At 72.8% G+C, this 56782-nt stretch carries 48 protein-coding genes and 3 tRNA genes (1 of these 51 cut by a window edge); 23 read left to right on the top strand and 28 right to left on the bottom strand.

The window, feature by feature from the left end; genetic code table 11:
- Positions 1-575 (top strand): HNH endonuclease signature motif containing protein (locus I8D64_RS12665; RefSeq protein WP_214651247.1); only part of this gene is annotated, 575 nt, incomplete at its 5' end.
- 181 nt (positions 576-756) lie between these two features.
- Here the strand turns inward: I8D64_RS12665 and I8D64_RS12670 are convergent.
- Positions 757-2448, bottom strand: a complete 1692-nt coding sequence (locus tag I8D64_RS12670) for a sensor histidine kinase (protein WP_200503159.1) — start codon at positions 2446-2448, stop codon at positions 757-759.
- On the bottom strand, positions 2445-3182 hold the full coding sequence (locus I8D64_RS12675; protein WP_152352033.1) for a response regulator transcription factor: 738 nt from the start codon (positions 3180-3182) through the stop codon (positions 2445-2447). The genes I8D64_RS12670 and I8D64_RS12675 overlap by 4 nt, the downstream gene beginning before the upstream one ends.
- A 275-nt stretch (positions 3183-3457) precedes the next feature.
- Between I8D64_RS12675 and I8D64_RS12680 the strand changes: the two genes are divergently transcribed.
- A complete protein-coding gene (locus tag I8D64_RS12680; RefSeq protein ID WP_200503160.1) occupies positions 3458-3730 on the top strand; it encodes a 2Fe-2S iron-sulfur cluster-binding protein in 273 nt (90 codons plus the stop codon).
- A gap of 11 nt (positions 3731-3741) precedes the next feature.
- On the opposite strand, the gene I8D64_RS12685 is transcribed toward I8D64_RS12680, so the two are convergent.
- The 3 genes from I8D64_RS12685 to I8D64_RS12695 form a co-directional block, all read right to left on the bottom strand.
- Positions 3742-3984 carry a hypothetical protein gene (locus I8D64_RS12685; protein WP_200503161.1) on the bottom strand — a complete coding sequence of 81 codons (243 nt, stop codon included), beginning with the start codon at positions 3982-3984 and terminating at the stop codon, positions 3742-3744.
- Between the two features lie 190 nt (positions 3985-4174).
- Positions 4175-6097, bottom strand: coding sequence for an ABC transporter ATP-binding protein (locus I8D64_RS12690; protein ID WP_425490311.1), 1923 nt, complete (start codon positions 6095-6097; stop codon positions 4175-4177).
- A gap of 15 nt (positions 6098-6112) precedes the next feature.
- Positions 6113-6901, bottom strand: coding sequence for an SDR family oxidoreductase (locus I8D64_RS12695; RefSeq protein ID WP_200503162.1), 789 nt, complete (start codon positions 6899-6901; stop codon positions 6113-6115).
- A gap of 62 nt (positions 6902-6963) precedes the next feature.
- Here I8D64_RS12695 and I8D64_RS12700 point away from each other — a divergent pair, with 62 nt between their 5' ends.
- A complete protein-coding gene (locus I8D64_RS12700; RefSeq protein ID WP_200503163.1) occupies positions 6964-7638 on the top strand; it encodes an HAD-IA family hydrolase in 675 nt (224 codons plus the stop codon).
- Positions 7639-7656: 18 nt separating this feature from the next.
- Here the strand turns inward: I8D64_RS12700 and I8D64_RS12705 are convergent, their stop codons facing one another.
- From I8D64_RS12705 to I8D64_RS12715, 3 genes are all read right to left on the bottom strand, one after another.
- Positions 7657-8586 (bottom strand): cation diffusion facilitator family transporter, encoded by a 930-nt coding sequence (locus I8D64_RS12705; protein ID WP_200503164.1) that lies wholly within the window; start codon positions 8584-8586, stop codon positions 7657-7659.
- Complete coding sequence (locus I8D64_RS12710) at positions 8586-8981, bottom strand: ArsR/SmtB family transcription factor (RefSeq protein WP_200503165.1); 396 nt, start codon at positions 8979-8981, stop codon at positions 8586-8588. The genes I8D64_RS12705 and I8D64_RS12710 overlap by 1 nt, the downstream gene beginning before the upstream one ends.
- Before the next feature lie 62 nt (positions 8982-9043).
- A complete protein-coding gene (locus I8D64_RS12715; protein ID WP_200503166.1) occupies positions 9044-10324 on the bottom strand; it encodes a dicarboxylate/amino acid:cation symporter in 1281 nt (426 codons plus the stop codon).
- 106 nt (positions 10325-10430) lie between these two features.
- Here I8D64_RS12715 and I8D64_RS12720 point away from each other — a divergent pair, with 106 nt between their 5' ends.
- The 5 genes from I8D64_RS12720 (at position 10431) to lplAB (ending at position 15615) form a co-directional block, all read left to right on the top strand.
- Entirely contained in the window at positions 10431-11225 is a 795-nt protein-coding gene (locus I8D64_RS12720) for an ABC-2 family transporter protein (protein ID WP_200503167.1), read from the top strand.
- Entirely contained in the window at positions 11218-12048 is an 831-nt protein-coding gene (locus I8D64_RS12725; RefSeq protein ID WP_343068576.1) for an ABC transporter permease, read from the top strand. Before I8D64_RS12720 ends, I8D64_RS12725 begins: the two co-directional genes overlap by 8 nt.
- Entirely contained in the window at positions 12045-13028 is a 984-nt protein-coding gene (locus I8D64_RS12730; RefSeq protein WP_200503168.1) for an ABC transporter ATP-binding protein, read from the top strand. Before I8D64_RS12725 ends, I8D64_RS12730 begins: the two co-directional genes overlap by 4 nt.
- A gap of 117 nt (positions 13029-13145) precedes the next feature.
- A complete protein-coding gene (locus I8D64_RS12735; protein ID WP_200503169.1) occupies positions 13146-14414 on the top strand; it encodes a hypothetical protein in 1269 nt (422 codons plus the stop codon).
- A 142-nt stretch (positions 14415-14556) separates the two neighbouring features.
- On the top strand, positions 14557-15615 hold the full coding sequence (gene lplAB, locus I8D64_RS12740; RefSeq protein WP_200503170.1) for a lipoate-protein ligase LplAB: 1059 nt from the start codon (positions 14557-14559) through the stop codon (positions 15613-15615).
- Positions 15616-15672: 57 nt separating this feature from the next.
- On the opposite strand, the gene I8D64_RS12745 is transcribed toward lplAB, so the two are convergent.
- The gene (locus I8D64_RS12745; protein ID WP_200503171.1) at positions 15673-17130 is read right to left on the bottom strand and encodes a purple acid phosphatase family protein; all 1458 of its coding nucleotides are present in this window, start codon (positions 17128-17130) and stop codon (positions 15673-15675) included.
- Positions 17131-17378: 248 nt separating this feature from the next.
- Here I8D64_RS12745 and valS point away from each other — a divergent pair, with 248 nt between their 5' ends.
- Positions 17379-20051: a valine--tRNA ligase gene (gene valS / locus I8D64_RS12750; protein ID WP_200503172.1), complete on the top strand. Its 2673-nt coding sequence runs from the start codon at positions 17379-17381 to the stop codon at positions 20049-20051.
- 18 nt (positions 20052-20069) lie between these two features.
- On the opposite strand, the gene selB is transcribed toward valS, so the two are convergent.
- From selB to I8D64_RS12765, 3 genes are all read right to left on the bottom strand, one after another.
- Positions 20070-21917: a selenocysteine-specific translation elongation factor gene (gene selB / locus I8D64_RS12755; RefSeq protein ID WP_200503173.1), complete on the bottom strand. Its 1848-nt coding sequence runs from the start codon at positions 21915-21917 to the stop codon at positions 20070-20072.
- On the bottom strand, positions 21914-23227 hold the full coding sequence (gene selA, locus I8D64_RS12760; RefSeq protein WP_200503174.1) for an L-seryl-tRNA(Sec) selenium transferase: 1314 nt from the start codon (positions 23225-23227) through the stop codon (positions 21914-21916). Before selA ends, selB begins: the two co-directional genes overlap by 4 nt.
- A gap of 86 nt (positions 23228-23313) precedes the next feature.
- Positions 23314-23408, bottom strand: a tRNA-Sec gene (locus tag I8D64_RS12765).
- 84 nt (positions 23409-23492) lie between these two features.
- Between I8D64_RS12765 and selD the strand changes: the two genes are divergently transcribed.
- On the top strand, positions 23493-24539 hold the full coding sequence (selD, locus tag I8D64_RS12770) for a selenide, water dikinase SelD (protein WP_200503175.1): 1047 nt from the start codon (positions 23493-23495) through the stop codon (positions 24537-24539).
- A 27-nt stretch (positions 24540-24566) separates the two neighbouring features.
- On the opposite strand, the gene nrfD is transcribed toward selD, so the two are convergent.
- The 7 genes from nrfD to I8D64_RS12805 form a co-directional block, all read right to left on the bottom strand.
- Complete coding sequence (gene nrfD / locus I8D64_RS12775; protein ID WP_200503176.1) at positions 24567-25682, bottom strand: NrfD/PsrC family molybdoenzyme membrane anchor subunit; 1116 nt, start codon at positions 25680-25682, stop codon at positions 24567-24569.
- Positions 25679-26695, bottom strand: a complete 1017-nt coding sequence (locus I8D64_RS12780) for a 4Fe-4S dicluster domain-containing protein (protein ID WP_200503177.1) — start codon at positions 26693-26695, stop codon at positions 25679-25681. Before I8D64_RS12780 ends, nrfD begins: the two co-directional genes overlap by 4 nt.
- On the bottom strand, positions 26695-30114 hold the full coding sequence (gene fdh, locus I8D64_RS12785) for a formate dehydrogenase (protein ID WP_200503178.1): 3420 nt from the start codon (positions 30112-30114) through the stop codon (positions 26695-26697). Before fdh ends, I8D64_RS12780 begins: the two co-directional genes overlap by 1 nt.
- Before the next feature lie 125 nt (positions 30115-30239).
- A complete protein-coding gene (locus I8D64_RS12790) occupies positions 30240-30653 on the bottom strand; it encodes a chorismate mutase (protein ID WP_200503179.1) in 414 nt (137 codons plus the stop codon).
- Positions 30654-30677: 24 nt separating this feature from the next.
- Entirely contained in the window at positions 30678-32087 is a 1410-nt protein-coding gene (clpX, locus tag I8D64_RS12795; RefSeq protein ID WP_200503180.1) for an ATP-dependent Clp protease ATP-binding subunit ClpX, read from the bottom strand.
- A gap of 217 nt (positions 32088-32304) precedes the next feature.
- On the bottom strand, positions 32305-32955 hold the full coding sequence (locus tag I8D64_RS12800; RefSeq protein WP_200503280.1) for an ATP-dependent Clp protease proteolytic subunit: 651 nt from the start codon (positions 32953-32955) through the stop codon (positions 32305-32307).
- 106 nt (positions 32956-33061) lie between these two features.
- Complete coding sequence (locus I8D64_RS12805) at positions 33062-33676, bottom strand: ATP-dependent Clp protease proteolytic subunit (RefSeq protein WP_200503181.1); 615 nt, start codon at positions 33674-33676, stop codon at positions 33062-33064.
- Positions 33677-34192: 516 nt separating this feature from the next.
- Here I8D64_RS12805 and I8D64_RS12810 point away from each other — a divergent pair.
- Positions 34193-35011: a C40 family peptidase gene (locus tag I8D64_RS12810; RefSeq protein ID WP_200503182.1), complete on the top strand. Its 819-nt coding sequence runs from the start codon at positions 34193-34195 to the stop codon at positions 35009-35011.
- Between the two features lie 696 nt (positions 35012-35707).
- Here the strand turns inward: I8D64_RS12810 and tig are convergent.
- Both tig and I8D64_RS12820 read right to left on the bottom strand, forming a co-directional pair.
- Positions 35708-37411 carry a trigger factor gene (gene tig, locus I8D64_RS12815; RefSeq protein ID WP_200503183.1) on the bottom strand — a complete coding sequence of 568 codons (1704 nt, stop codon included), beginning with the start codon at positions 37409-37411 and terminating at the stop codon, positions 35708-35710.
- A gap of 88 nt (positions 37412-37499) precedes the next feature.
- Positions 37500-37573, bottom strand: a tRNA-Pro gene (locus I8D64_RS12820).
- 241 nt (positions 37574-37814) lie between these two features.
- On the opposite strand from I8D64_RS12820, the gene I8D64_RS12825 reads away from it, so the two are divergent.
- Positions 37815-37885 (top strand) — tRNA-Gly (locus I8D64_RS12825).
- A gap of 133 nt (positions 37886-38018) precedes the next feature.
- Here I8D64_RS12825 and I8D64_RS12830 read toward each other — a convergent pair.
- The 3 genes from I8D64_RS12830 to I8D64_RS12840 form a co-directional block, all read right to left on the bottom strand.
- Positions 38019-38471 carry a hypothetical protein gene (locus I8D64_RS12830; protein ID WP_200503184.1) on the bottom strand — a complete coding sequence of 151 codons (453 nt, stop codon included), beginning with the start codon at positions 38469-38471 and terminating at the stop codon, positions 38019-38021.
- A gap of 97 nt (positions 38472-38568) precedes the next feature.
- Entirely contained in the window at positions 38569-39372 is an 804-nt protein-coding gene (locus I8D64_RS12835; protein ID WP_200503185.1) for a family 1 encapsulin nanocompartment shell protein, read from the bottom strand.
- A complete protein-coding gene (locus I8D64_RS12840) occupies positions 39369-40583 on the bottom strand; it encodes a Dyp-type peroxidase (protein WP_343068577.1) in 1215 nt (404 codons plus the stop codon). Before I8D64_RS12840 ends, I8D64_RS12835 begins: the two co-directional genes overlap by 4 nt.
- Positions 40584-40754: 171 nt before the next feature.
- On the opposite strand from I8D64_RS12840, the gene I8D64_RS12845 reads away from it, so the two are divergent.
- From I8D64_RS12845 to I8D64_RS12855, 3 genes are read left to right on the top strand one after another with little or no spacing between them, the layout of a single operon-like run.
- Positions 40755-42308 carry a DNA-3-methyladenine glycosylase 2 gene (locus I8D64_RS12845; RefSeq protein WP_200503186.1) on the top strand — a complete coding sequence of 518 codons (1554 nt, stop codon included), beginning with the start codon at positions 40755-40757 and terminating at the stop codon, positions 42306-42308.
- Complete coding sequence (locus tag I8D64_RS12850) at positions 42305-42850, top strand: methylated-DNA--[protein]-cysteine S-methyltransferase (protein ID WP_200503187.1); 546 nt, start codon at positions 42305-42307, stop codon at positions 42848-42850. The genes I8D64_RS12845 and I8D64_RS12850 overlap by 4 nt, the downstream gene beginning before the upstream one ends.
- A 56-nt stretch (positions 42851-42906) precedes the next feature.
- A complete protein-coding gene (locus I8D64_RS12855) occupies positions 42907-44121 on the top strand; it encodes an aminotransferase-like domain-containing protein (protein WP_246483036.1) in 1215 nt (404 codons plus the stop codon).
- On the opposite strand, the gene I8D64_RS12860 is transcribed toward I8D64_RS12855, so the two are convergent.
- From I8D64_RS12860 to I8D64_RS12870, 3 genes are read right to left on the bottom strand one after another with little or no spacing between them, the layout of a single operon-like run.
- Entirely contained in the window at positions 44102-45754 is a 1653-nt protein-coding gene (locus I8D64_RS12860; protein ID WP_200503188.1) for a hypothetical protein, read from the bottom strand. The two genes, I8D64_RS12855 and I8D64_RS12860, sit on opposite strands and share 20 nt — an antisense overlap.
- Complete coding sequence (locus I8D64_RS12865; protein ID WP_200503189.1) at positions 45754-46488, bottom strand: ABC transporter ATP-binding protein; 735 nt, start codon at positions 46486-46488, stop codon at positions 45754-45756. The genes I8D64_RS12860 and I8D64_RS12865 overlap by 1 nt, the downstream gene beginning before the upstream one ends.
- 56 nt (positions 46489-46544) lie before the next feature.
- Positions 46545-47900 carry an MFS transporter gene (locus tag I8D64_RS12870; protein ID WP_343068578.1) on the bottom strand — a complete coding sequence of 452 codons (1356 nt, stop codon included), beginning with the start codon at positions 47898-47900 and terminating at the stop codon, positions 46545-46547.
- A 132-nt stretch (positions 47901-48032) separates the two neighbouring features.
- On the opposite strand from I8D64_RS12870, the gene I8D64_RS12875 reads away from it, so the two are divergent.
- A complete protein-coding gene (locus tag I8D64_RS12875) occupies positions 48033-48776 on the top strand; it encodes an NAD(P)H-binding protein (RefSeq protein WP_200503190.1) in 744 nt (247 codons plus the stop codon).
- Between the two features lie 45 nt (positions 48777-48821).
- Here I8D64_RS12875 and I8D64_RS12880 read toward each other — a convergent pair whose 3' ends face one another.
- Complete coding sequence (locus I8D64_RS12880; protein WP_200503191.1) at positions 48822-49481, bottom strand: SRPBCC domain-containing protein; 660 nt, start codon at positions 49479-49481, stop codon at positions 48822-48824.
- 281 nt (positions 49482-49762) lie between these two features.
- On the opposite strand from I8D64_RS12880, the gene I8D64_RS12885 reads away from it, so the two are divergent.
- The 7 genes from I8D64_RS12885 to I8D64_RS12915 form a co-directional block, all read left to right on the top strand.
- Positions 49763-50464 (top strand): HAD family hydrolase, encoded by a 702-nt coding sequence (locus tag I8D64_RS12885; RefSeq protein ID WP_281392272.1) that lies wholly within the window; start codon positions 49763-49765, stop codon positions 50462-50464.
- A complete protein-coding gene (locus tag I8D64_RS12890) occupies positions 50461-53013 on the top strand; it encodes a glycoside hydrolase family 65 protein (protein WP_200503193.1) in 2553 nt (850 codons plus the stop codon). The genes I8D64_RS12885 and I8D64_RS12890 overlap by 4 nt, the downstream gene beginning before the upstream one ends.
- Positions 53014-53119: 106 nt before the next feature.
- Positions 53120-54349 carry a YhjD/YihY/BrkB family envelope integrity protein gene (locus I8D64_RS12895; RefSeq protein WP_343068579.1) on the top strand — a complete coding sequence of 410 codons (1230 nt, stop codon included), beginning with the start codon at positions 53120-53122 and terminating at the stop codon, positions 54347-54349.
- Entirely contained in the window at positions 54346-54912 is a 567-nt protein-coding gene (gene def, locus I8D64_RS12900) for a peptide deformylase (RefSeq protein ID WP_200503195.1), read from the top strand. Before I8D64_RS12895 ends, def begins: the two co-directional genes overlap by 4 nt.
- Positions 54913-54951: 39 nt before the next feature.
- Entirely contained in the window at positions 54952-55389 is a 438-nt protein-coding gene (locus tag I8D64_RS12905) for a QcrA and Rieske domain-containing protein (RefSeq protein WP_200503196.1), read from the top strand.
- Positions 55390-55394: 5 nt separating this feature from the next.
- Positions 55395-56249, top strand: coding sequence for a tRNA (guanosine(46)-N7)-methyltransferase TrmB (gene trmB, locus I8D64_RS12910; RefSeq protein WP_200503197.1), 855 nt, complete (start codon positions 55395-55397; stop codon positions 56247-56249).
- A gap of 123 nt (positions 56250-56372) precedes the next feature.
- A protein-coding gene (locus tag I8D64_RS12915; protein ID WP_200503198.1) for an LCP family protein crosses the window boundary here: on the top strand, positions 56373-56782 show its beginning. 631 nt of this gene lie beyond the right edge of the window; 410 of the gene's 1041 nt are visible here — the first part of the coding sequence; it begins with the start codon at positions 56373-56375; the stop codon falls past the right edge of the window.

A 56782-nucleotide genomic window follows, 5' to 3' on the forward strand; every position in this document is an offset into this window, starting at 1 on the left:
ACAACCATGCCGATCCCGTCTGTGGTGGTCGGACGGCGGTGGAGAACCTGCATTTCCTGTGCTGGTTCCACCACGCGATGAAGACCGCCGGCAAGCTCGACCCGATTCGTGTGGAGGCGGACGAGTCGCCCGCGGGGACCGCGGGCACGGTGTGGGAGATGCAAGAACGCTTCCGCGTGTTCCGCGAGGACGACACCGATCTCCTCACCCCACAAGCCGTCGCACAGCTCGACGCCGTCTGGGACTCGATGCAGCGCAGGCAGGACGACTTCGAACAGCGCCGCGATACCGAAGCCGGCGCCAGCGGCGAGGCACCATCTCCCGACCCCTCGCAGCTGAACTCACCGTGGCCGATCAGGCCCGGGCCACCTGACCCGTGGCCCCGCGTGGACATGGACCAAGCCGGCGCCCCCGACCTCGAAGAAGTCCCCGTCGAGAAACCCGTGCGCCGCCGGTACCAACCGCTCCCGACGTTCCAGTACGACGGCGACATCCCCATCAGCGCCACCACCCGAAAACCACGCAAGCAGCAGAACCCACCACCCAAGTTCGACCCCGGACCACCACCCTTCTGACCCACCAGCCCGACCCGGTCGGTTTCTGCAGAGCACCGAGGTCAGCCCCCACCACCAGCACCACCCCCACCTGTAGAGGGGCACACCACCGTGCCCCTCTACAGGCACGCCCGAAATCAATCAGCGTCTCCGGGATCGGGTCCGCACGTCGCCCGTCCGCGATCTACGACGAGCACTTCGCTCAGCGGGCGACGAGCGGCAGCCGCAGGATGAAGGCGGTCCGACCCGGCTCCGATTCCAGGGTGATCGAGCCGCCGTGCGCCTCGGCGATCGCCTTGACGATCGGCAGCCCCAGCCCCGTCGTCCCGTCGCCGCCCGAGCGGGCTGCATCCGCGCGGGTGAAGCGCTCGAAGACCCGTCCCGCGATCTCCGGCTCGATGCCGGGACCGTCGTCGATCACCTCGAGGATGCCGACTCGTCCCACCGAGCCCGAGGGGGCCGCCGAATCGGAGCCGCCCGACCTCGACCCCGACCCCGACCTCAGCCGCACGGTCACGGTCGTGCCCGCGGGAGTGTGCTTGCGGGCGTTCGACAGCAGGTTCACGATCACCTGCGACAGCTGACGCGCATTGCCGAGCACCGTCACCGGCTCCTCCGGGACCTCGAGCACCCAGCGGTGCTCCGACGCCGTGACCCGCGCGTCCATCGCCGCATCCAGCACGAGCTCCCCCAGGTCGGTCTCGGTGCGCTCGTCCCGCGCGCCCTCGTCGAGACGAGCCAACAGCAGCAGGTCCTCCACGAGCGACGTCATGCGCCGGGACTGCGCGCCCATGCGATCCACCGACTGCTCGCCGCGATCGCTGAGGTCCTCCGTCATCCGCAGCATCTCGCTGTAGCCGCGGATCGCCGTGAGCGGTGTACGCAGCTCATGGGACGCATCGGCGATGAAGCGGCGCATCGACTCCTCGCTGTGCTGGCGCGTCTCGAGCGCCCCCTCCACGTTGTCCAGCAGCAGGTTGAGGGCCCTCCCCACCTCGCCGGCCTCGGTCCCCGAATGGGAGATCCGCTCGTCGACCCGGTCCCCCAGGGCCACGTCGCCGTGGGACAGGGGCATGTCGGCCACCCGTCCGGCGACGGCGGAGACCTCCTCGAGGGGACGCAGGGTGCGCCGCACGATCAGCGATCCCGCCACCCCGCAGAGCGCGGTCGCTAGAAGTCCCGCCGTCACCAGCGTGATGTCCAGTCGCGTCAGCGTGCTGTGGACCTGGGTGAGCGGGAGGCCGGTGACGATCACGGCGCCCGAGGCATCGGTCGCGGTCATCACCCGGTACTGGCCGATGGAGAGCTTCACGTCCGCGTGCTCGTCGCTGTCCAGCCCCTTCGCGACGTCGGCGACCTCTGTGCTGTCCGAGGCGCCGAGCTGCTCGACCTGACCGTCGGTGTCGCGCCACGCGGCGCTCACGACCCGGCCGTCCACGAGGATCGCGGCGAGCTCGAACTCGCCGCCGCCCGGGCCCGTGGCCCCGTCGTCCCCGCTGTCGTCCCCGCCGTCGGCCTCGTCGGCCCCGGTGCCGCTCGTACCGCTCGCGCCGCTCGTGCTCCCCGTGCCGCTGGACCCGTCCTCGCCGTTCGTCGGCCCGTCGGGTGCGCCCGGACCGCCCGTGCCGCCGGCACGGTGGGCGGCACGGGTGAGCTGAGCGTCCAGCTGGCCCTCCAGCTGCCCGCGCACCGACACGTGCGTGACCGCCCCGACCAGCAGGCACAGCACCGCCACGGTGCTCACCAGCAGGATCACGAGGGTCGCGCGCAGCGACAGACGATGCCGTCGCGGCGTCGCCGCGGGAGCCGAGGCGCCGGACGACAGGGCCGTGCGCGCCGGCACGTGGGGGCGCGAGGCGCGGGAGTCGCGGGAGTCGCGGGAGGCGCGGGTCATGCGGGCTTGAGCATGTAGCCGGCGCCGCGGACCGTGCGGATCATCGGCTCGCGGCCCACGTCGATCTTCTTGCGCAGGTAGGAGACGTAGAGCTCGACGATGTTCGCCTGCCCGCCGAAGTCGTAGTTCCAGACCGCATCGAGGATCTGCGCCTTGGACAGCACGCGCTGCGGGTTCTCCATCAGGTACTGCAGCAGCTGGTACTGGGTCGCGGTCAGCGCGATCTCCTCGCCGCCGCGCGTGACCTCGTGGGTGTCCAGGTTCATCACCAGATCGCCGACGACGAGCTCGCTGCTCTGCGGGGACGTCGCCCCCGCGCGCTGGACCAGGCGGTGCAGCCGCAGCAGCACCTCCTCCATCGTGAACGGCTTGGTCACGTAGTCGTCGGCGCCGGAGGCGAGACCCTGGACGCGATCGGCCGGGGCGTCCATCGCGGTGAGCATGAGCGAGGGGACGTCGGGCTGCAGCGCGCGGATGCGGCGCAGCACCTCGAGGCCCTCGATGCCGGGGAGCATGCGGTCCAGCACGAGCACGTCGGGCCGGATCTCGCGGGCCACCCGCACGGCCTCGAGGCCGTCGCCCACGACCGTCGCCTCCCAGCCGATCATCTGCAGCGGGAAGCGCAGGAGGTCGGCGATGGTCGGCTCGTCCTCGACGACGAGCGCGCGGATCGGGGACCCGTCCGGATGCGCCAGCGGCGGCAGCGCGGACAGCGCGGCGGGGGTGTTCGACATGTTCAGCTCCCGTTCGAGGTGGTGACACCGAGATTAGTCGCCGACGATCCGTCCGCACAGGCTCCGCGCCCCCGCCACAGCACACCGATCCGTCCCGCACAGCCCGCGCACAGCCCCGGACGCAGCACTGCCCACGTCCGGACGCGCCCGGTGAGAGCACGCTCACCACGCCCCGTGCGCGCGGGCGTGGGATGCTGGAGGGCGGGCCGCGCGCAGGCGCCGGCCGCTCGCACCGACCACCCGATCCACCCCACTCGATCCTTGGAGGAGCACCCATGGGCACGCTGGGCGAACCGTTCACCGCGAAGTGCCGGAAGTCCGGCACGACCGTGGAGGTCGACGGCGAGCACACGCTGCTGCAGGCGCTCCTGGACGCCGGCATCGACGTCGACTACTCGTGCGAGGGCGGCGTGTGCGGCACCTGCGTGCTGCCGCTGCTGGCCGGGGACGTCATCCACGAGGACGAGTTCCTCATGGACGACGAGCGCGAGGAGCAGATGACCGTGTGCGTCTCCCGCGGGGTCGGCGAGATCGAGCTCGACGTCTGAGAGCCTAGGGGTCAGGGCCGACGCGGGCCCGCCACCACCCAGCCGATCGCGACCAGCAGCACGGACACCCCCGCCATCGCGATCGAGGTCGCGAGCGGCATCGTCGGGCCGCCGAGCAGCACGGTCATCAGGATCACGAGCGCGACCATCACGATCGCGGTGAACACCGCCGGTCGTCCGGCTCCGCGCGAAGCCGGGGCATCGCTCGAGGACAGCGTGTGCGAGGGGATCGTGCGCATCCTGCCCTGGTCCATGGTCGTCTCCTGACGAGTGCTGTGCCGCCGACGTGCGGGGATCGCGCCGGTGCTGCGCGAACACCACCACTCTCCCCCGACGCCCGCCGTCCGCGCATCCTTCGGACGGATGAATCCGGGCCATACCCGGGTCGTATCCGGGATGCCCCCGAGACGCCGACGGGGCAGCCCCGGGACGTCGGGACCGGGATCAGAACGGAAGGCTCGCGTCGCGGCGCACGAGCTCGGAGAAGGGGCCGTCGTGCGCGAGCAGCTCCTCGAAGGTGCCTCGCTCGACGATCCGCCCCTTCTCGAGGACCACGATCTGGTCGGCGTCGCGGATCGTGGAGAGGCGGTGCGCGATCGAGATCGTGGTGCGGCCGCGGCTGAGCGCGGCGAGCGCGCCGCTCATCGCCTGCTCGGTGCGCACGTCCAGGGCGCTCGTGGCCTCGTCGAGGAGGAGCACGGGCGGGTCGCGCAGGATCGTGCGGGCGAGCGCGAGCCGCTGCTTCTCCCCGCCGGAGAACCGGTAGCCGCGCTCCCCCACCGTGGTGCCGTACCCCTCGGGGAGGCTCGCGATGTGGTCGTGGATCTGAGCGATCCGGCATGACCGCTCGAGCTCCTCGTCGCTCGCGTCGGGCGCGGCGAAGCGCAGGTTGTCGGCGATGGACGCGTGCAGCAGGTAGGTCTCCTGGGTGACCACGCCGATGCAGTCCGAGACCGAGCGCAACGTGAGGTCGCGCAGGTCGTGGCCGTCCAGGGTGACCGCCCCCAGCGTCGGGTCGTACAGGCGCGCCATGAGGTAGCCGGTGGTGGTCTTGCCCGAGCCGGTCGCGCCGACGAGCGCCGTGTGCGTGCCGGCGGGGACCGTGAGGTCGATGCCGTGGAGGGTGAACGAGGGATCCTCGGGGTCGAGGTCGGGAGTGGTCGGGCCGTCGGCCCCGTCGGCCGCGTCGGTGTCAGGTGCCCCGTCCGCGTCCTCGTCCGGGTACCGGAAGGCCACGTGCTCGAGGCGGACCTCGCCGCGCACCGCGGAGGGCTCCAGCGCGGTCGCGTCCTCGCGCTGGGTGATGGTCACGGGAGCATCGAGGTACTCGAAGACGCGGGTGAACAGCGCGAAGGAGGAGTTCACCTGGGTCGCCACGCGCAGCAGCGAGTTGATCTGCGGGAACAGCCCGGACTGCAGGGCGATGAAGGCGACCAGGGTGCCGATGGTGACGCCGGGGACGTGCCCGAACAGCAGGTAGCCGCCCAGCAGGTAGGTGAGCGAGGGGATCACCGACATGAGCGTCGAGTAGAGGGCCATCTGCCAGCGGCCGGCCGTGGTCGAGGAGAGCCCCAGCTCGGCGAGGCGCCCCGAGAGGCCCGTGAAGTGAGCGGTGAGGGCGTCGGTGCGCCCCATCGTGGTACCCAGCAGGATCCCCGAGACCGAGAGGGACTCCTGGATCGACGCGGAGAGGTCGGCGGCGGTCTCCTGCTGGATGCGCGTGATCGCGCGGCGCCGCAGCCCCACCCGCCGGTTCATCCACACGGCCAGCGGGACGGTGATCACGGAGAACAGGGTGAGGCGCCAATCCATCGCGAGCATCGCGACCACGGCCATCACGATGCCGGCGCTCGCGGAGACGATCTGGGTGACCACGCTCGTGACCACGGCCTGCATCGAGCCGATGTCGTTGAAGATGCGCGACTGCACCTCGCCGGTGCGTGTGCGGGTGAAGAAGCCCAGCCCCATCCGCTGCAGGTGCGAGAAGACGGCGACGCGCAGGTCGTGCATGATCGCCTGGCCCACGCGCGTGGACAGCAGCGACTGCAGCACGCCCAGCACCGAGGAGATCGCGGTGACCGCGATCATCCCGGCCACGCACCAGGCGAGCAGGTCGAGCCGCTGATCCGGCAGGGCGACGTCCACGACCTCGCGCACCAGGAACGGGGAGACCACGCCCGTCGCGGCGGCGAGCGCGATGAGCACGAGGACGACCAGCAGGGTGCCGCGGTACAGGGTGAACAGGCGCAGGATCCGGCCGACGTCGGCGCGCTGCCCCGGCGCGAGGCGCCGCTCGTCGGCCCCCGGCATCGAGGCCATCCCGCGACCCCCGCCGCCGGGACCGCCGGGTCCGCCCGCCATGCTCATCGGGCGCCCACGCCCTCAGAGACCCGCATGGCGCGCCACCTTGTGCTGCGCCGCCTGGGCGAGCGGGCGGATGGTGACGAGATCGAGGTTCACGTGGTGCGGGGCGTTCAGGGCGTAGGAGATGACGTCGGCGCAGTCCTCGGCGGTGAGCGGCTCCTCGACGCCGTCGTAGACCTTCTCGGCCCGCGAGGCGTCGCCCAGGCGCACCAGGGAGAACTCCTCGGTGCGGACCATGCCGGGAGCGATCTCGATGACGCGGATCGGTGCGCCGTTGAGCTCGAGGCGCAGGGCGGAGGCGAGCATGTGCTCCCCCGCCTTGGCGGCGTTGTAGCCGGCTCCTCCCTCGTAGGCGCCCTGGGCCGCCGTCGAGGAGAGCACGAGGATGTCGCCGCGGCCGCTCGCATGCAGGGCGGGGAGCAGCTCGCGCGTGACCCGGGCGGCGCCGAGCACGTTGACCTCGTACATCCGCTGCCAGGCGTCGAGGTCGGCCTCGGCGACGGGCTCCTGACCGAAGGCGCCGCCCGCGACGTTCACGACCGCGTTCAGGCTCCCGCCGAACGCGTCGTCCACGCGGGCCACGAGCGCGGCCACCGAGTCGTCGTCCGTGACGTCGACGGCGAGGGTCTCGCAGCCGGACTCCTCGGCGAGGGACGCCAGCCGGTCCTCGCGGCGGGCGACGGCGAGCACGCGCCAGCCGTCGGCGGCCAGGCGCACTGCGGTCGCGCGGCCGATGCCCGAGGAGGCGCCGGTGACCACGGCGGTGAGAGGGGCGGAGTGAGCAGCGGAGGAAGCGGTGGAGGTCATGGCCCCGAGGATACGGGCCGGACGGATCCGCGCAGGGCCGCGATCCGCGAGAGGATGGGGCCATGACCTCGCCCGTCCGTACCGACTCGCCCGCGCTCCTGCGCCCCGTCGTCCTCTTCGACCTGGACGGGACGCTCGTGGACACCGTGGGCCTCATCGTCGACTCCTACGCGCACGTCTTCGAGCGCTTCGGGATCACGGGCATCGAGGAGGCGGAGGTGCGCAGCTGGATCGGCCTCGCCCTCGAGGAGACCTTCGAGGCGCTCGATCCCGTGCGCGCGCCGGCGATGGCCGAGGCCTACCGCGCGTTCAACGTGGGCCATCACGACGAGCGGATCGCCCCGTACCCCGGGGCCGACGCCCATGTGGGCACGCTGCTCGACGCCGGGGCCGACGTGGGCGTGGTGACCTCGAAGGGCTCCGAGCTCGCCCGGCGCGGACTCACGGCGACCTCGATGCCCGCGCTCGACGTGGTGATCGGCAAGGAGCACACGCTCGCCCACAAGCCCGACCCCGCCCCGCTGCGGCACGCGCTCGAGGTGCTCGGCGCGCGCGCCGAGGACGCCGTCTACGTGGGCGACGCGGCGACCGATCTGCAGGCCGCGCACGCCGCGGGCATGGCGGCCGTGGGCGTCACCTGGGGCGCGGGCACGCGGCCCGCCCTCGAGGCGCAGGACCCGCTCACCGTCGTCGACTCCTTCGCGGAGCTCACCGGGCTGCTCGCTCCCGAGCGCTGAGGTCGAGGACCTCCGAGATCACCAGGTGGTCTCCTGGTCGGTGCGATGGTCCTCGGGCTCGATCTGCAGCGTGCAGTGGTCCAGGCCGTGGCGCTCGCGGAGCATCGACTCGGCCGCGTCGAGGACCGCGTGGCCGTCGGCCCCCTCGCGCACCCGCAGGTGCACGGTGAGGACGTCCATCCCCGAGGTGACCGTCCACAGGTGCAGGTCGTGCACGTCGGTGACGCCCGGGACGGCGCGCAGGTCCTCCCCCACGGACCCGGGATCCAGGTGCCGCGGCGTCTCCTGGCCCAGCACCGAGAGGACCTCGCGCCCCAGGATCAGCGCGCGCAGCGCGACGAACACGCCGATCGCGAGGGCGACGGCGGTGTCCCAGAGCGTGCTCCCGGTCGCGCCCACGAGGATCGCGGCCGCGACCACGCCGACCGAGCCGATGGTGTCGGCGAGGACCTCGAGATAGGCGCCCTTGACGTTGAGGCTCTCCTGCGCGCCCGCCCGCAGCAGCCGCATCACCGCGAGGTTCACGACCAGCCCGAGCGCGCCCACCACGAGCATGGGCACCGAGTCGACGTGCGCGCCCTCGGCGCCCGCGCCGATCCGGCCGATCGCCTCGAGGACCACGAAGACCGAGACGCCCAGCATCACGAGCACCGCGAGCAGGGAGGCGAACACCTCGAGGCGGTAGCTGCCGAAGCTGCGCCGGCCCGTGCGGTCGGGCCGTGCGGCGAGCACCGTCGCGCCGAGGGCGGCGGCGAGGGTGAGGACGTCGGCCGCCATGTGCGCCGCGTCTGAGAGCAGCGCGAGGGATCCCGTGAGCAGCGCGGTGACCAGTTCGACGACGAAGAAGCCGCCGATCAGCACGAGCGCCCACGCCAGGCGGCGCCGATGCTTCCCGCCCGCGCTCAGCGCCTGCGCGGCCGAGGCGTGGGAATGGGAGTGGGCGTCCATCAGGCACCGCCTCCCGTGTGCGCGGTGTGGGCGAGTGCGAGGTCCAGGAGCATCCGCACGTGCGGATCGTCCAGCCGGTAGAACATGCGCCGCCCGTCGCGGCGGGTCGCGACGACGCGGTGGGCGCGCAGCAGCTTGAGGGCGTGGGAGGTCGAGGAGTCCGACTGCCCGGTGAGCGCGGCGAGGTCGTGCACGCACAACTCCCCCTCGAGCAGGGCGAGCAGAAGGGTGAGCCGGTTGGGGTCCCCGAGCAGGGAGAACACGTCCGCGGTCTCCGCCACGTCGCGGGGGCGCGGCAGGTGCTCGGCGGCGAGCGCGACGCGCCCGGCGTCCACGACGTCGCTCGCGCAGCCCTCCGTGGGCTCCGCCGTCTGCACATGTGACGATGTGTTCATACGTTCAGGCTAGGGGTGCGGAGGGAGCGAGGTCAAGGGCCGACGACCGCCGTCGGCCCCGGTTAGACCCCCGCGAGCTCGACCCCGTCGTCGGTCTCCAGATCCCCGGAGACGCGCCCGCGGGCGATGCGGGAGACGAGCGCGGCGATCGCGCCGTCGCCGGTGACGTTCGTGGCGGTGCCGAAGGAGTCGATCGCGATGTAGGAGGCGATCATGAGGCCGACGGCCGCCTCGCCGAATCCGAGCATCGAGGAGAGGATCCCGGCGGCGGCCATGATCGCTCCCCCGGGCACGCCCGGCGCGGCGATCATGACGATCCCGAGCATGAGCACGAAGCCCACGAGCTTCGCGGGGTCCAGCGGCATCCCGGTGACCACCATGATCGCGACGGCGAAGGAGGTGATCTTGAGCGTCGAGCCGGCGAGGTGGATCGTCGCGCACAGCGGGACCACGAAGTCGGCGATCGGAGCCGCCACCCCGTTGCGCTTGGTGCACTGGAGGGTCACGGGGATCGTCGCGGCCGACGAGCTGGTGCCGAGCGCCGTCGCGTAGGCGGGGAGCATCGTCCACAGCATCCTCAGGGGATTGCGGCGCATCGCCCAGCCGGCCACGCAGTACTGGGCGAGCAGCACGACCACCGTGAGGACGAAGACCATGAGCACGACCGCGAGGAACGTGCCGATGACGGTCCAGATCTGTCCGTTCATCGTCAGGCCCAGGAACATCCCGAAGATGTAGATCGGCAGCAGCGGGATGATGATCGCCTCGATCGTGCGCACCACGATCGTGCGCACCTGCTCGAAGGACTCCTGCAGCGCCCCACGGCGCACCAGCGTCAGCCCGATGCCGAGGCAGAAGGCGAGGATGAGCGCGGTCATCACCTCGAAGACGGGCGGCATCTCGATCGTGAAGTACGGGGCGATCGCCGAGTCCTCGGGGTTGTCCAGCGTCCCCACGCTCGCGCCCGCGAGCATGCGCGGGAGCAGCAGGGCGGAGACGGCGAGCGCGAGCAGCCCGCACAGGATCGTCGAGACGTAGGCGATGCCCGCGGTGAGGGCGAGCATCCTCCCCGCCCCGCGGCCCAGCTCGCCGATCGCCGGGGTCACGAGCCCCACCATGATCAGCGGGATGAGGAACTCCAGGAACGCGGAGAACAGTCCGTTGAAGGTGGTGAGCACGCGCGCGAGCGCCTCGGGCATCACCAGGCCCAGGAGGATGCCCAGCACGATCGCGACCACGATCCGCGGCAGCAGGCCGAAGCGGGGGCGAGGGCGGGAGGGAGCGGCGGGCGCGTCGTCGACGGACGCGGGAGCGGCGGGCGGGGTCTCGGCAGGAGGAGTCATCGATCGTTCGATTCGTCGGGGAACGGGGATCGGCACAGGCTACCGATCCGGGCCGCTTCCCCCGAAACCCTCGCGCACGCGGCGGCCGCACCCTAGACTCGCGCGAGTGCTCGCTTTCTGGAGGATCATCGCCGCCTCCTTCCGGCAGTACTCCACCTATCGCGTCGCCACCGTCGCCGGCGTGTTCACGAACTCCGTGTTCGGCCTGATCCGCGCCTCGATCCTGCTGGCCGCGGTCTCCACCGCCGGGGGCGAGCTGCGCGGCTACGACGCCCTGCAGGCCGCGACCTACGTGTGGCTGGGCCAGGCGCTGCTCGCCCCCGTCGAGGCCTTCGGCACCCGGGAGGTCGCCGAGCGCGTCCACCAGGGCGACGTCGCCATCGACCTTCTGCGGCCCCTGGGATTCCTCAGGCTCCAGTACGCGCAGAAGCTGGGCCGCTCCGCCTTCCTGCTGCTCGCCCGCGGGATCCCGCCGATGCTCGTGGGAGCGGCGCTCACCGGCATCTCCCTGCCGACGGACCCCGTGGCCTGGCTGCTGGGCCTGCTCGCGATCCTGCTCGCGGTCACCGTCGCCTTCCTCGCGGACATGCTGGTGAACCTCGCGGCGTTCTGGATCGTGCAGACCCGCGGGCTCACCGTCGTCTACACGGCCGTGATGAACCTGCTCTCCGGGTTCCTCATCCCCATCGCCTGGTTCCCCGACCGGCTGATCGCCCTCACCCGCGCGACCCCGTTCCCCGCCATGGTGCAGACCCCGATCGACGTGCTCTCCGCGCGCGTGAGCACGGCCGAGGCCCTCCCCGAGATCGGCGTGCAGGCGCTGTGGGCGGGCATCCTCGCCCTCGCCGCCTGGGCGGTGCTGCAGCGCGGGATCCGTTCGCTGGAGGTGCAGGGTGGCTGAGAGGACACCGTCGGCCCGCCGGGGCTCGACCCTGCGGATGGTCGCGACGCTCTACGGCTCGCGGATCCGCTCCCAGGCCTCGTTCCGCACGAGCTTCCTCATGGACCTGCTGGGCCAGGTCCTCATCGTGGGCACCGAGTTCCTCGAGCTGTGGGTGATCCTCTCCCAGGTCGACGTGCTGGGCGGGATGACGCTGCCGCAGGTCGCCGTGGTCTACGGGCTCGGAGCTCTCGCCTTCGGGATCGCCGACATGCTGTTCGGGGAGATCGACGGGCTCTCCACGGCGATCCGCTCCGGGACGCTCGAGACCCTCATGATCCGCCCTGTGCCGATGCTGCTGCAGATCTCGAGCCTGGACCTCTCCCTGCGCCGTCTGGGCCGGATCGCCGTCGGCATCGCGATGACCGCGACCGCGCTCGCGATCGCGGGCTTCTCCCCCACCCCGCAGACGCTCGCGCTGCTGGTGATCGCGCCGCTCGCGGGCGCCGCGATCATGGGCGCCCTGTTCACGATGGCCGGGGCCATGCAGTTCTGGCTCGTGGACGGCCGCGAGTTCGCGAACGCGTTCACCTACGGCGGCAACTACGTGGCCACGAACCCCGGCGCGGTGTTCCCGCTGCCCCTGCGGGCGTTCTTCACCTTCGTGATCCCGACGACCCTCGTCGCCTACACCCCGACCCTGGCCCTGCTGGACCTGCCCGGCCCGTCGCTGCTGCCGCAGTGGACGGGCTGGCTGGGCCTGCCGGTCGCGGTCCTCACCTGGATCCTCGCCGCGCTGCTCTGGCGCGCGGGGGTCCGTCGCTACACAGGAGCCGGCGGATGACGATCCATGACACGACCCACCCCGCGATCGACCTGCGCTCCCTGCGCCGGGACTACCTGGTGCGTTCGGGCCCGCTGGGCCGACGCACCCGCAGGGTCGTGCGCGCCGTCGACGACGTGACCCTGCAGGTGCGCCCCGGGGAGGCGGTCGGCTTCGTGGGCGCGAACGGCGCCGGGAAGTCCACCACCATCAAGATGATGACCGGCATCCTCCAGCCCACCTCGGGCGACGTGCGGGTGCTGGGCCGGCGTCCCGTCGCCGAGCGCCGACGCCTCGCCCGGGAGATCGGCGTGGTCTTCGGCCAGCGCTCGCAGCTCTGGTGGGACCTCCCGCTGCGCGACTCCTTCCGGATCCTCGGCGCGATGCACCGCCTGAGCGAGGCCGAGCGCGTGCGGCGCCTGGGGCGCCTCGTCGAGGGGCTCGACCTCGAGGAGTTCCTCGACCGACCGGTGCGCCAGCTCTCGCTCGGCCAGCGGATGCGCGGCGAGGTCGCGGCCTCGCTGCTGCACTCCCCGCGCCTGATCATCCTCGACGAGCCGACGATCGGCCTCGACATGATCTCCAAGGAGGGGCTGCGCCGCTTCCTGCGCGAGGACCGCGAGGAGCGCGGCACCACGCTGTTCCTCACCACGCACGACATGGGCGACGTGGAGCGCCTGTGCGAGCGGATCGTCGTGGTCAACTCCGGCACGGTCGCCTTCGACGGCCCCCTCGCCGGCTTCCGCGAGTCCCTCGGCGCGCCCCGCGAGCTCATCGTCGACCTCGCCTCGCCGCGCGAGGCGCTCGCCCTCCCTCCCGAGGCCGACGTGCTCGCCGTCGAGGCCGACGGGATCCGCCACCGCATCGCCTTCCGCGGCAGCGAGATGACGGTGCCCGCCCTGCTCTCCGCGATCGGCGCGCAGGCCGAGATCGCCGATCTCTCCCTCGCCGAGCCTGCGATCGAGGACCTCGTGCGGGAGATCTACGCCCGGGGCCGGTGAGAGCCGAGGGCGACGGGCCGACGATGCCACGTATCCTCGCTGCGGGCCCGTCCGTCGGCCCCGTCGCACCCCGCAGCGCCCCGGCGCGCACCCACCCGCAGCGAACGAGGAGAGCACATGAGCCCCGCCGCCCCGTCCGTCGGCCGGATGATCTCGAGCGGCCTGGACGCCGTGCCGAAGATGCTCCGCCATGACTCCCCGCGCACCCGCCACGAGGCGATGGCCCGAGGCATGCTCGACCACGTCCTGCGCGACCGCCGCGCCCGCCGGCAGTTCGCCCGCCGCATCGCCGACGTGTCCGGCTCCGTCCCCGCCTTCCGCACCACCACCCGCAGCGCGGCCGACGCCTTCGACCTGGTGGGTCAGTCCCCCTCGACCGGCTCCTCCGAGATCCTCGCGGTCAAGCTCGTGATCGACGGGGACCTCTCCGAGGAGCGCCTGCGCTCCCTGCTCGACTCCCTCGAGAGGACCCCGGGCAGCCGCCTGCTGCTCATCGTGCCGCGCTCGCGCCGCTCCGCCGTGCGCGAGGTCGACGACCCCACCGGTCGCATCCGCATGGTGACCTGGGCGCAGGTCGCCAAGCGGCTCGTGCCGCACGACCCCGAGGGCGCCGAGCTGTGGACGGCTCTCGCCGAGTTCGGCGAGAACCAGGCCGTCGAGGACGCACAGCAGCCCATCGCGCCGAAGGTCCTGCTCGACGAGGAGGTCACCACCGAGCTGCGCGATCACCTGCGCTCGATGCTGCTCGTCAGCGACGAGCTCATCCATCGCGCGCCGCGCTTCTCCTCCTCGCGCAGCCATCCGCGGGCGTGGCTGCACGCGGGCGCGAGCGGCAACGACCTCGGCGTCGAGTTCGACGCCGTCGAGGACGGCTCGGCGATCTGGCTCGTGGGCTCCCGCCCGCAGCGGTCCTTCCCGCTGGGCATCGGGGCGCTCGGCTCTGACGAGGAGCGCGAGGCCGCGATCGCCCGTCTGCGCGCGATCGCCTCCCACGCCGACTGGCGCTACGACGCGGACCTCACCTTCGAGCCCGACTCCTTCATCGGCACCCCGGCCTCCCGGAAGCTCGAGGACGCCCGCTCCCTGCTCTGGGAGGTCCTCGACCCGGGCCGTCTCGAGGCGAGCGGCTTCCCGCTCGTCCCCCGCCAGCAGCCCGACATGACCGCCGACCGCCTCTCGGTGCGCGTGCACGCCCCGTCGATCCCCCGCTCGGGCACCTTCCTCGTCTCGATCGGCGGCTCGAGCACCTGGCGCACGCTGCTGCCGCGCGTCACCCGCGAGTACGACCACCGCACCTACGTGGTCCAGGCCAAGAAGTCCGACTCCGTGCAGGACCTCGTCACCAGCGTCCACGAGGCGCTGCACTCGCTCGCGACCAAGCCCTGAGCGCGGCTGCGGGGGCACGGCGGGCGGGCCTCCCCGGGAACGACGCGCGGCTCACATCCCGCGGGCGCGCGGCGGCTGGGACAATGGCGGCTGAGGGCGCCCTCACCGGGGCGCCGCAACCAGGTCGCAGGAGGCAGCGAGGGTGAACGGCTCGTTCAAGGTCCGCGGGGGCAAGCTCGTCTCGGTCGAGGTCGAGGCCTCGGACGGGGTGATCACCTCCGCCCACGTGTTCGGCGACTTCTTCCTCGAGCCCGACGAGGCCCTCGAGGACATCGACGCCGCGATCGTCGGCCTGCCCGTGAAGGCGAGCGCCGCGACGATCACCGAGGCGATCTCCGCGCGCCTCGCCGCCCGGCACGGCGACGTCCAGATGATCGGCTTCGACGCGGACGCCGTCGCGATCGCCGTGCGCCGGGCCCTCGGCAACGCGACCAGCTGGGACGACCACGAGTTCGACGTCATCGGCCCGGTCACCATGGCGCCGATCATGCACGTGGCGCTCGACGAGGTCATCCCCCACGAGGTCGCCGCCGGTCGGCGCAGGCCGCTGCTGCGGATCTGGGACTGGGACTCCCCGCTCGTGGTGATCGGCTCCTACCAGAGCGTGAAGAACGAGATCGACCCCGCGGGCGCCGCCAAGCACGGCATCGGCGTGGTGCGCCGCATCACCGGCGGCGGCGCCATGTTCATGGAGGCCGGCAACTGCCTCACCTACTCCCTCGTGGTGCCGTCCTCCCTGGTGGAGGGCCTCAGCTTCGAGCAGTCCTACGCCTACCTCGACGACTGGGTGATGGGCGCGCTCGCGGAGATCGGCGTGCGCGCGCGGTACGTGCCGCTGAACGACATCGCCTCGGACAAGGGAAAGATCGGCGGCGCCGCCCAGCGCCGCTTCGCCGACGGCGTGGTGCTCCACCACGTCACCATGAGCTACGACATCGACGCCGACAAGATGGGCGAGGTGCTGCGCGTGGGCCGCGAGAAGCTCTCCGACAAGGGCACCCGCAGCGCGAACAAGCGCGTGGACCCGATGCGCTCGCAGACCGGCATGACCCGCGAGGCCATCATCGACAGCTTCCTGGACTACTTCCGCGGGAAGTACACGACGCACGAGTCGGCGTACACCGAGGCCGAGCTCGCCGCAGCACGGGACCTCGTGGACACCAAGTTCGGCACCGAGGAGTGGACCCAGCGCGTGCCGTGAGCGGCGGGACGGCTGCTGCCGCACCCGCCGCTCACGACGGTCGCAGAAGCGTCGTCCTCAGCCGCGGCCCTTCCCCCGGCCGTGATGGCCGTGTCCGTGCCCGCGCGATCCCCGCACCAGCTCGACCTCGTCGACGACGCGGCCGCCGGTGACGTCGTGGGTCACCAGCGTCAGGGCGTCGCGCTCGACGCGCACCCGCGTCGCGTTGGGGTGGTGCCGCTGCTCGTCCTCGGCGATCCAGTAGAACGAGTCGACGTTCTCCTCGTCGGTCTCGTAGTACTTGCTGCCGCTGCACGAGTTGCAGGTCAGGTAGAGGACGTCGCCGTCCTCGGCGACCACGCGCCCCCGCACGGTCCCGGCCGTCTCGAAGGAGCTGAGCGCGTTGTCGGGGACGCCGTCCCCGTCCTCGTCGTCGGTGACGTTCATGAGGTACGAGCGGGTGAAGTGGTGGTCGTGCCCCATCAGCACGAGGTCCACCCCGAGCGCGGAGAACCCGGGAGGAAGCACCCGGCGGCGCTCGATGATGTCGCTGTCCATCGCGTGGTCGGCGGTGCTGAACACCGAGTGGTGGAAGGTGACGAGCACCCAGCGCGCATCGTCGTGCTCACGCATGGTCCGCGCGACGTAGTCCAGATGGGCCGCGTTGTCGGTGCTGTTCGAGTTCAGCGCCACCACGAGCACGTCCTGGAAGCGGAACCAGCTGTTGCCGCCCGCATTGCCCGACGAGGCGACCACGCCCACGCTCGTCGACTGGTTCGCGACGTGGAAGTGCTGCTTGTACAGGTCCGACCCCTCGTCGTGGTTGCCGATGACCGGGGCCACGGGCAGGGAGGCGAGCTGCCGCGGGGCCAGGAGCTCGGTGTACTCCTCCGCCATCGCGGAGAGGTCGCCGGTGGTGTTGATCTGGTCGCCCGCGGAGAGGATGAAGGCGGCGCGCGGGTACGTCTTCTCGGCGTAGCGCAGCGTGGTGGCCCAGCCCTCGCCGTCGGCGGCGTTGTCGCCGCTCGCTCCGATCTGCGGGTCCGCGACCACCAGGAACTCGAAGGAGCCGCTGCGGGCGATCGTGCGGAACTCGAACACGTCCGACCAGCCGGCGCGCGCGGACCCGACGCGGTAGAGGTAGCGCGTGTCGGCCCGGAGGTCCTCGAGCGTCGCGTGATGGAAGTGGTAGCCGTCGGTGAGTGCCTCGCCGCTCGTGCTCCGCACGCGTCGGGCACGCGCACGCGGGAATCCGCGTCCTCGCGAGTACTCGCTCCGACGCACCAACTGCACCTCCTGCCGGCCGCCGTCGGTGCTGAACCAGGCGAGGTTGCGCTGCGTCTCGTCTGACCCGACCAGGAGCACCAGGTCCTCGATCGAGGAGCCGTGCAGCGCCCCGTCCGCTCTCGCGGCCTCGACCTGCACGAGAGGGAGCGCGGCGAACCCTCCGAGACCCGCGATGACGGCTCGGCGGGAGGTGGTCTTCGGCGTCGTCCGCGTCGTCTGCGCGGGGTGGGTCTGCGGGGCCTGCTCCATGGGTGGGGTCTCCTGGGACTCGGACGGATGGGTCGGGAGGGACGACGCCCACGGGCTCGGGCCCGGACGCGCGCCGTCCGCGCACACCCGATCGATGCAACAGGCGCCGCGTGAACCCCCGCGGAGACCGGACCGACATCGCGGTGTCCATCGCGCGAACGGCCGCCCGGAGCCCGGCACGCTCCGTGCGCCCCTGATCACGTCGCAGGATTGCGCTCTCAGGCACGATGACTGGAACAATGGGCGCCATGACCGACACCGCCCCGCGCCCGAACGCCGCGTCCGCTCTCCCCGACAAGCCCAGCCTCGAGGGCCTCGAGGACAAGTGGGACCGCGTATGGGACGACGCGCAGGTCTACGCCTTCGACGCCGACACCACCCGTGACCAGGTGTTCAGCGTCGACACCCCGCCGCCCACGGCCTCGGGCTCCCTGCACATCGGCCACGTGTTCGGCTACTCCCAGGCCGACATGATCGTGCGCTACCAGCGCATGCGCGGCAAGAACGTGTTCTACCCGCTGGGCTGGGACGACAACGGCCTGCCCACCGAGCGCCGCGTGCAGAACTACTTCGGCGTGCGCTGCGACCCCTCGCTCCCCTACGAGGAGGACTTCACCCCGCCGCAGGAGGGCGGGGACAACAAGTCCGCGAAGGCCGCGAACCAGAAGCCGATCTCGCGCCGGAACTTCATCGAGCTCTGCGAGCGGCTCACGAAGATCGACGAGGCCTCCTTCGAGGAGGTCTTCCGCACGCTCGGTCTCTCCGTCGACTGGAACCACAGCTACCAGACGATCGACGCGCGCTCCCGGGCGACCAGCCAGCGCGCCTTCCTCGAGAACCTGGCCAAGGGCCAGGCCTACCAGTCCGAGGCCCCCACGATGTGGGACGTCACCTACCGCACCGCGGTCGCCCAGGCCGAGCAGGAGGACCGCGAGCGCGACGGTGCCTACCACCGCATCGGCTTCACGAAGGCCGATGGGAGCGGCGAGAGGGTCTTCATCGAGACCACGCGCCCCGAGCTGCTGCCCGCGTGCGTGGCCCTGGTCGCCCACCCGGACGACGAGCGCTACCAGGGCCTGTTCGGCACCACGGTCGCCTCCCCGCTGTTCGGCGTCGAGGTGCCGGTGCTGGCCCACCCCCTCGCCCAGGCCGATAAGGGCGCGGGCATCGCGATGATCTGCACCTTCGGCGACGCCAACGACGTCACCTGGTGGCGCGAGCTCGAGCTGCCCACCCGCAGCGTCATCGGCCGCGACGGCCGCTTCCTGCCCGAGGCCCCCTGGATCACCTCCGCCGAGGGCCGCGAGCGCTACGCCGAGCTCGCCGGGCTCACCGTGTTCAGCGCGCAGAAGCGCCTCGTCGAGATGGTCACCGAGACCGGCGACCTCGTGGGCGAGCCGAAGAGGACCACGCATCCGGTGAAGTTCTACGAGAACGGCGACAAGGCCCTCGAGTACGTCACCAGCCGCCAGTGGTACCTCACCAACGGCGGCCGCGACACCAGCGAGGACGGGCTGCGCGACGCGCTGATCGCCCGCGGCGCCGAGATCACCTGGCACCCCGCCTACATGGAGTCCCGCTACCGAAACTGGGTCGAGGGCCTCGCCGGGGACTGGCTCGTCTCCCGCCAGCGCTTCTACGGCGTCCCGATCCCCGTCTGGTACGCGCTGGACGCCGCCGGGGAGGTCGACTACGACACCGTGCTCACCCCCGAGCTCGAGCGCCTGCCGATCGATCCCACAACCGACGCGCCCGCCGGCTACGAGGAGTCCCAGCGCGACCAGCCGGGCGGCTTCACCGCCGATCCCGACATCCTCGACACCTGGGCGACGAGCTCCCTGACCCCGCAGCTCGCGGGAGGCTGGGACGCCGACCCGGAGCTGTTCGCGAAGGTCTACCCGATGGACCTGCGCCCGCAGGGCCACGACATCATCCGCACCTGGCTGTTCTCCACGATCGTGCGCTCGCACCTGCAGCAGGACTCCCTGCCCTGGTACAACACGTCGATCAACGGCTGGATCCTGGATCCGGACCGCAAGAAGATGAGCAAGTCCAAGGGGAACGTCGTCACCCCGATCGGCCTGCTGCACGACCACGGCTCGGACGGCGTGCGCTACTGGGCGGGCCGCGCCCGTCAGGGTGTGGACACCGCCTTCGACGAGGGCCAGATGAAGATCGGCCGACGCCTGGCCATCAAGATCCTCAACGCCTCGAAGTTCGCGCTCGGCTTCGGGACCGCCCCGGCCGACCCGTCGGGCCGCCTGGCCGCGGACCCGTCGGCCGTGACGCACCCGCTGGACCGGGCGATGCTGGCGACCCTCGCCGAGGTCGTGGACTCCGCGACCGCCGCCTTCGAGGAGATGGACTACGCGCGGGCCCTCGAGGTCGTCGAGCCCTTCTTCTGGACGTTCTGCGACGACTTCATCGAGCTCATCAAGGATCGCGCCCACGGCGCCTCCGCGAGCGGCGAGGAGGGCGCGGCCTCGGCGCGCGCCGCCCTCGCGATCGCGCTCGAGGTGCTGCTGCGCCTGTTCGCCCCGGTGATCGTGTTCGCGACCGAGGAGGTCTGGTCGTGGTGGCGGGGCGGCAGCGTGCACACGCAGCCCTGGCCGACGTCCGACGCGCTGCGCGAGGCCGCGGCCGGCCAGGACGCCGCGCTGCTGGGCACCGTCGAGCAGGCCGCGATCGTGCTGCGGCGCATCAAGTCCGATGCGAAGGTCTCGCAGAAGACCCCGATCCTGCAGGTCACCGTCACCGCCCCCGCGTCCGCGATCGCGCACCTCGAGGCGGCGCGCGGGGACCTCACGGCCCTGGGCCGGATCGAGGCGCTGACGATCACCGGCGGCGAGGTCGAGGGCATCGCCACGAGCGACGTCGAGCTCGGCGAGCCGCCGGTCAAGAAGCCCCGGAACCAGGGCTGACGCGGAGCGCTCCCGCGCTCAGCGCACCACCTCACGGCTGGATCCGTCGACACGGCGGGTCCAGCCGCGTGCGTCGAGGTGCTCGAGCAGCGGGATCGCGACGCGCCGCGTGGTCCCGAGCGCCCGACGGGCCGCGCTCGCGGTGAAGGGCTGCTCGAGCCGGGCGAGCTCGCGCATGGCCAGGGCCGGGGCCGTCGGCAGCAGCACCACACCGTCAGGCAGGCGCAGCAGGCGCCCCTGCTTCGCGGCCGCGGCGAGCTCGCGGGCGCCGAGGTGCAGGGCGGCGAGGTCGTCGGCCTCCGGAGCCCGGAAGGGATGCGCGCGCAGCCGCTCCTCGAGCGCCGCGACCTGCGCCTCCGCCGCGCCGAGACCGACAGCGTGCGCGGGGTCGACGATGCGGCCGCCCTGCGTGGCGAGCCCGGCGGCCGGGAGCACCAGGGAGAGCAGTGAGGCGTCGGGCATCGGCGAGGCGGACCTCTCCGGGACCGTCCCGTCCCGTGCCAGCAGGTCGAGCGCCGCGCCGCGCGTGATCCCGGCGGAGAGCGCGTCGCGCTCGTGCTCGGCGCGCACGGCCTTCCGCAGCGCGCGGGCCCAGGCGGTGATCGCCTGCTCGGCCACGAGCCACTCCCCTGCGCGGAGGATCCCGCTCGGCAGCGGATCGGGCACCGCGATCCCCCGGCGCGCGAGGAGGTCCGCGCGGATCGCGCCGCGGCGGGCGGTCTCGTGGGCGGCGTCCCCGTGCGGGTCCATGGTCCCGAGCTCGGTGCTGCGGCGCTTCCCGGTGCCTCGCCGGGTGAGCGCGGGCGGGTCGACGTCGAGGATCTGCACGCCGCCGAGGACCGCGTGCTCGCCGCTGCCGCGCAGCAGCATCCGGTCGCCCACGCGCAGCGGCAGCGGCCGCTCGAGGGCGAGGCGGGCGTGCTGGGGGCCGAGATCCCGCACGCGCGCGGGGACGGCGGCGGTGCCGGCGTGGACCGTGACCTCGCGGGGGACCTCGTCGAGCGCCTCGCCGGTCGTCCTGCGCACGTCCACGAGGTCCACGGCCTCGAAGGCACCGGGGGTGACGAGCGCATCGCCGCGGCCGATCCCCTCGAGGTCCGTGCCGCGCAGGTTCACGGCGGCCCGGCAGACGGGGCCGAGCTCGCGCGCCGATTCCTCGCGGCTCTGCAGGCCGCGGACGAGGACCTGGGCGCCGCCGTCACGGGCCGCGTCCCCCTGGGCGCCCAGGAGGGTGAGGCGGTCGCCCGGGTGCAGCGTCCCGGTCGCGAGGGTGCCGGTGACCACGGTGCCGGCGCCCGAGATGCTGAAGGCGCGGTCGATCCACAGCCGCACCGGTGCGTCCGCTCGCGGCTCGGGGGCGTGCTCGAGGACGTCGTCGAGAACGGTCCGCAGCTCGTCGATGCCCTGACCGGTGCGGGCGGAGACGGTGACGGCCGGGGCCCCGGCGAGTCCGGTGCCGGCGAGCTCCGTGCGGGCTCGGGCGAGGGCGGCGCGACCGCCGTCCTCGGCGAGATCCGCGCGGGTGATGACGAGGACGCCGGTCGCGATGCCGAGGGCGGCGAGCGCGTCGCGGTGGTCGTCGGACTGCGCCTGCCAGCCCTCGTCGGCCGCGACGACGAAGCAGACGACCGGGGCGGGGCCGAGCCCGGCGAGCATGTTGCCCAGGAACCGCTCGTGGCCGGGGACGTCGACGAAGGAGACCTCGCGGCCGCTGGGCAGGCGGGTCCAGGCGAAGCCGAGGTCGATGGTCAGGCCCCGGCGTCTCTCCTCCTCCCAGCGGTCGGTCTCGATGCCGGTCAGCGCGCGCACCAGGGTGGACTTGCCATGGTCGACGTGCCCGGCGGTCGCGACGACGCGCTCGATCATGGGTGCTCCGAGACGGCGCGTGCGGCATGCACCGCGCGGGTCAGGTCCTCGTCGCGATCCGCGGGGACGCAGCGCAGGTCCAGCAGGCAGGCGCCGTCGCGGAGGGTCGCGACGACGGCCTGCTCGCCGCGGCGCAGGGGCTCGGCGAGGTCCTCGGGGAGGGCGATCGCGACGCCGGGCAGCGGCACCTCGGCGCCGCCTCCGCCGCCCACGCGCCCGTCGTGGTCGACGACGCGGCCGCCGACCTGCGCGGCCACGGCCTCGGTGCGTGCGCGCAGCTGCTCGGGATCGATGTGGAGGGCCGACGGGACGGGCGGCTCGGGGCCTCGCAGCGTGGCCTCGAGCGCGGCGAGGGCGAGCTTGTCGGCGCGCATCGCGCGGGCCATGGGATGGCGGGCGAGGCGGGCGATGACGTCGGCCCGCCCCAGCAGGATCCCGGCCTGGGGCCCGCCGAGCAGCTTGTCGCCCGAGGCGATGACGACGTCGGCCCCGTCGCGCAGCGCCGTGGAGAGCGCGGGCTCCTCGGGCAGGGCGGGGTCCGGTGCGAGGAGTCCGCTGCCGAGGTCGACGACGAGCGGCAGCCGGGCGTCGTGGCAGAGCCCGGCGAGCTCGGCGACGGGGACGGCGGAGATGAAGCCGCTGATGCGGTAGTTGCTCGCATGGATGCGCAGCACGCAGCCCGTCTCGGGGCCGAGCGCGGCGGTGTAGTCCTCGGCGTGGGTGCGGTTGGTGGTGCCGACCTCGCGGATCCGGGTGCCGGTCGAGGCGATGAGCTCGGGCAGGCGGAAGCCGGCGCCGATCTCGATCATCTCCCCGCGCGAGAGGACCACCTCGCCGCTCCCCGCGAGCGCCGTGGTCGCGAGCAGGAGCGCGGCGGCGCCGTTGTTGACGACCAGCGCGTCCTCGGCCGCGGGGCACGCGGCGAGGAGGGCGGCCCGGGCGGCGGCCCCGCGGCGCGAGCGGTGGCCGGAGGCGAGGTCGAACTCGACGTCCGTGTACCCGGCGGCATCCTGCAGGGCGGCCCTCGCGGCATCGGAGAGCGGTGCGCGCCCGAGGTTGGTGTGGACGATGACGCCGGTCGCGTTGAGCACGGGGCGCAGGGAGTGGGCGCCGGCGGTGCCGAGCCCGGCGAGCAGCTCGGGCTCCACCTGCTCGGGGACGATCTGCCCGCTGCGGGCGCGGTCCTGGACGGCGCGGATCAGCTCGCGCACCACGCGCTCCCCCATCTGCGCGCTCGCCCGCTCCACCTCCGGCAGCGCCAGCAGGCGGTCGGTGCGCGGGATGCGGCGGCGGGGATCGGACTCGGTCACGGTCTCGACTCCTCCTCGGCGCGGTGCCACGGTGCGTGCCCGGCGCGTCCGGCGCGCGGCCGCGTCGCCGGGGCGGATGGGCGGATTGGCGGAGGCGGACGGGAATCGAACCCGCCAGACCGAGATGCTCGGTCTCACCAGTTTTGAAGACTGGGGCGCCCACCAGGACACGTACGCCTCCGTCGTCGATCCTATCGCCCACCTGGGTCTCCTGGGTCCCGGTCCCGCTGCCCCGGGCCCGCCTGCTCTGCCTAGACTCGGAGTCATGAGCCTCGACGACGCCCAGGCCCCCACCGGACCGATCCCCTCCGCGCTGCCCTCCGTCTCGGTGCGGCTGACGACCATGGCGCACGGCGGAGGCTGCGCGAGCAAGATCCCGCCGGGCGAGCTCGAGGAGGCGGTCTCGGCGCTGGCCGGCCAGAGCGCGGGCGACGTGATCGTGGGGCTCGACGACGGCGACGACGCCGCGGCCGTGCGCGTGCGCGAGGACCTCGCGGTGCTCTCGACCGCGGACTTTTTCACCCCGATGGTCGACGACGCCTTCGACTGGGGCCGCATCGCCGCCGCGAACGCGCTCTCGGACATCTACGCGATGGGCGGCGACCCCGTGGTCGCGATCAACCTCGTGGGCTGGCCGCGCGAGACGCTCCCCTACGAGCTGCTGCGCGAGGTGCTGCGGGGCGGCCTCGAGGTCGCGGCGGCTGCCGGTGTTCCGGTGATCGGCGGGCACAGCGTGGACGATCCGGAGCCCAAGTACGGGATGGCCGTCACCGGGACAGCGCATCCGGATCGGCTGCTGCGCAACGACGCGGCCCGGGCCGGTCTTCCGCTCACCCTCACCAAGCCGCTCGGCGTCGGCCTGCTGAACAACCGCCACAAGGCGACGGCCGAGGTGTTCCCCGCGGCGATCGAGACGATGACGACGCTGAACCGCGATGCCTCGCAGGCTGCGCTCGCGGCGGGCGTGCGCGCGGCGACCGACGTCACCGGGTTCGGCCTGCTCGGGCACCTGTTCAAGATGATGCGCGCCTCGGGCGTCGCTGCGGAGATCGACCGCGGCGCCGTGCCGCTCGTCGACGGCGCGGCGGAGGCGCTGCGCGACGGCTTCGTCTCCGGCGGCACCCGCAGGAACCTGGACTGGGTGCGCGACCACGTGCAGGCCGGCCCCGGCATCACCGAGGACGATCTGCTGCTGCTCGCCGACGCCCAGACCTCCGGCGGACTGCTCGTGGTCGGCGAGGTGCCCGGCTACCCGATCATCGGCCGGACCGTGCCCGCCACGGCCGAAGCTCCTTCCATCACCGTGAGGTGAGACGTGCGGTGGGCGGCGCCGATCCGTTCACCACCCGGTGGTGATCGAGTCGTCCGTGATGCCGGCGGCCCGGCGCTTCTCGAGGCGGTCCTTCTGCGGGATCATCACGCGCCGCGGGTCCTTCACCGACTCGTGGCCGGCGTGCAGGACGCCGAAGCGGGTGAGGGCGGAGGCTCCCGCGAGGGCCAGGCCGCTCGCGACGGCCACGGTCCGGCTGCGGCGCGCCAGCAGCGTGCCGATGCCGCCGGCGACCGCGAGGCGCTCGGCCCAGGTGAGCAGCTTGCCGGGAGTGCCCTCCTCGAGGGGCTCGGACTCCAGCGGGTGCATCCTCGACTTCGTGAAGTGCATGCCGACGATGTCGCCGATGACGCCCGCCGCGGCGAGCAGGCGCGCCGGGCCGGCGTTCTTCTGCGAGGTGAGCGCCATCGCCATGCCGCCTGCGGCGAGGCTCGCCGAGGAGACGAACACGAAGGGCAGGCCGTGGCGGGCCGCGTTCCAGGTCGGCACGGCGGTGTCGCCCAGCAGCACGGCGGTGTACGCGGCGAGCGGCGCGCCCATGACGCCCTGGAGGACGGCCGACGGCCCCTCCGCCAGACGCAGCAGCGGACGCAGCGGCCCGAAGGGCAGGCGCTCGCCCGTCAGGCGGTCCACCTCGTTGGCCGCGGTCATCGCGGCGCCGCTCGCGTACGAGCTGAGGATCCAGGTGCCCAGGCTCATCGGGGAGCTGACCTTGAACACGCGCATCATGTGCAGGAAGCGCTCGGGCCGGCCAAGGTCGATGACGAGCGCGGGCGTGCCGACGCCCACGGCGGCGATCGCGACCAGGCGGGCGCTGCGGCGCAGCTCGGTGTTCCCGGTGAGCGCGGCGCCGGCCTGGAGCAGCCCGGAGGCACCCGCGAGTCCGCCCACGAACAGGTAGATCCCGATGGGGGTCTCCCACGGCGGGGCCTTCACGACGGGACGGCCGTAGTAGGACTCGAACTCGACGTCCTCGACCATCGCCATCTCGCGCGAGCCGTCGCCGCCGCTCTCGGTCAGGTCGCGACGGCGCTTCCCCTTGCCGCCGGGGCCGGCGCCCCGGCCGCCGCGCCGACGGCGCGGGGGCTCGGGCGGGCGGTACTCGTCGTACTCGGAATGGGTCACCGACGTCCTCCCAGGAACGCGAGAGCGGTCGCGACCAGCATGCCGCCCATGGCGACGGCCGCGGTGCGGTACATGTGCGGCAGGTCGGCCGTGGGCACCTGCGGGTCCGGCGGCAGGCCGTAGACCTCGGGCTCGTCCAGCAGCAGGAACACCGATCCGGTGCCGCCCACGCCGTCCTCCGGGTTCGCGCCGTACAGGCGCGCCTCGGTCATGCCCTGCGCGTGCAGCTGGGCGACGCGCTCATGCGCCTGCTCGACCATGTCGGAGCGGTCCCCGAACTTGATGGACGTGGTGGGGCAGGTCTTCGCGCACGCGGGCTCCTCGCCCTCGACCAGCCGGTCGTAGCACAGGGTGCACTTGTTCGCGGTGCCCTTGTTCGGCACCTCCTGCTGCACGCGGCCGCGATCCTCCTTCGGGGAGACCGTGCCGTCGTCGCGCCGCTCGATGACGCCGAAGGGGCAGCCGCCGACGCAGGTGCCGCAGCCGTTGCAGATGTCGGACTGCACCACCACGGTGCCGAACTCGGTGCGGAACAGGGCCCCGGTGGGGCACACGTCCAAGCAGCCGGCGTGCGTGCAGTGCTTGCACACGTCCGAGGACATCAGCCACCGGAACTCCGGGGTGTCCGGGGGCGTGGTGTCCACCCCGGTGAAGTCCTCCCCCGCGCGCCCGCCGGGCGCGGCGGCGCCGCTGCGGGGCCCGATCGTGGGCATCCCCAGGGAGACGAGCTTGCGCCCCGACTCGCGGGCCTCCTCGATGCGGTCCTTCTTCTGCTCGACGAAGGCCACGTGGCGCCAGGTGTTCGCCCCCAGCGAGCCCGTGTTGTCGTAGGAGGAGCCCAGGATCTTCAGGTCGCCGTCCTGCGGGTTGCGGTTCCACTCCTTGCACGCGACCTCACAGGCCTTGCAGCCGATGCAGATCGAGGTGTCGGTGAAGAACCCCTTGCGCGCGTGGTCATGACCCCACCCGGAGTCCGCGGCAGGGTTCTCCTCGGGTCCGGACAGCAGTCCCATCAGTCCTCCTCCGTTCCGGTGGTGCGCTGGTCCTCGCCGCCGCTCTCGTGGCGCGGCAGGTCGAACGTCTCCTCGATCGACTCCCCGCTCTGCAGGTCGATGTCCTGCCTCTCGGTGCCCTCGGGGAAGTCGGGCGCCGTGAGCAGCTGGTCGCCGGTGTCGAGCTGGAGCCCGGCGCGGCGCTGGAGCTCCTCGACCAGCTCCTGGCGCGCGGCTCCTCGGGGCCGACGGCCGGGCCGGATCGCGCAGGCCGTGACCTTGGAGTTCTGGATCTGCGTGTTCGCATCCAGGTTCATCGCGATGAGGTCGTTGACGCTGTCGCCCTCGACGACCGCGTGCGTCCCCTGCGCCCAGTGGTAGGGCAGTCCGATCTGGTGCACCGTGCGACCGGAGATCGTCAGCGGCGTCATCCTCTCGGTGACCAGGGCGATCGCCTCGATCGCGGCGCGCGGCGAGATGATCGTGGCCCAGCCGTAGGGCTCGATGCCCACCTCCGCGGCGAGCTCCGGGGAGATCTCGCAGAACAGCTGCGGCTGGAGCTCGGCGAGATAGGGCAGCCAGCGGCTCATGCCGCCCGCCGTGTGGTGCTCGGTGACGCGGTAGGTCGAGAAGTAGTACGGGTACACCTCCTCGCGGGCGTCCCCCGTCATCCCCGGCGCGTTGAGGTTGTCGCGGTCCTGGATGAACTCGCGCGTCGGGTTCGCCTGCTGCGGGTAAAGCGGGTTCGGGATCGAGGAGTCCACGGGCTCGTAATGGGTCGGGAGCGGCCCGTCGACGAGTCCCGTCGGCGCGAACAGCCAGCCGCGCCCGTCGGACTGCATGACGAACGCATCGTTGCCGGCCAGGCCCTTCGCCCCGCCCGCCTCGACGTCACCCGGATCGTGCGGGGCCTTGTCGGCGGGGAAGTCCGGGACGTCGGGGCCGGCCCACTTCTCCGCCGTCTCGTCCCACCACAGCAGCTTCTTGCGCTCGCTCCAGGGCTTGCCGTCGGCGTCGGCCGAGGCGCGGTTGTAGAGGATGCGCCGGTTCATCGGCCAGGCCCATCCCCACTCGTGGGCGAACTCGTCCTGCTCGTACCCGGGCTTCTTGCGGGCGGCCTGGTTGATGCCGTCGGCATAGACACCGGCGTAGATCCAGCAGCCGCCGGACGTCGAGCCGTCGTCGGCCATCTCCGTGTAGCCGCTGAGTGGCTGCCCGACCTTCGGGCCGGTCTCATGGCGGCCGTTGATCTCGGCGATCACGGCCTCCGGGTCGACCTCGCCCTCCTCGTCCACGGGGTAGTCCCAGGTGAGGTCGAGAAGCGGCCGGTCGCGCGGATCGGTCGACCCCCGGAGCTTCTCGCGGATGCGATGGCCGAGCTCATAGAGGAACTCGAGCTCGCTCTGCGCGTCGCCCGGCGGATCCACGGCCTTCTCGCGCCACTGCACGAGGCGCTGGGTCTGGGTGAAGGAGCCGGCCTTCTCGGTGTGGTTCGCCGCCGGCAGGAAGAACATCTCGGTGCCGATGTCCTCCGTGCGCAGCTCGCCCGAGTCGATCTCCGGCCCCTCCTTCCACCAGGTGGCGGACTCGATCATGGAGAAGTCCCGCACCACCATCCACTTCAGGTGGGACATGCCCAGGCGCTGCATGCGGCCGTTCGCCGATCCCACCGCCGGGTTCTGCCCCAGCAGGAAGTACCCGTCCACGCCGTCGTCGAGCATCCGCATCAGCGTCTGGTAGGTGCCGGCCGGGCCGTCGAGCCGCGGCAGGTAGTCGAAGGCGAAGTCGTTCTCCGCGGTGGCGTGCTCGCCCCACCACGCCTTGAGCAGGTTCACGGCGTAGGTGCGCGACTCGGCCCAGAAGCCCTTCTGCTCCTTGCGGCCGATGGAGTCCGCGTAGGTCTGGAAATCGTCGTGCGCGCCCGCCTTGGGCATGGGCAGATAGCCCGGCAGCAGGTTGAACAGCGTCGGGATGTCCGTCGACCCCTGGATGGTGGCGTGGCCGCGCAGCGCCATGATGCCGCTGCCCGGTCGGCCCACGTTCCCCATCAGCAGCTGCAGCATCGCCGCGGTGCGGATGAACTGGGCGCCGCCCACGTGCTGGGTCCAGCCGACCGCGTATGCGAAGCACGTGGTGCGCTCGCGACCGGAGTTCTCCACGAGCGCGCGGGCGAGGTAGTCGAAGTCCGCGCGGGAGATGCCGCAGGCCTCGGTCACCATCTCCGGGGTGTACCGGGAGTAGTGGCGCTTGAGGATCTGGAGGACCGTGCGCGGATCCTGCAGGGTCTCGTCGCGCGCGGGGATGCCGTGCTCGAGCGGCGGGCCGCCCGATCCGAACGCCTCGCCGGCGCCGGCGCGGCCGGCGGTCCAGTGGGATCCCTCCTGGCCCTCGAAGGCGCTCGCGTCGGCGACCTTCCCGTCCTCCCCCGGAGCGGAGTACGCCCAGGACGCGGGGTCGTAGGTCCCGGTCTCCGGGTCGTAGCCGGAGAACAGGCCCTCGAGGTCCTCGGTGTCCAGGAACTCCTCGGAGATGATCGTGGAGGCGTTGGTGTACGCCAGCACGTAGTCCTTGAAGTACAGGTCGTTGCTCAGCACATGATTGATGAGCGCTCCCAACAGCACGACGTCACTGCCGGCGCGCGTGGGGATGTGCTTGTGCGCATTGGCCGAGGTGCGCGTGAATCGCGGATCCACGTGGATGATCGTGGCTCCGCGAGACTTCGCCTCCATCACCCACTGGAAGCCCACGGGATGGGCCTCGGCCATGTTCGAGCCCTGGATGATGATGCAATCCGCGTTGGCCATGTCCTGGAGGGACTGGGTGGCGCCTCCGCGTCCGAACGAGGCTCCCAGACTGGGAACCGTGGCGGAGTGTCATATGCGCGCCTGGTTCTCCATCTGGATCGCGCCCGCGGCCGTGAACAGCTTCTTGGCGAGGTAGTTCTCCTCGTTGTCGATGGTCGCGCCGCCGAGGCTCGCGATGCCCATCGTGCGGCGCAGGGCGTGGCCCTTGTCGTCGACGTCCTCCCAGTGGTTGCGGCGCGCCTCGAGGAAGCGGTCGGCGATCATGTCGATCGCGGTGTCGCGGTTGAGGTCCTCCCACTCGGTCCCGTAGGGGCGGCGGTAGCGCACCGTGGTGATGCGGCGCGGGGAGTTCACGAGCTGCTCGCTCGCCGATCCCTTCGGGCACAGGCGACCGCGCGAGATCGGCGAGGCGGGGTCGCCCTCGATCTGCGTGACCTTGCCGTCCTTCGAGTAGACGAGCTGGCCGCAGCCGACGGCGCAGTACGGGCACACGCTGTGCGCGACGTGGTCGGCCTCGGCCGTGCGTGGCGTGATGCTGCGGGTGCGCTTCGAGGTCACGGAGGTTCCGCGGCCGAGCACGTCGCCGTCGCGCAGCTGGCGCACCACCGGCCACTCGAGGAAGCTGAAGCGGGGCATGCCCCGATGCTACTCCGGCGAAACGCCTCTTCGCGGCCGCATCAGCCGAGATTCTGACGTCGTGTCAGGCCTGGTGGCCGCGACCCGTGGCCGACGGCGGGGTGACGGGCGGATCGGCCGACGGATCAGGTGGCGTCCTCGCCCCGGATCTGCTCGTGGTGGCGGATCACCTCGGTGACGATGAACTTCAGGAAGGACTCGGCGAACACGGGGTCCAGACCGGATTCCTGGGCGAGCGCGCGCAGGCGGGCGACCTGCTGCTCCTCCCGACGGGGATCGGCGGGCGGCAGGCCGTGCTCGGCCTTCAGCCGGCCCACGCGCTGGGTGTGGCGGAAGCGCTCGGCGAGCAGGTTCACGAGCGCCGCATCGATATTGTCGATGCTCGAGCGCTCCTCGGCGAGCAGGGCGCGGGCGCGCTCGACGGCCTCGGGCGAGCCCGCCGCGTCGGCCGCTGCCCCTGCGTCAGCGGCACCGGTGGCCTCGGCCCGGATCTCGCTCGCACGCACGTCGGGCGGGGTGGTGTCCTCGTGGCGCGTCATGGTCGCGTCTCCCTCGTGCGCCGCTCAGGCGCTCTGCTCGTGGCGGTCCTCGGACTCGCGCTCGACCTCGGCGGTGGTGACCATGAGCGGGGCGCGGCCATCCGTCACCACGCCCTCGGTGATGACCACGCGGGCGATGTCGCGCCGCGAGGGCACCTCGAACATGACCGCCTGCAGGGTCTCCTCGAGGATCGCGCGCAGTCCGCGCGCACCGGTGCCGCGGTCGATCGCGCGCTCGGCGATGGCCTCGAGGGCGCTGCGCTCGAAGTCGAGCTCGACGCCGTCGAGCTCGAACATCTTCTGGTACTGCTTGACCAGGGCGTTCTTGGGCTCGGTGAGGATCTGGATGAGGGCCTCGCGATCCAGGTTCGCCACGCTCGTGAGCACGGGCAGGCGACCGATGAACTCGGGGATCAGCCCGAACTTCAGCAGGTCCTCGGGCAGCAGCTTGGAGTAGATCTCCGACTGCTCCATGGGCGCGTGCAGCTCCGCGCCGAAGCCGATGCCGCGCTTGCCGATGCGCGAGCCGATGATGTCCTCCATCCCGGCGAAGGCACCGGCCACGATGAACAACACGTTCGTCGTGTCGATCTGGATGAACTCCTGGTGGGGGTGCTTGCGCCCGCCCTGCGGCGGCACCGCGGCGACCGTCCCCTCGAGGATCTTCAGCAGCGCCTGCTGCACGCCCTCGCCGGAGACGTCCCGGGTGATCGACGGGTTCTCGGCCTTGCGGCCGATCTTGTCGACCTCGTCGATGTAGATGATGCCTCGCTCAGCCTTGGCGACGTCGTAGTCGGCGGCCTGGAGCAGCTTGAGCAAGATGTTCTCGACGTCCTCGCCCACGTAGCCGGCCTCGGTGAGCGCCGTGGCGTCGGCCATCGCGAAGGGCACGTCGAGCAGGCGCGCGAGGGTCTGGGCGAGGTAGGTCTTGCCGCATCCGGTGGGGCCGACGATCAGCACGTTGGACTTGGCGACCTCGACCTCCTCCTCGCTGCTCTCCGCATCGTCCTCGGCGGCGGGGGCCGCACCGGAGGCGCCCGCGCGAGCCGGACCCTTCGATCCCTTGGCCGGGGTCGCGTCCTTCGACGTGCCGGCGACGGCCGGCCCCTGGGTCGCCTCCGCGGCGGCCTCCTGGGCGCGCACGCGCTTGTAGTGGTTGTAGACGGCGACCGAGAGGGCCTTCTTGGCGGGGTCCTGGCCGACGACGTACTGCTGCAGGAAGTCGAAGATCTCCCGCGGGCTGGGCAGGGGTGCGGGCTCCTCGGCGGCGGGCTTGGCGGCCTGGACCTCCTCGGCGATGATCTCGTTGCACAGCTCGATGCACTCCTCGCAGATGTACACCTGCGGGCCCGAGATCAGGCGCTCCACCTGCTTCTGCGACTTGCCGCAGAAGGAGCACTTGAACACGTCGGCTCCGTCGCTCATGCGCGCCATGTCCGTCCTCTTCCCTTTCCGGTCGGGCCGTGTGCGGCTCGTGCCGCCGCGGCCGCTGCCGCACGCGGACGGCGTCCGCGTGCATCAACGGTAGCCCAGCGCGCTCCCGCGTCGTGGGAGACGCGCGGCCCCGGGGTCACGAAGTCCGCGGCCGCGCGCCGTGCGTTATGCACCAAGTGGGGCTGGTGCTGCTGGGGTGCTTCTCGGTCGCGCCGGCTCAGCGGGAGAGCTGGCCGGGTGCGTCCTTCCGCGAGGCCAGGACCTGGTCGACCAGGCCGTACTCGAGGGCGCCCTGGGCGGTGAGGATCTTGTCGCGCTCGATGTCGCGGTTGACGTCCTCGGCCGCGCGGCCCGTGTGGTGGGCGAGCGTGGTCTCGAGCCACTCGCGCATGCGCAGGATCTCGTTGGCCTGGATCTCGATGTCCGAGGCCTGGCCGCCGCCCTGTCCGCCCATCGCGGGCTGGTGGATGAGGATGCGAGCGTTGGGCAGCGCGAGGCGCTTGCCGGGCGCGCCCGCCGCCAGCAGCACGGCCGCCGCGGAGGCCGCCTGCCCGAGGCACACCGTGGTGATGTCGGGCTTGATGTACTGCATGGTGTCGTAGATCGCGGTGAGCGCGGTGAACGAGCCGCCGGGGCTGTTGATGTACAGCGTGATGTCGCGGTCGGGGTCCTGGGACTCGAGCACGAGCAGCTGCGCCATGACGTCGTCGGCCGAGGCGTCGTCGACCTGGACGCCCAGGAAGATGATGCGGTCCTCGAACAGCTTGGTGTAGGGGTCCTGGCGCTTGAAGCCGTACGCCGTGCGCTCCTCGTACTGGGGCAGGACGTAGCGGGAGGACGGCATCGGCCCGGCCTGCGCGATGGGCATGCCGGCGCCTGCCTGGGGGGCGAAGCGGGGATCGAAGGTCACGTGGTGCTCCTTGGGTGGTTCGTGAAGACGGTTCGGGTGCGACGGATGCGGGCCGACGGGCGGCTCAGTCGTCGGTCCCGCCCCCGCCGCTGACGTCGTCCGCACGGGTGACGATCCCGTCGATGAAGCCGTACTCGAGGGCCTCGGGAGCGGTGAACCAGTGGTCGCGGTCGCCGTCGGCGATGATCTGCTCGACACTCTTGCCGGTCTGCTCGGCGGTCAGCTCCGCCATCTGCTTCTTCATGGACAGGATCAGATCCGCCTGGATCTTGATCTCGCTCGCGGTTCCGCCGAGGCCGCCCAGCGGCTGGTGCATCAGCACGCGGGTGTTCGGGGTCGCGTAGCGCTTGCCGGGCGTGCCGGAGGACAGCAGGAACTGGCCCATCGAGGCCGCCATGCCCATGGCGATGGTGACGACGTCGGGCTGGATGTACTGCATGGTGTCGTAGATGGCCATGCCGGCGGTGATGGAGCCGCCGGGGCTGTTGATGTAGAGGTAGATGTCCTTCTCGGGATCCTCCGCCGCGAGCAGCAGGAGCTTGGCGCAGATGGCGTTGGAGTTGTCGTCGCGCACGTCCTCCCCGAGCCAGACGATGCGCTCGCGCAGCAGGCGCTGATAGACGTTGTCGTCCAGTCCCATGGGGGTGTCGCCCGAGGCGTTGCGGGGCTGCGAGGTCATGGATTACTCCTTAGAGGGGCCGACTTCTCGATGGGGTCGACTCTATGTCGGGCGCCCGCTCCCCCGGCATGCTGTTCGCCGCAGGCGCACACCCGGGCCCCGACCCATGGGGGCCGGTCGGCGGACCGGGACGGCCCCGCGGGCTCGCCGGCGCGGGGCACGATCGGCCGGCCGACGAGGACCCGACCGCCCCTCCCACGAAGGTGCTGACGCGTCGGCCGACGAGGGGCCGCCCGCGGAGCGGGTCACGCCCTCCGCCGCCCGGCGGTAAAGGAGCCTCCCTGCCTGGCCATGAAGGGTCCGCGCTTTCCCAAGGACTGGCAAAGGAGCCGGTCGGGGTGCACCAAACCGCTGGCCCCGACTATTCCGCGCGCCTAGTCTCAAAGTGCCGGACGAAGCAGAGGCCTTCCCCGCCCGCAGCGCCGAGCACCCCGCACCGTTCATCCAGTACCGGATGAGGACCCTGCACGCCGCCATCCGACCCCCTGGATGAGACCCGGAAGGACCCCGCCTCACATGGCCCAGAAGAACACGCACCGCGCCGCCGGCCGCGCCGTCACCCCGATCAGCGCCTCCTCGGCCGCGGTCCGCACCGCGAGCGGCGCCGCCGTCCTCGGCACGGTCCTCGTCGGCTCGGCCTTCACCATGCAGGGCGCGACCGCGCAGACCGCCCCCGCCGCCCCGGCGCAGAACACCGCGAGCGCGAGCACCGCCAAGGCGACCGTGACCACCGCGGCCTCCGCCAAGAGCACCTCGCTCAGCGCCGGCGCGACCCTGTTCTCGGGCGTCCGCGGCGAGCGGGTCTCCGCCCTCCAGGCCTCTCTCAACGATCACGGCGCCCACCTCGCCGTGGACGGCGTGTTCGGCACCAAGACCAACGCCGCCGTGCGCGATTTCCAGTCGACCAACGGCCTGCGCGTCGACGGCCGCGTCGGCCCCGAGACCCGCGGCGCCCTGAACGGCGGCTCCTCCTCGAGCGTCTCCAGCTCCTCCTCGAGCACCTCCGGCTCCTCGATCGTCGCGGCCGCGCGCTCGCAGATCGGCGTCCACTACAGCTGGGGCTCCTCGAACCCGTCCAACGGCCTCGACTGCTCGGGCCTGACCACCTACGCCTACTCGCAGGCCGGCAAGTCCCTGCCGCGCACCTCGAGCGGCCAGGCGGCCGGCGGCACCCGCATCTCCCAGTCGCAGGCCCAGCCCGGCGACATCGTCCACTGGCCCGGTCACGTCGGCATCTACGCCGGCAACAACAAGGTCATCGACGCCTCCGGCTCCCGCCAGCAGGTCATCGAGCGCACCATCTGGGGCAGCCCGACCTTCATCTCCTACCGCTGATCGAGCGGGCCCTCCGCGGCCCGACGATCACCACGGCAGCACGGAACGGGGCGGCACCGCACAGGTGCCGCCCCGTTCTGCATGTGCGCGCTCGTGGTGGAGGGACGCGCGGGTGTGGGGCAGGAATGGGGCGGGCGCGTGGGCGTGAGGCCGGAGCGGGCGTACGGGCCGGAGCACGGGGCCCGCGTGCGGTCCGGCGCACGGGTGGCGTGCGGCAGATGCAGAGATCCGGATGCGGCAGATGCAGGGCGCGGATGTCACGGAGCGGCGTATACCGGACGTCTCTGCCATATCTGGCAGAGACGTCCGGTACACGCCGCTGGAGCACATCGTCCCGCACTCACGGAGCAGGCATCAGCGCCGGGCACGACCCGTCAGCACGACCGTCAGCACGACCCGTCGCACGCCGCCCCACAGCGCGAGCTCGCACGGCGGGATGCAGGGACTGGAGCCGGACCGATGCGGGACGGGGAGCCCCCCCGGGGATGCGACCGTGCGCGCTGCCGTTCTCCTGACCGCTCCGGCCACTCTCCCCCTCCGGAGCACCGACGCACCGACCCCGGCGCACCCGGGCACACCCGGGCACAGTCCACGGCACAGGGAACGGGCCGCCCGCCCGCTCACAACCCCGGGCGGCCCCGTCCCTGTGCCCCGGCGCGTCTCAGAAGACGCGGCCCGGGCGGTGTCCTGCGAGGATCACTTGTCCTCGGCGGACTCCTCAGTCTTCTTGGCCGCCGCGGACTTGGCCGACGTCGCCTTGGAGGCGGCGGGCTTCTTGGCGGCCGTCGACTTCGACGCGGTGGTCTTGGTCGAGGCGGACTTCGACGCGGTCGTCTTGGAGGCGGCCGTCTTCGAGGTCGTGGACTTCGCGGCAGTCGTCTTCTTGGCGGCGGTCGAAGCGGTCGACTTCGCGGCGGTGCTCTTCTTGGCCGGGGCCTTCTTCGCCGGCGCCTTCTCCTCGCCCTCGGCGTCCTCCGCCGCGGCGGTGGACTTCGAGGCGGTCGACTTCGAGGCGGTCGCCTTGGTGGCCGGAGCCTTCTTGGCGGGGGCCTTCTTGGCCGGAGCCTTCTTCGCAGGAGCCTTCTCGGCCTCCTCGCCCTCGGCGTCGGCATCCGCCTCGGCGGCGTCGGCCTTGGTCAGCCCCAGGTCGAGCACGTCGCCGGCGGTGTTCTTCACCGTGATGTCGGCGAGGGCCACGTCGAGGGCCTTGGAGCGCTGGGCCTCGGCGAAGACCTGCTCGAGCTGGCCGGACTGCGCCAGCATCGAGATGAGCTGGTTGGGGTCGATGCCGTACTGGGCGCCGAGCTGGCTCAGGTAGGACATGAGGTCCTCCTGCTCCACCTGGACCTCGCGGGTCTCGTTGAGAGCGTCGAGCACGAACTGCGCGCGGATGCCGGAGATCGTGTCCTCGCGGATCTCCTCCGCGTGCGGGTCGCCGGGCTCCTTGCCCTCGTTCTCGAGGTGCTGGGCGATCTCGTCCTCGACGAGCTGATCCGGGACCGGCAGGTCCAGGTCCGCGACGAGCTTGTCGAGGAAGGCGTTGCGGGCCAGGGCCACACGGTTGCCCTCGGCGTCCTTCGCGGCCTGCTCCTTGAGGTCGGCCTTGAGCTCGTCGATGGTGTCGAACTCGGAGGCCATCTCGGCGAACTCGTCGTCGGCCTCGGGCAGCTCGCGCACCTTCACGCTCTGGGCGGTGACGGTGATGTCCGCGTCCTCGCCGGCGCGGTCGCCGCCGGCGAGCTTCGAGGTGAAGGTCGTGGTCTCGCCGCCGGACAGGCCGATGAGAGCCTCGTCCAGGCCCTCGAGCATGTTGCCCTCGCCGATGTGGTATGAGACGCCCTCAACGGACTCGACCTCCTCGTCACCGACCTTCGCGGTCATGTCGAGGGAGACGAAGTCGCCGTCCTGCGCGGGACGGTCGACGCCCACGAGGGTGCCGAAGCGCTCGCGCAGCGCGTCCAGGCGCACCTGCACGGCGTCGTCGTCGACCGTGGGCTCCTCGATCTCGACGACCACGTCGGAGAGCTCGGGGAGGGTGAAGTCGGGGCGCACGTCCTGCTGGACGGTGAAGTTGAGGTCACCGGCGTCGGTGCCGTCCAGGCCCGGGATCTCGGTGACCTCGACCTCGGGACGGCCCAGCGGGCGGATCTCCGCCTCGGTCGCGGCCTTCTGGTAGAAGTCCGGCAGGGCGTCGTTCACGGCCTCCTGCATGATCGCCGGGCGACCGAAGCGCTGCTCGACCAGGCGCGTGGGGACCTTGCCCTTGCGGAAGCCCGGGATCTGCACCTGCTCGGCGATCTTCTTCGTTGCCGCCTCGACGGCCGGCTTCAGCTCGTCGAACGGCACAGCGACGGTGAGCTTCACCCGGGTCGGGCTGAGCTTCTCGACTTCGGTCTTCACGTGCAGGTCTCCCTGAGGTCTATCGGTGTTCTGGACTTGTCCGGTGGCGCCGCCCGGTGACTCGGCACGGTGGCGACCCAGCCGCGGGTCGGGGTGACAGGATTTGAACCTGCGGCATCCCGCCCCCAAAGCGGGTGCTCTACCAAGCTGAGCTACACCCCGGAGGGCAACCCACCAGATCCTACCTGGTCGCTCCTGCACGCCCCCGGCCGCGTCCGGCACCTGTGATGGGAGACATGCCTCCGCGGGCCGACGCGTGGTGCGCCGCGGCCCGGACCTCTGGTCTAATAGGAGCGGCCGCACACGATGCAGCGCACCCCCGACGAGCCTCTCGGCTCCCGGTGGTCCGGTGTCCGAAAGCCCCCTGGACGGGGTGCCGAGGAACAGCATCTGCGCTGGTCACGCGGGCGTAGCTTAATGGTAAAGCCTCAGTCTTCCAAACTGATGACGCGGGTTCGATTCCCGTCGCCCGCTCTCCACGGACCGGCCGGTCGAGCAGCTCTCGTGCTCGGCCGGCCGGTTCTTCCATGTCTGCCCCCGGAGCGCTCTCGGGACCCTGACGCCCGAGCCGCGGGCCCCGGCGTCCGGTACCCGGCGCGGGTCGCGCTCAGGACCTCCCGGCCCGCAGGAACGGGATCGCCGGGATCCAGAAGACCTTGCCGGTGAGCGAGAGGATCAGGCCGAGGATCGACACGACGATGTGGAACAGGGTGACGAGCCCCCAGAGGGAGATGGCCGTCCCGAGCGGGAAGAAGTCGTGCCCGTACGGCCCGTCCGCGAGGGTGAAGAGCAGCACGAAGTGCAGCGGCACGAGGATCAGCGTGATCACGAGGTAGGTGCCGCCCCAGTTCGCCGCGTTTCGCGCGTTGACGTGGGCGAGGCCGCCCTTGGTCCGCGAATGGGCGCCGACGACGAGCATCGTCACGCCGGCGATGACCGACGAGAAGAAGGGCACGAGAAGGAACACGAGCAGACCGAGGCCCCAGGCGAGCGCTCCACTCGGCGGGGCGGGCTGCGGCGGGGGGAAGCGGGGATCGTGGCTGGGAGGAGGCTGGGTCATGCCTCCAGGGTAGGAGGCGCAGGCATCCGTGCGTCCGACGCGCCTGCTGCCGGACGCCCGACTCCCGCCCCGGCCCTGCTCGGAACTCCCCGGCACCTCAGCTCTTCGCGAGCAGCGGGACCGCGGCCTCCGGCGTGAAGGAGAGGAACGTGATCGACTCCTGGAAGTAGAGCGTCACGGTGTCCGCGTCGTGGGCGGAGTAGCCGATCGACACGTCCTGGCCGATGGTCAGCTCGAAGTCGCCGCCGCGGCGCGAGAGCAGCACGCCGCCCTCGATCGCGGGAGCCCACACGATCGGCCCGTCGAGCACGCGCTTCAGGTGCTCGATGATCGGGTAGCCGTGGTTGGTGGTCTCGTTGACCTCGCGGTACGCGTCGGCGCTGAGGGCGAGCGCGTAGGGGCCGTCGATCGACTCCAGCCGCAGGGCCGTCATCGCCCGGGACACCGCGTCGGGGTAGTCGCGCACGTCCTGCGGCAGGTGGTGCGCGAGCGAGGTGGCCCCGGGGGTGATGCCGGTGATGTGCGCGCCGTCGAGGCCGTTGAAGATCGCGTGGTCCTCGGCGAGCGCGATGGTGCGGGCGGCGTCGACGACGGGGTCCCAGTCGGGGTCCTGCGCGCCGCGGTCGACGTCGTCGATCGCCTCGCGGCTGATGGTGAAGGGGACGGTGAGCTCCGTGATCGGCTGGGACTCGCGCAGACTCGCGCGCACGCCCTCGAGGCCCAGATCCACGCGGTGGCGGTGACCGGTGGTGACCGAGGCCAGGTCCAGGCCGTGGGGTCCGCTGACATCGACCAGGCGGCGCCCGGCGATATTGCGGCGGAACGAGCGCTTCGCCTCGTCCTCGATGTCCTCCCACGCCGCTGTGGAGATCGGCGCGAGTTCGCGATGCAGGTTGTTCATGGCATCTCCTTCGTCCCGGCGGTGCCGGGGTCGTGCGGGGCGGGGTCATGCGCGGCGGGAGCGAGAGGGGCTGGACAGTGAGAGGCGGCGGTGTGCGGAGCGGTCGGCTCGAGGGCCCCGATGCCCAGCGATCCCTCCGCTGGATCCGGCGGGGCGGGGGTGGCCGACGAGGGCACCTCGGCACCGTCGTCTCCCTCGGCCCCATCGGCCCCGTCGTCCACCTCGGCCCCGCCGGCCCCTTCGGCACCGTCGCCCGCGTCGCCCGGCGCGGGCGGGATGTCGTCGAGGAAATCGACGGTGGGGACGAAGAAGTGTGTGCCCGTGAGCGCGGTCGAGAAGTCCAGGAGCCGGTCGTGGTTCGTGCCCTCGGGGTCCCCCAGGAACATGTTGCGCAGCATCTGCTCGGTGACGTCGAGGTCGCGCGAGTAGCCGATGAAGTAGGTGCCGAACTCGTCGGCCGCGGCGCTGCCGAAGGGCATGTTGTCGCGCACGATCTTCAGCTGCGTGCCATCGGCGTCCTCGATGACGGTGAGCGCGGTGTGGGAGTCGGCGGGCTTCGTCTCGTCGTCCATCTCGACGTTGTCCCACTTGTGGCGGCCGATGGCGTCGGCCTGGTGCTCGACGGTGAGCCGCTCCCATCCCTCCATGTCGTGCACGTACTTCTGGACGGTCACATAGCTGCCACCGACGAAGACGGGGTCCGTGTCCTCGTCGAGGACCACGAACCGCTGCGCCTCCAGGCCCTCGGGGTTCTCGGTGCCGTCGACGAAGCCGATCACGTCGCGGGAGTCGAAGTAGCGGAACCCGTGGACCTCGTCCTGCACGGTGGTGAACGGGCGCAGCTGCCGCATGAGCTGGCCGGCGAGCTCGAAGCACACGTCCATGCGGTGGGCGCGGATGTGGAAGAGGAGGTCGCCGGGGGTCGACGGGGCGTCGTGCACCGTCCCGGACAGGGCAGGGAAGGTGCGCAGACCCTTCGGCGCGGGGCCGGAGAACAGGCGGGACCAGGCGCGGGCGCCGATGCCGACCACGCAGCCGAGGTCCGCCGCGACGATCCGCGAGCGCACGGTGCGAAGGGTCCCGGTGAAGCCGTCGAGGACCTCGCGCACGCCGTCCTCGCCGCCCTCGTCGACCGTGAGGACGAGGAAGATCGCCGACTCGGTGAGCGGCCTCAGGATCCTCTGCGGGATCGGTGCGCTCTGTTCGTCCACGTGCTGCGTCCTCCCGCTCGTCGACCGCGGAGCATGCGCGCCCCGTCCGCGTTCCAGGCTAGACCCTCACCCGGTGACGCCATGCAGGGTCCGCCCGAGGTGTTCGATGATCCCCGCCGCCGTGTCCGATTCCCGCTGGCGCCGCTGGTGCGCAGGGGGTTCACTGGGGGCATGGACGAGATGACGGACGACGAGCGCTTCGCCGCGATCCGGGCGCGGGACGCCCGCTTCGACGGCGCGTTCTTCACGTGCGTCCGCTCCACGGGGATCTTCTGCCGCCCCTCGTGCCCGGCGCGCACCCCGGCGCGCGCGAACGTCGACTTCGCCCCGTCGGCCGCGGCCGCGGTCGAGGCGGGCTTCCGCGCCTGCAAGCGCTGCGGCCCGTCGGCCCCGCCCGGATCGCCGGACGAGGACCCCTCCGGCGATCTCGCGCGTCGCGCGCTGCGCCTCATCGACGGCGGCGCGCTCGACGACGGCTCGGTGCCGCAGCTCGCCGCGCGCCTCGCGGTCTCCGAGCGCACGCTGCACCGGGCGCTGAGCGCCCGCACCGGGGCGGGCGCCCTCGCCCATGCGCGCATGCGTCGCGCCCGGCGGGCCCACGACCTGGTCCTGGAGACGGATCTCCAGCTCTCGCGGGTCGCGTTCGCCGCCGGGTTCGGCAGCGAGCGCCAGCTCCACGACACGTTCACGACCGTGTTCGGCCACGCACCCTCGACCGTGCGGGAGCGCAGCGGGCAGGACGCGACGCGGTCCGACGGACCGGCGGACCCCGCGGCCGAGGGCGCCGCCCACCTGCGGGCGGGCCTCGCGGTGCGCCTCCCCTTCGACGGGGACGGCCTCGCCTGCTGGTTCGCCGCGCGCGCCGTGCCCGGCGTCGACGAGGTCGTCACCGACGAGGACGGGGCCGGCACGGCTCCCGTCCGGCGAACCGCCGTGCGCCTCCCCCACGGCCCCGCCGTGCTCGAGGTCGCGCTGCCGTCCCTCGCGGGCACGGGCACCGCGCGCCTGTCCGCCACCATGCACCTGGCCGACGTGCGCGACTACGGCGCGGCGGTGGGACTCGCGCGGCGCCTGCTGGACCTGGACGCGGATCCGCTCGGCATCGACGAGGCGCTCCCGCGCTCCCTGCCCGCCCTCGCCCCGCTCGTCGCGGCGCGGCCCGGGGTGCGTCTGCCCGGGCTGCCGTCTCTCGCCGAGGCGCTGATGTGGGCGATCGTCGGGCAGCAGATCACCGCCGCGCAGGCCCGGGACCAGATCGCGCGCGCCACGGACCTCGCCGGCGAGGCGCTGCCGCCCTCACTGCACGTGGGCGGTGTGCACCGCCTGGGCCCCACGCCGGCGGAGGCCGCCGCACGTGCCGCGGACTGGTACCGCGGGCCCGGCGCCCGCCGCCGCGCCCTGGTCACCGCGCTCACCGAGACGCCCGACGCGGACGCGCTGGATCCCGTGCAGCTCCATGACGCCGTGCTCGCCCTGCCGGGCGTCGGCCCGTGGACCGCCGGCTACGCGCTGCTGCGCGGCACCCGCGGCAGCGACCTGGCTCCCCCGCGTGACGTCGCCCTGCTCGCCGCCGCCCGCGACCTGGGCCTCGCCGAGGACCTCGACGACCTCCCGGAGTCCCTCGCGCCCGCCGCCCCCTGGCGCTCGTACGCGAGCCTGCATCTGTGGCATCACGCCGCCTCCCTGCCACCCGCCCGCCGCACCCGAAGGACACGCAGCTCATGAACTCCACACCCACCCCTTCCGCCGGAGCCTCCGCCTCCCACCCCGCGCGCCATCTCGCGGTCGAGACCCCCGTCGGCCGCTATCTGATCGCGGCCCGCCGCACGGCCGACGGCGACGCCGTCACCGGCGTCTGGCGCGAGGCCCAGTCGCACTTCCCGCGCACCGAGCGCCTCGGCGCGCACGTGACCGGGAAGGACCCGCTGCTCGAGGAGGCCTCGCAGCAGCTGCTCGACTTCCTCGCGGGCACCCGCACCGTGTTCGACGTGCCGCTGCGCCTCGAGGGCACGGCCTTCCAGCGCAGCGTGTGGGAGGAGCTGCGACGGATCCCCTTCGGCGACACCACCACGTACGGGGCGCTCGCCCGGCAGATCGGCTCGCCGCGCGCGGCGCAGGCGGTCGGCGCGGCCGTCGGCGCGAACCCGATCTCGATCCTCGTGCCCTGCCACCGGGTGCTCGCGGCGGACGGCTCCCTCACCGGCTACGCGGGCGGGATCGGCACGAAGGAGTCGCTGCTGCGCATCGAGGGCGTCCTCGGCGCCTGAGAGCCTCACATCGCGCCCTGCGCGGCCCCTCGCCGCCCGCGTGCGAGCATGTCCCCATGTCCACGCAGATGAGCTCGGCCAGCACCCCCGATTTCGCCTTCCCCGTCGCCGCCCGCTACGCCGGGATGGCCAGCTCGCCGCTCAAGGACATCTTCTCCCTCGCCGCCCGGCCGGACGTCGTCTCCTTCGCCGGCGGCATCCCCGACCCCTCCCTGTTCGCCCTCGGGGACATCGCCGAGTGCTACGACTGGGTGCTGCGCGAGCGGGGCACGCGCGCCCTGCAGTACGGGGTGAGCGAGGGCGAGGCGGAGCTGCGCGAGCAGGCCGCGCGCCGGCTCTCGCGGGAGCTGCCCACCGACGCCTCGCAGATCCGCGTCACCTCGGGGTCGCAGGAAGGGCTGTTCGTCGCCGCGGAGGCGCTCATCGAGCCGGGCGACGTGGTGCTCGTCGAGTCCCCCACCTACCTCGCCGCGGTGCAGGCCTTCGCGGTGCACGGTGCGCGCATGGTCGGGGTGGAGACGGACGACGGCGGCGTGCTGCCCGACGCGCTGGACGCCGCGATCCGCGCGCACCACCCGCGCCTGGTCTACCTGATCCCCACCTTCCAGAACCCCACCGGGCGCTCGATGTCCGCCCAGCGCCGCGCACAGGTCGCGGACGTGCTGCGTCGCCACGACGTCCCCCTCATCGAGGACGACCCCTACGGCGAGCTGTCCTTCGACGGCGAGCGCTTCGCGCCGATCGCCTCCGAGCCCGGCATGTCCTCGCGCACTCTGCTCATGAAGTCGATGTCCAAGCTCATGAGCCCGGGGGTGCGCATCGGCTGGATCCGCGCGGAGGGCCCGATCCTGGACACCCTGGCCGTCGCGAAGGCCGCGATCTCCATGCAGTCCTCCGTGGTCGACCAGCTCACGGTCGCCCGCTACCTCGAGACCAAGGACCTCGACGCGCACGTCGCGACGGTCATCGAGGTCTACCGCGAGCGACGGGACGCGATGGCGCAGGCCCTCACGGGCAGGCTCCCCGAGGGCGCGCACCTCACGCGCCCGCAGGGCGGCATGTTCCTGTGGGCCGCGCTCGGCGAGGGCTGGGACGCGCAGGACCTGCTGGCCGACGCGGTCTCCGCGGGCGTCGCGTACCTGCCCGGCTGGTCGTTCTTCGCGGAGGACGCGGACCGCTCGACGATGCGCCTGAGCTTCGTCACCCACTCCCCCGAGGTGATCGCTGACGGCGTGGGCCGCCTGGGAGAGGTCATCGCCCGCCGCGGCTGAGCTCCTGGACGCGTCGGCGCGCATCGCTCGCGAGCAGCGCCCCGGCGACCGCCCAGAGCCCGATCCCCCACGTCCACGATGCCCCGAGGGCGAGGAACAGCAGGCCCGCGGCGAGCAGCGCGAACAGGATCGCGTCGGCCTGCCAGGCGACGAGCGGCAGGATCGAGGCGTCGCCCTGCGGGGTCGGGATCGGCGTGGCGAGCGCGAGGGGCATCGGCCCCTTGGCGGCGTCACGCGCCCGTCCGATGATCATCAGCGGCACGAGCGCCGGGGCGAGCACGACGGCGAGCGCGCCGACGGCGCCCGGGTCCGGGCCGAGGTGCGGGCCTGCACCCGAAAGCACGAGCACCCCGAGGCCGGAGCCGAGCATGCTGAGCAGACCCATCACGAGCAGGGGCGCGAGGGAGTGCAGGAGGACCTGGACGCCCACGCCCTGCGCGAGCAGGCGCGGCGCGCCGAGCGACTCGACGCCGTGGCGCAGACCGTCCACGAACACGCCGCTCGCGCTCCACAGCAGGAGCGCCCCGAGCACGAGTGCCGCGAACCCGAGCGGTCCCATCAGCAGCCGGGCGGCCACCAGGAGAACGCTCGCGGCGAGGACGCCGAGCACGCCGAGGACGAGCCGCTCCGGGGTGCGCGCGAGCGCCACCAGATCGCGCCGCAGGTAGAGGCCGACGAGTCCCGCGCTCCGCGCACCCCTTCGCACGGCCGGCAGGCGTCGGCCCGCCGACGGCCTCACCCGGTAGGTGCCGGCGGCGGCGGAGAGGTCGCCGCTGCGCGCGCTCGTGAGCGCCGACTCCCAGCGCGCGGCCTGCTCGAGCAGCACCGTGCCGCGCACGCGGTCGAGCGCGGGAACGCACAGGATCCCGACGAGGACCCCGAGGACGAGGACCGCCAGCGCCGCGGTCCACGGGACGCCCGCGCCCGCTCCCCCGACGGGATACGCGAGGGCGAGCAGGCGCCGGCCCGCGGCGCCTCCGCGCACCGTCCCGAGCACCGCGCCGGCGGCCCCGAGGGCGAGCACGAGCGCGAGGATGCGCCGCCCGACCCCGGGCAGGACCTGGCCCGCGAGCCACGCACCCTCGAGGAGCGCCGCCGCGCCGAGGCCCGCGATCCCCAGGGCGACGGCCCCGGCGGGGCTCGTCGTCCCTCCGAGCACGAGCACCCAGCCGATCACGCCGGCGAGCGCGAGCAGTCCTGCCGCGAGCGCGGCGCCCGTACGTGCGAAAGGCCGCACCAGGGCGGTGCGCCGCGGGCGGTGCGAGGAGGCGAGGGTGACCACGAAGAAGGGCGGCAGCACCGCCGGTCCGCGGCTCGCCCCGAGCAGGACGAGCAGTCCCGCCGCGAGGAGGAGCCCGGCGGTCACGAGACCTCCAGCCGCGGGGGCGGAGATCACCGGGAGCACGTCGGGCCGGGCGAGCAGCAGGCCGAGCTCACGCAGCAGCGGCACGGCGATCACGAGGATCGTGATGACGACCAGATACAGGAGATAGGCGAGATCGAGGGCGCCGCGGGCGTTCGCGCGGGCGGCCCAGACCCGTGCGACGGCGTCCTTCGCGGCGCGGTCCTGGACGGCGAGGTCCTGCGCGGCGGGCTCCTGCGCGGCAGGATCCTGCGGGGCCGGGTCGGCCATCAGCGGGCCCCGTCCGCGTCGTCGCCGAGGCCGGTGCCGTCGCCCTCCGCGTCCCCTGTGGCCCCCGGGTCCCCCGGGTCCCCCGCGAGCTCCACGGTCTTCGTGGCGAGGGCCTCCGCGAGGCGGGGGCTGTGGGTCGCGACGACGATCGCGGCACCACCCTCCGCGCGCCGCGCGAGCGCGTCGATGACGCGCTCCAGACGGTCGGGGTCCAAGCGCTGCTCGGGCTCGTCGAGGGCGAGCACCCTGGAGGGTCGGGCGAGGGTGAGGGCGATCGCGACGAGCTGGGACTGGCCGCTCGAGAGCTCGTGCGGATACCGGCGGGCGAGCGCGGAGATGCCGAGCTCCTCGAGCAGGGCGTCGGCGGCCTCTCCGGCGGCGCGGGGTCCGCTGCCCCAGGTGGCGGCGACGAAGCGCAGGTGCTCGTCGATGGTGAGGTCGCGCGCGGTCATGGGAGGGCCGATGAGGGCGGCGAGGGCGCGGCGGAACTCGCGGTCGCGGTCGTCGGGAGCCCTGCCCGCGATGCGCACCCTCCCCGTGGTCGGCGCGAGCAGCCCGGCGAGCACGCGCAGCAGCGTGGTCTTGCCCGCGCCGTTGGCGCCGCGCAGGGCGAGCACGCCGCCGGCGTCGACGGACCCGGTGGCATCGTCGAGCATGAGCACGTCGTCCTGGAGAACGGCCACGTCCTCGAAGAGCACGAGCGGGGACGGAGAGGTGCTCGGGGTGCGCGGCATGCTCCGATGGAACCCCATGGGGGCCGCCCCGCGCATCCGACGATCGTCGTCCGCGCTCACCCTCGCCGCGGCTCGGGAGCGGGCGTGTGCCGCGGCAGCACGCGGGCGAGCCAGGCCCCGCCGCCGAGGCAGAGCACGCCGCTCGCGATCGCCGCGGCGGCCACCGGCGCCACCAGGGTGATCACGGTGACCAGCAGCGGGGCGGTCAGCCGGCCCACCCCGATCATGGTGTTCCACCAGGCCAGGTACGTGGTGCGTCCGTGCACCGGGGAGACGTCGATGCCGAGCGTCATCACGATGCCCGAGCCCAGGCCGTTGCCCAGCGAGATGAGCAGGCTCGGGATCAGCAGGGCGAGCACGGCGACGGAGCCGCCGGTCGTGCCCGCGCGCAGGGCGAGCACCCCCATGAGCACGAACCCGACGCCCATGATGAGGGAGCACGGCACGGCCACGGCGGCGCGGCCGAAGCGGTCCATGAGCACGCCGGCCGGCACCACGAGCGCGATGTCGAGGACGGCGGAGACGCCGAAGATGATCGAGATCGTGGTGGCGTCGACCCCGAGGACGGCGCCGAGCAGCGGGACGATCGTCGGCCGGTTCACGCGCGCCATCATCAGCGGGGTGATGCCCAGGCCGACGACGAGCATGCGGGCGAGCACCCCGCGGGTCAGTCGCGAGCGGGCGGCGCTGCGCCGGGGCGCATCCGGCCGGGAAGGAGCACCGCGGGAGCGCCCGTCGACCGCGTCCGCGCGCGCCCGCGACGCCCGTCGGCCCTCCCCCGGCACCATGAACACCGCGACCATGATCGTCGCCGCCCCGCTGAGCACGGCGAACAGGGCGAAGACCCAGCTCTCGTGGCCCAGCGCCGTCACGCCCGCGCCGAGCAGCGGGCCGACGACCTGGCCGATGCGCATCATGCCGCCGAACAGGGTCATCCCCCGTGCGCGGACCGCCGCGGGCAGCGCCCCGCCGAGGTAGGACTGGCGCCCCAGCGCCCACACCTGGGAGCTCGTGGCCATCACCACGAGCAGCACGACGAGCATGACGCGATGGACGAGGGTCGGCCCCTCGGCGAGTCCGCGGCCGATGACCACGAGCGCCACGAGGTTGGTGATCACGAGCACCACGCCGGTGCCCACGAGCGCCCGCTGCGCGCCCACCCGGTCCATGAGGCGACCCGCGGGGATGGGGCCGAGGACCGCGGCGATCCCGAAGACGAGGGTGATCGCGGCCGTCATCGGCACGGAGAAGCCGAGCGCGAGCGCGAGCAGCGGGATCACGGGGAGCAGCGCGTTGCTGCCGGAGGCCTCGATGAGCGTGGGCGCGTACACCGGGCCGACGAGGGAGCGGATCACGCTGCGGGCGTCTGCTCCTCCGAGCCTCTCGGGGGCGGAGGAGGGGCGCGATGTCACGCCCCTACTCTCCCATCGGATCGTTCGCCAGGGCAAAGACCGTCCAGCCGCGCGGGACGGACCAGGGCCGACGGGGCCGGGAGGGAACGGCCGCGAGGTGCCCCGGTGCAGCCTCCGGGATACCGTGGCCCCATGAGCAGCGCGCGCCACGACCCGACATCTGCCCACCCTCGGATCGCGGTGTTCGGGGCCGCCGGGCTGCTCGGCGAGGCCGTCGCCCGCGATGCGCTGCTGCGCTCGCTCGAGGTGGTCAGCGCCGCCGAGGACCCCACCCGTCTCGCGCGCATCTCCCCCGCCCAGATGCTCGTGCGCATCGACCCGGGCGATCCCGTCGGTCTGCTCGACGCGCTCGAGGGCGCCGACGCCGTCGTCCTCGCCCTCGACCCCGACGCCGCCGCGGCGGGCGACTCCGGGGCCGCGGGCCCCGGCGCGGACGACGTCGACCTGGTGATGAGCGTGATCCGCGGGATGCGCCGACGCCGCGTCCCCCGGCTCGTCGCCTCGTCCTCGCTCGCCCTGCACGGTGATCCCGCGGCCCCGCGGGTGGACCGCTCGCTGCGCCGCGTGCTCGGGGAGATCGGTCGCGAGCTGCGCGGGGCCGCGGACCCGGCGGCGCGCGCCCGCGATCTGCGCCGCTGCGAGATGCTCGTGGCGGGCAGCGGGCTGGACTGGACGCTGCTGCGCGCGGGACGGCTCACCGACCTGCTGGGCACGCGCTCGCCCCGCCTGGTGCGGGCCGACGGCGCGGCGGCCGATCCTCAGGATCCGCGCACCCGCGCGATCCCGCGCGAGGACCTCGCACGGGCGCTCGTGGACCAGGCGCTCGTCGCGGGCGATCCGCGCGCCCGGGTGCGGGCGGTCGCGGCCTGTTCCTGAGCAGGACGCCCCGGGCCAGGCGGCTCCGGCAGTGACCGGGGCGGCTCAGACGGCGGCGGGGCTCGCCCCGCCGTAGGCGGCGGTGGTCGCGATCTCTCCCTGGCGGGCCTGGTCGGGATCGGTGCCCGCCGCGGCCGAGGCGGCGGCCCAGCGGATCGACCAGGCGCGCACGAACCCGCGGCCCTCGTCGCCCGCGAGCCACTGCGGGGTGGGAAGCGGCACGGCGCGGCCGCACATGTCCTCCCAGCCGCGGCTGAAGGCCGCGAGGCCGAGCAGGGCGAGGTCCCAGCCGACGGCGAGCGCCCCGGGCCCGAACTGCGCGAAGACGCCGGGATCCATGGCGGTGGTGTGCACGAGCTCGAGGGCGGTCGAGCCGTCGTCCACGGGGTCCAGCCGCAGCAGCAGGTCGTCCTGGCGGCCCTCGTACTCCCAGGTGAGGTGGAGGGCATGGGGCGCCTCGACCTCGAGCACGCGGCCGCCCGCGGCGGGCGCGCGGAAGCTGCCGCCCTCGCGGAGGTCCCCGGTGACGGGGCCGTACCACTGCACGAGCTGCGCGGGATCGGTGAGCAGGGGCCAGAGCCGCACGGGCGCCGGTGCGAGATTCGTCGAGAGGGTGGAGGTGACGCCGATCGCGTCCTCGCCGGGGACGATGTCGAGGGTCCTTCGGACCGCGTCGACGAGAGGGGCTGCCGCAGAAGCGGTCATCCGGGCTCCTTGCAAGGGAGAGGCTCGAGAGGTGGGGCGCTGCCGTGACGCAGGCGCCCAGATCGTACGTCGGACGCACGGCGACCCGCCAGGGCCCGACGCACGATGTGCACGGGGCGCCGCGCGCAGGTCACATCCTCGACATGCGGCGCCCGTCCACGGTCGGCGGCGCGCGTGGACCTAGCATGGAGCGCGTGCATCCGAGCCCTACGCCCCAGAGCCCGCCGCCCGCCTCCTCGCATGGCCGCTCCCCGCAGAGCCTCCCCGTCCATCTCTTCGATCTGGACGGCGTCATCACGCCCACGGCCGAGATCCACATGGCCGCGTGGGCCGAGATGTTCTCCGAGTTCCTCGCCTCGCGCGGCGTCGCCGGGCCGTACACCGACGCGGACTACTTCGCGCACGTCGACGGCCGCCCCCGCTACGACGGGGTGCGCGAGATGCTCGCCTCGCGGGGGATCACCCTGCCCGAGGGCGAGTCCGACGACCCGTCCGACCAGGTCGAGGGCGAGGAGACGATCCGGGGGCTCGGCAACCGAAAGAACGCCCGCGTGCTGGAGCTGATCCGCCGCGACGGCATCGCCCCCTACCCCGGCTCCGTCGCCTATCTCGACGCGCTGCCCGCCGCCGCGCGCCTCGCGGTGGTCTCCAGCTCGCGCAACGCCGAGGAGGTGCTCCGCGGCGCCGGCCTGCGCGAGCGCTTCGAGATCGTGGTCGACGGGAACGTCGCCGAGCAGGAGGACCTGCCGGGCAAGCCCGCTCCGGACACCTTCGTCCACGCCGCGCGCCTGCTGGGGGCCGAGCCGCAGAGCGCCGTCGTCTACGAGGACGCCGTCTCGGGCGTGCGCGCGGGCTCAGCGGGCGGCTTCGGAGCGGTCGTCGGCGTGGACCGCGGCGCAGGCCGAGAGGCCCTCGCCTCCGCCGGGGCCGACCTCGTGGTCGAGGACCTGGACCGACTCATCCCCAGCGAGGAGCGCGCATGAACCCCCGCGACGTGATCACCGGCGACCCCGTGGACCGCCAGCACCTGCCCGTGGACGAGTGGCGGCTGGTGGAGTCGCGACCCGGAGGGGACCTCGGCCAGCTCGAGACGCTCTTCACGGTCGCCAACGGCTACCTGGGCATGCGCGGCACCCCCGAGGAGGGGCGGCCGGTCCACGCCCACGGCACCTTCATCAACGGCTTCCACGAGACCTGGCAGATCAACCACGCCGAGTCCGCCTTCGGCTTCGCCCGCACCGGCCAGACCATCGTCAACGTGCCGGACTCGACCGTCATGAAGCTCTACGTGGACGACGAGCCGCTGCTCGTGGACACCGCGGAGCTCGAGACCTACGAGCGGGCGATCGACTTCCGCGAGGGCGTCCTGCGCCGCGACCTGATCTGGCGCACGCCCGCGGGCAAGCGCATCCGCGTGCGCACGAGCCGCATGATCTCCTTCACCCATCGCCATCTCGCGCAGATGACGATGGAGCTGGAGATGCTCGACGGCAGCGCGCCGGTCGCCGTCTCCTCGCAGATCATCAACCGCCAGGACGGCAGCGACGACTTCGGGGTCCACGGCCGCACCGCGCAGAAGGACGACCCGCGCCGGACCACAACCTTCGACCACCGCGTGCTGATCCCCCACCAGGACTGGCACAGCGAGCGCCGGATGCTGCTGGGCTACCGCACCGCGGACTCCGACATGTCGCTCGCGATCGGCGCGGACCACAGCGTGCACTCGGACCTCGAGGTCGAGCAGCTGGTCTCCACCGAGCCGGACCAGGGCAAGCACGTCTTCCGCACGCAGATGGTCCCGGGCTCCACCCTGCGCATCACCAAGGCCGTCTCCTACCACTCCTCGGCGTTTCTGCCGGTCCGCGAGCTGTTCGACCGCTGCCGGCGCACCCTGGACCGGGTGCGGCAGGACGGCCTCGCGCACTTCGAGGCCGAGCAGCGCTCGTTCCTCGAGGCTTTCTGGGGCCGCACCGACGTGCGCATCCCCGGCCATCCCGTCGAGCAGCAGGCCGTGCGCTGGTGCCTGTTCCAGCTCGCCCAGGCCACGGCCCGGGCCGACGGGCTGGGGGTGGGCGCGAAGGGCGTGACCGGCTCCGGCTACGAGGGCCACTACTTCTGGGACACCGATGTGTACGTCGTGCCGTTCCTGACCTTCACCTCGCCGCGCTGGGCGCGCAACGCGCTGCGCTTCCGCGTGGACCTGCTGGACAAGGCCCGCGAGCGGGCGCGCGAGCTCAACCAGCGCGGGGCTCTGTTCCCGTGGCGCACGATCAACGGCGACGAGGCCTCCGCGTACTACGCGGCGGGCACCGCGCAGTACCACATCGACGCGGACGTGGCCCATTCCCTCGCCCAGTACGCGGACGTCACCGGCGACCTCGAGTTCTACGACCGCGAGGGCATCGAGGTGCTCGCCGAGACCGCTCGCATGTGGGCTGATCTGGGCTTCTGGCGCAGCCACGGCGACGACCGCCACGAGTTCCACATCCACGGGGTGACCGGCCCGGACGAGTACACGACCGTGGTGAACAACAACATGTTCACCAACGTGATGGCGCGCTTCAACCTGCGCCGCGCGGCCGAGGCCGTGCGTTCGCTGCGCGAGCGCAACCCCGTCGAGTACGAGCACCTGGCCGCGAAGATCGACCTCGACGAGGCCGAGCCCGCCCAGTGGGAGGCGTGCGCCGAGGGCATGCACGTCGGCCGCGACGAGGCCTTCGGCATCCACCCGCAGGACGACTCCTTCCTCGACAAGGAGGTCTGGGACCTCCCGGCCACCCCGCCGGAGGCGCTGCCGCTGCTGCTGCACTTCCACCCGCTGGTGATCTACCGCTTCCAGGTGCTCAAGCAGGCCGACGTGGTGCTCGCGCTGTTCCTGCGCGGCAGCGAGTTCACCCTCGAGGAGAAGCGCGCGGACTTCGAGTACTACGACCCGATCACCACGGGCGACTCGAGCCTGTCCTCGGTCGTGCAGTCGATCGTCGCCTCGGAGGTGGGCCACCACCGCGCGGCCCTCGACTACTTCCACGCGGGACTGTTCGCGGATCTCGCGAACCTGCACGGCAACACGGCCGACGGCGTCCACATCGCCTCCGCGGGCGGCGTCTGGAACGCGCTCGTGCACGGCTTCGGCGGCATGCGCCAGGACGACGGCGCCATCAGCTTCGACCCGCGCCTGCCCGTCTCCTGGCCCGAGCTCGTCTTCCCGCTCACCGTGCGCGGGTCGCGCATCAGCACCCGCGTGACCCAGGAGCGCATCGAGTTCACCCTCGAGGACGGCCCCGAGCTCGAGGTCTCCGTGCGCGGGCAGAGCGTGCGGATCACGGCCGAGGGCGCGGGCGTCGACCTCGCGGACCAGGGCCCGCGGCTCGACGACACCGATCTCAGCGAGCCCGTGGGACTCGGGGACCGGCGGGCCGACGGCTCGATCCTCACCTCTTCGGTCCCCGCGGATCCGGATTCCCCGTGGGAGTTCCCCGTGGTCACCGAGGATCCGGACGGCCGCCACGAGGAGCAGGGGGCGCGGGCATGAGCTCTCCCGCGCGGGCCCGGGGCGCGCGCCCCGTCGGCCCGCGGCGGTGAGGCGCGGGGCGCGCCGGGAGGTCACGATCGACCGGCCGCGGCTGAGCATCTGGCACGTGCTGGACCGCGTGCGCATCCGCCTGATCGACATCCAGGTCTGGGACGTCGCCGGGACCATGACCTTCTACATGCTGCTCTCGGTGCTGCCGGCGGCGATCGCGATGATCTCCATGGTCTCCATGCTGGGCATCCAGGAGCGCACGGTCGACACCCTCGGCGACCTGGTCACCGAGGTGTTCCCGAGCGTCGATCCGAACCCCTACGAGCGCGCCCTGCTGGCGCTGTCCACGACGCGCGGCGGCGTGCTGGGACTGATCCTGGGCACGCTGGGCGCGCTGCTCTCGGCCTCCAACGGGATGGCCGCCTTCCATCGCGCCCTCCACCACGTCTACGACACCCGCGAGGGCCGGCCGTTCCTGTGGTTCCGCACGATCGTGTTCGGCGAGACCGTCCTGGCCGTGGTGATGGTGCTGATGATCGCGGGCGTGGTCACCGTGGGCGGCGAGGCCACCCAGCGCGTCGGCGAGTTCGTGGGCATCCCGCGCATCGCCTTCGACGTCTGGAACGTCGTGAAGTGGCCGATCCTGCTGGCGATCCTCATCGTCGCGATCTCGCTGGCCTACTACCTGTTCCCCAACGTGAAGCTCCCGCGGTACCGGGTGATGACGGTCGGCTCGACCCTCGCGGTGCTGCTCCTGTTCGGCGCCGCCCAGCTGCTGGGACGGCTCACCGGGGAGCTCACCCGGATCTCCGACCTGCTGCCCGCGCTGAACGGCGCGATCGGGATCCTGCTGCTGCTGTGGCTGGCGAACATCGTGATCGTCGCCGGCGCCGCCCTGGACGCCGAGCTGCTGCGCGCCCGCCAGATCGCCTCCGGGCTGCCGGCCTGGCACCATCTGGCGCTGGAGACCCACGCCTCCCACTCCCTCGAGTTCCTCGCCGGGGTCGCGGACCGCAACGAGGAGGTGGGACGGCAGGTCAGCGAGTCCGCGAACAGCGGGGAGCCGCTGCACGCGCCCCGCAGCCTCGCGATCGTGGACGCCCGCAGCCCCTTCGCGATCAACCCTCCCCGCCGCAGCGCCGTGCACACGGGGCCCGAGCAGCCCGTGCCCGTGATCGCGCGCCCGGCGGCACTCGCGCCGACGCCCGCCGAGCACACGCCGACGCGCCCGAGCGCACCGTCCGCATCCGACGGCGCATCCACGACCGCATCCACGACCGCACCCGCACCCGCATCCGCATCCGAGCCCGCTTCCCCCGCCGATCCCCCAGGAGACCGTCCGTGACCGTCCGCCCCATCACGATCCTCGGCCATCGCGCCCTCGAGCGACCCACCCGTCGGGTCCGCGAGGTCACCGAGGACATCCGCACCCTGGTCGCCGACATGTTCGAGACCAACGACGCGGCCGACGGCGCGGGGCTCGCCGCGACCCAGGTCGGAGCGCGGTGGCGGATCTTCGTCTACTCGTGCGAGGACGGCGCGGGCGTCGAGCGCCGAGGCATGGTCATCAACCCGCGCCTCGAGCGCTTCGGGAAGCTGGTGCTGGACGAGGAGTCCATCGAGGGCTGCCTGTCCGTCCCCGGACTGGGCTGGCCGACGGCCCGCTTCACGGGCGCCCGCGTCACCGGCATCGACCTCGAGGGCGAGCCCGTGGAGGTGGGCGACGAGGGCGGCGTCCTCGCCCGCTGCCTCCAGCACGAGACCGACCACCTCGACGGCACGCTCTATCTCGACCGCCTCTCCCCCGCCGCTCGCCGGGAGGCGCTCGACGCCGTCACCGCGCGCGGCTGGCGCGCCCGCGGCCTGCTGACGTGGGATCCGCGACAGCTCGCGGCCGACGAGGTCTGATCCCCTCGGGGCACCGGTCCGCTGAGTATCCTGGCGGGCATGGATCGCCGCCCCTGCCTCTCCCGCCGCCGCGCCCTGGGCGCGCTCGCCCTCGGCACCTCCGCCACGGCCGGCCTCGCCGCGTGCGGGCCGGACGACGAGGGCTTCGGCAACGCGGACCCCGTGCAGGCCTCCGACGATGCGGTCGCGCTCTCGGAGATCCCCGAGAATGCGACCACGCTCGTGAACTTCGGGGGCCAGGAGCCCTACGTCGCGATCGTGCGCGGCTCCGGCGGCGACGTCACGGCCCTGTCCGGCTACTGCACCCATCAGGGCTGCGCGCTGGCCGTCGGTCACGACGGCGCCGAGCTCGACTGCCCCTGCCACGGGTCGCGCTTCGACGCGTCCTCCGGCGACGTGCTGCGCGGTCCCGCCGCCGATCCGCTGCCGGAGGTCACCGTGGAGGTCGACGGCGACACCCTCAAGCGCGTCCGCTGAGCGCGATGGTGCCCCAGAACCCACCGTCGGACCGTCCGCGCCGCGACGTCGTCTCCTTCGTGCGCCGCGGGACGCGGCTCTCCCGCAGCCGGCAGGAGGCCTGGGACCGGCTCGCCGGCGACTTCGTGCTGGACGTGCCCCGCGGTGAGCGCGACACGGTCCCCGATCCCGACACGAGCCTCGATCTCCGCGAGGTCTTCGGCCGCGACCGGGCCAGGACCGCCCCGCTCGTCGTCGAGATCGGCAGCGGCCAGGGCGAGAACATCGCCGCGGCGGCCGCCGTGCACCCCGAGCGCGACCACCTGGCGTTCGAGGTCTACCTGCCCGGCATCGCGCAGTCCCTGGACCGCATCGAGCGCGCGGGCTCGCCGAGGAACGTGCGCCTCGTCCCTCTCGACGCGCTGCACTCCCTGCCCACGCTGCTGCCCGCCGGGTCGATCGGGGAGCTCTGGATCTTCTTCCCCGATCCCTGGCACAAGTCCCGCCACCACAAGCGACGCCTGGTGAACCCTCCCCTGCTGGACGCCGTGCTGCCCCTGATGGCCGAGGGCGGCGTGCTGCGCCTGGCCACGGACTGGGCCGAGTACGCCGTGCACATGCGCACGGTCCTGGACGCGGACCCGCGCCTGGACTCCCTGCACCCGGGCGGCCCGCGGCCCGCCGGAGAGCCCAGCGACCCCGTGCCCGAGGAGACTCCGGACCGCGGCTGGGCGCCGCGATTCGAGGGCCGCGTGCGCACGAGCTTCGAACGCAAGGCGCTCGACGCGGGACGCCTGGTCTGGGATCTCGCCTACGGGGTCCGCGGATCGCGCCCGGAGCCGGGCTACTCTGACCCGGAAGCGCCCGCGTCGGGCGCCTGAGCCCGCACCGCGGACGCAGGACCGACTCCGTCGGCCCTCCCCGCATCCTTCGTCCCGCGCGCGCAGCGCGGGCCCGATCCCGCTCCCCCGCCGCCCGTCGGCCCGACCCCGGAGGACCTCCCCATGAGCGAGCCCGACATCGACCTGCCCGGCGACTGGGAGCAGGACGGCGACACGCGCCCGCCCCGACGCCGCAGGCGACGCGCGCTGCTGATCATCCTGCTGATCCTGGTGGTGCTGATCGCCGCGGTCGGCATCATCGCGGGCCGCTACCTCGCCTCGCTCAACGGCTCCTACGAGAAGCGCACCACGGTGAGCATCGACCGCGGGGCGTCCGACGGCGACCGGCCGGAGGACGCCGGCGGGGAGAACATCCTGCTTCTGGGCTCGGACAAGCGCAATGCGGAGGATGCCGCCGCCGAGCACGTCTCGGGGCAGCGCTCGGACGTGATGATGCTCGTGCACATCCCCGAGGACCACAGCGGCGCCTACGTCATGTCGTTCCCGCGCGACCTGTACGTGGACATCCCCGG

Origin of the sequence: Brachybacterium halotolerans (assembly GCF_016623465.1) — a bacterium.
Classification (GTDB): domain Bacteria; phylum Actinomycetota; class Actinomycetes; order Actinomycetales; family Dermabacteraceae; genus Brachybacterium; species Brachybacterium halotolerans.

Excerpts from the sequence above, each read along its gene's own strand:
- I8D64_RS12670 (WP_200503159.1), bottom strand. The coding sequence starts at position 2,448 with ATGACCCGCGCCTCCCGCGACTCCCGCGACTCCCGCGCCTCGCGCCCC.
- I8D64_RS12675 (WP_152352033.1), bottom strand. The coding sequence starts at position 3,182 with ATGTCGAACACCCCCGCCGCGCTGTCCGCGCTGCCGCCGCTGGCGCAT.
- I8D64_RS12680 (WP_200503160.1), top strand. The coding sequence starts at position 3,458 with ATGGGCACGCTGGGCGAACCGTTCACCGCGAAGTGCCGGAAGTCCGGC.
- I8D64_RS12685 (WP_200503161.1), bottom strand. The coding sequence starts at position 3,984 with ATGGACCAGGGCAGGATGCGCACGATCCCCTCGCACACGCTGTCCTCG.
- I8D64_RS12690 (WP_425490311.1), bottom strand. The coding sequence starts at position 6,097 with ATGAGCATGGCGGGCGGACCCGGCGGTCCCGGCGGCGGGGGTCGCGGG.
- I8D64_RS12695 (WP_200503162.1), bottom strand. The coding sequence starts at position 6,901 with ATGACCTCCACCGCTTCCTCCGCTGCTCACTCCGCCCCTCTCACCGCC.
- I8D64_RS12700 (WP_200503163.1), top strand. The coding sequence starts at position 6,964 with ATGACCTCGCCCGTCCGTACCGACTCGCCCGCGCTCCTGCGCCCCGTC.
- I8D64_RS12705 (WP_200503164.1), bottom strand. The coding sequence starts at position 8,586 with ATGGACGCCCACTCCCATTCCCACGCCTCGGCCGCGCAGGCGCTGAGC.
- I8D64_RS12710 (WP_200503165.1), bottom strand. The coding sequence starts at position 8,981 with ATGAACACATCGTCACATGTGCAGACGGCGGAGCCCACGGAGGGCTGC.
- I8D64_RS12715 (WP_200503166.1), bottom strand. The coding sequence starts at position 10,324 with ATGACTCCTCCTGCCGAGACCCCGCCCGCCGCTCCCGCGTCCGTCGAC.
- I8D64_RS12730 (WP_200503168.1), top strand. The coding sequence starts at position 12,045 with ATGACGATCCATGACACGACCCACCCCGCGATCGACCTGCGCTCCCTG.
- I8D64_RS12735 (WP_200503169.1), top strand. The coding sequence starts at position 13,146 with ATGAGCCCCGCCGCCCCGTCCGTCGGCCGGATGATCTCGAGCGGCCTG.
- I8D64_RS12745 (WP_200503171.1), bottom strand. The coding sequence starts at position 17,130 with ATGGAGCAGGCCCCGCAGACCCACCCCGCGCAGACGACGCGGACGACG.
- valS (WP_200503172.1), top strand. The coding sequence starts at position 17,379 with ATGACCGACACCGCCCCGCGCCCGAACGCCGCGTCCGCTCTCCCCGAC.
- selB (WP_200503173.1), bottom strand. The coding sequence starts at position 21,917 with ATGATCGAGCGCGTCGTCGCGACCGCCGGGCACGTCGACCATGGCAAG.
- selD (WP_200503175.1), top strand. The coding sequence starts at position 23,493 with ATGAGCCTCGACGACGCCCAGGCCCCCACCGGACCGATCCCCTCCGCG.
- I8D64_RS12780 (WP_200503177.1), bottom strand. The coding sequence starts at position 26,695 with ATGGGACTGCTGTCCGGACCCGAGGAGAACCCTGCCGCGGACTCCGGG.
- I8D64_RS12790 (WP_200503179.1), bottom strand. The coding sequence starts at position 30,653 with ATGACGCGCCACGAGGACACCACCCCGCCCGACGTGCGTGCGAGCGAG.
- clpX (WP_200503180.1), bottom strand. The coding sequence starts at position 32,087 with ATGGCGCGCATGAGCGACGGAGCCGACGTGTTCAAGTGCTCCTTCTGC.
- I8D64_RS12800 (WP_200503280.1), bottom strand. The coding sequence starts at position 32,955 with ATGCCCATCGCGCAGGCCGGGCCGATGCCGTCCTCCCGCTACGTCCTG.
- I8D64_RS12805 (WP_200503181.1), bottom strand. The coding sequence starts at position 33,676 with ATGACCTCGCAGCCCCGCAACGCCTCGGGCGACACCCCCATGGGACTG.
- I8D64_RS12810 (WP_200503182.1), top strand. The coding sequence starts at position 34,193 with ATGGCCCAGAAGAACACGCACCGCGCCGCCGGCCGCGCCGTCACCCCG.
- I8D64_RS12830 (WP_200503184.1), bottom strand. The coding sequence starts at position 38,471 with ATGACCCAGCCTCCTCCCAGCCACGATCCCCGCTTCCCCCCGCCGCAG.
- I8D64_RS12835 (WP_200503185.1), bottom strand. The coding sequence starts at position 39,372 with ATGAACAACCTGCATCGCGAACTCGCGCCGATCTCCACAGCGGCGTGG.
- I8D64_RS12845 (WP_200503186.1), top strand. The coding sequence starts at position 40,755 with ATGGACGAGATGACGGACGACGAGCGCTTCGCCGCGATCCGGGCGCGG.
- I8D64_RS12850 (WP_200503187.1), top strand. The coding sequence starts at position 42,305 with ATGAACTCCACACCCACCCCTTCCGCCGGAGCCTCCGCCTCCCACCCC.
- I8D64_RS12855 (WP_246483036.1), top strand. The coding sequence starts at position 42,907 with ATGTCCACGCAGATGAGCTCGGCCAGCACCCCCGATTTCGCCTTCCCC.
- I8D64_RS12860 (WP_200503188.1), bottom strand. The coding sequence starts at position 45,754 with ATGGCCGACCCGGCCCCGCAGGATCCTGCCGCGCAGGAGCCCGCCGCG.
- I8D64_RS12865 (WP_200503189.1), bottom strand. The coding sequence starts at position 46,488 with ATGCCGCGCACCCCGAGCACCTCTCCGTCCCCGCTCGTGCTCTTCGAG.
- I8D64_RS12875 (WP_200503190.1), top strand. The coding sequence starts at position 48,033 with ATGAGCAGCGCGCGCCACGACCCGACATCTGCCCACCCTCGGATCGCG.
- I8D64_RS12880 (WP_200503191.1), bottom strand. The coding sequence starts at position 49,481 with ATGACCGCTTCTGCGGCAGCCCCTCTCGTCGACGCGGTCCGAAGGACC.
- I8D64_RS12890 (WP_200503193.1), top strand. The coding sequence starts at position 50,461 with ATGAACCCCCGCGACGTGATCACCGGCGACCCCGTGGACCGCCAGCAC.
- I8D64_RS12905 (WP_200503196.1), top strand. The coding sequence starts at position 54,952 with ATGGATCGCCGCCCCTGCCTCTCCCGCCGCCGCGCCCTGGGCGCGCTC.
- trmB (WP_200503197.1), top strand. The coding sequence starts at position 55,395 with ATGGTGCCCCAGAACCCACCGTCGGACCGTCCGCGCCGCGACGTCGTC.